Source organism: Pseudomonas sp. CG7 (genome assembly GCF_023701885.1).
Lineage (GTDB): Bacteria > Pseudomonadota > Gammaproteobacteria > Pseudomonadales > Pseudomonadaceae > Aquipseudomonas > Aquipseudomonas zanjanensis.
In genome coordinates this window covers 1-57,671 of record NZ_JABAEE010000026.1, presented here as the reverse complement: position 1 = coordinate 57,671, position 57,671 = coordinate 1, and the positions used below count along the sequence as shown (strand labels likewise).

Sequence of the window (57,671 nt, the reverse complement as noted above, 5' to 3'; positions counted from 1 at the left end):
AAAAAAAGCGGCAGAGTATATGACTGCAAATGCAGATCCCGAATTAACAGTAGGTGAAATCGCCATATTTGCTGGAATAAGCGTTAGATCACTGCAAACCGGTTTCAAGCGCTATAAAAACATGAGTCCAATTGAATTTCTTAGAAACGAACGATTGCTTAAAAGTAAAGAACTCATTTCAAAGGGAGGGGCTCTCGCTCGTCCGCAAGAGGTGGCTTGTCAAGTAGGGTTTTTGAATTACCATGTATTCTGTAAATACTACATGCAGGCGTTTGGTGAGCATCCTACCGTCACATTTCAGAAGTCCAAAAGATCGTTTTTATAAAACGACTTAACTGGTCTCTAGACTGATAGCGTGGGTCATCCGCAACCGGTACCGCGATGCATTGCTAGAAATGCTTAGCTGGTAGAAGTCACACACTGTACAGCAGCTCAGCTATAGCCCGTATTTTAGTTTATTTCGGCGACTTCTCAGGTCTGTTTCCCCCAGTGGTCATGGATCTGGTTGGTGCGCGGCCCCTACTTACTCCTTGCACCATCGTAAACCTACCGCCACAACGTCGTATGAGCTACGGCAGTCTGATCACCCACCTTAGGTACTAGTTAACTCAATCAAGGACCAAGCTACTGGCTTCACCCTTTTCTTCGGCCTTATCGACCAAAAATTTCATGATGTTTTCTCACGTCGATTCTCCTACATCCCGGTCCATGTTTACCCACAACATGCCTCGGCTTAGTATTTTCCCAATTTATACATGCTGCACCAGACTGAGACGAATGGATGATGCAAGCACTATATTGCGGTCATCATTAATGGTTTTTGGGTTCGTACAAAAAAATTTGCGCTTTTCTTGAATGCTTGCGCTTTTCTTTACATGCTCTTCCTTCTTTGTGTACTCAATATCAAGATCCTGATGATTAATTTTGGTGAGGTGCTCGTCAGATAGAGGTTCAGCAGTTCATGCTATGTTGGCCTCTAAGCTTGACCAGTTCGCTAGTCATCTCATGACTAAAGTTTCACACATCGGCGCCGATGCGCTGATTAGATCTGGCGAGGCAAGGTATTGCGACTATCGCCCTCATTTGAATACCGACCGAGCGCATACTAATTATGCTTAACGCATTTTCCATTCGTCTTAGAATCGTACTGCTGGCTGGCCTTTGTCTGCTGGGCGTAGTCGGCTCTATCCTGGCCGTGAATATCTGGCAGACTCGCCAAAGCAATCAGTTGGTGGGCACCTCCCGCCAAAAGATGCTCGCCAGTAGTGTCGAGAAACTGCTCACCGCCAAGGCAGCCGAAAAAGCCGCCGTGATGCAAAAAACCTTCGGTGACAGCTTACTCGTAGTCACTGCCTTGGCCGACCAAGTTCTGGACCTGCGGAAGACCTCACTGCAGCGTAACGTTGCACCGGCCCTTCTGCGCGAAGATCTCAATCTAGCCCTGAAGACCGCGTTCGAGCGCAATAAAGGCGTGCTCGGCGTCTGGCTGGTATTCGAGCCCAACGCTCTGGACGGCCAAGACATCGACTTCGTCAACGACGACGAGCACGCTTCCAACGAGACCGGCCGTTTCGCCAGCTACTGGACTCGTCCTGAAGGCGACGCTCACAACGAGCAGATTGAGGAGCCGGACCTGAGCAAAGAGGACATCAGCATCAGCGGCACGCCCTACAACAGCTGGTACACCTGCCCCAAAACCACCGGGCAGACGTGCATGCTGGAGCCCTATATGGAAACCATCAGAGACAAGTCTAGTCTCACGATCACCACGTCGATGCCGATCCGCGTTGACGGCAAGGTTATCGGGGTAATCGGTATCGATACCGCGCTTGACTCTTTGCAGGCCGCTGCTGTGGAAGCCCAAAGCGAATTGTTCGGCGGCGCTGGGCACATGATTATTGTTTCTGGCAACGGCATCATCGCGGCCCGCAGCAACGATGCAGCCAGCATGGGCAGCAAGATCGACCAGGTGATTCCCGGCGAGGCGGCGCAGATCAGCCAGTTGATCGCAAGCAACAAGCCCAGTGTGATTCAGCAAGGTGACAGTATTCGCGCGGTTTATCCCGTTCCGTCGCTGCCGGGCAGCAAACCCTGGGGTGTGATCATCAACCTGCCACAGCAGCTCCTGCTGGCAGACGCGGTCAAACTGCAGGGCGTACTGGATGACGCTCAGGCTAGTGGAACGTTCAAGTCGCTGCTCGTGGCCTTTGTGGCCGGCCTGATCGGCTTGCTGCTGATCTGGCTGACCGCCTCGGGCGTCACCCGGCCAATCAATAGCGTGGCGGCCATGCTTAAGGAGATCGCCAGCGGCGATGGCGACCTTACGCAGCGCCTGAAGTACGCCAAACAAGACGAATTGGGCGAGTTGGTGAAGTGGTTCAATCGCTTTCTCGACAAGCTGCAGCCGACCATAGCGCAGATCAAGCACAGCATTACTGAAGCGCGTACCACCGCAGACCAGTCTTCAGAGATTGCTCGTCAAACCAGCGATGGTATGCAATTGCAGTTCCGCGAGATCGACCAGGTGGCGACCGCATCCATGGAGATGAGCGCCACTGCCCAAGAGGTCGCCAGCAGCGCTTCTAACGCAGCCACCGCAGCCCGTGGCGCCGATCAGTCGGCGCAAGATGGCATGAGTATCATCGAAAGGAGTACGCAGGACATCTCGCACTTGGCTGAGGAAGTGAGCAAGGCAGTCAAGGAGGTCGAAGTTCTGGCCGTTAACAGCGATAAAATCGGCTCGGTGCTCGAAGTAATTCGTTCGATTGCTGAGCAGACCAACCTGCTGGCGCTTAACGCCGCTATTGAGGCCGCTCGTGCAGGCGAAAGCGGCCGCGGTTTTGCCGTGGTAGCCGACGAAGTGCGTAACCTGGCCAAGCGCACCCAAGATTCGGTGGAGGAAATACGCTCGGTCATTGAGCGCATCCAGACTGGCACCCGAGGCGTGGTGCATACCATGCATTCGAGCCAGACAAAGGCCCGCAACGGTGTTGGACAGATTCAGCATGCTGTGCAGGCGCTGAGCAGGATCGGCGAGGCAATCACTGTGATCAGCGACATGAATATGCAGATTGCGAGCGCCGCCGAGGAGCAAAGCGCAGTTGCCGAAGAAGTGAATCGCAACGTCTCGGCCATTCGACTAGTTACTGAAACTTTGACGGGCCAAGCGACCGAATCGGCGCAGGTAAGCAGCCAACTCAATGCCTTAGCCACTGAGCAGATGCGCTTGATGGATCAGTTCAAAGTGTAAGAAAAACGTACCAATAGAGCTGCTCTCAATGGCAGGCACGTGTGAGTCAACATGCCAGGTTCGAACACTCCAGACTGTACGATTATTGAGTCACTGTTCGAACCCGCTGCTGGGGCTCGCTCTGGTTCCTGCTCTCAGGCGGGTCAAGGAGAATAGGGGAAGCAAGCTGCCATAGAACGCAAAGAATGTTGAAGTCCCGACGAGATGAGTTGAAAGTCCGCTTACCCTAAATGGGCTGGTGCAAGATGTGTTCGGCAGACGCTTACAAACAGATTACATAATCGCCATAGGGGGGGCCTTCATAGGCCGCTTCCCTGCCACACCACCCTGCATGCGGGTCCGCAGCGGGCGGTTCGAGAGATTTAGGTTATGAGAGCCGCACTAGTCCCAGCCTGTCGAACCACGCCATATGCAACAATCGATTCAGCTCAAATCGGCTATTACGCCATCAACGATAAGAGTTGTCCGCCACTTCGGGCCGATTGGCTACTGGCTCTCAGCACCCTCAGTTCACGGGTAGATCGTCGGTTCACGCCTCCATTGCTAAAGCTGGATCGTACGCAGTCAGTGTTGTAGCCATTCATCAAGCTCTCGCCAGATTTTCGGTGTTTGTGACAACCCAAAGTAAGTTCTCCAGCTCAAAATATAAGGGCGTAGATTTTCGACAACTCTTGCAGACTGCGACAGCCTGAGCACCGGTGGTCATTAGTAAATAAAACAAAGTCATTAGTTTCTATAATTGAACCCGAGGCCCGCGAGCCAAATGAAGCTATGAATCGATTCTTAGCAGGATAAATTTCACGGCTCTGAGTCATCGCTGTGAAGAAGACTGTCGATTTGCGCATAGGCTGATATCGCGTGCACAACTTCACTCCTGTCTATGCTAAACAGGAGCTGAGGATGGGGCGTTTGGCATTGATATCCTTCAACACGCCTGCATGGGTATGATTGATCCCTAACAAGCAGGAACTGACTCATGGGAAAGAAAAACACCGCCTCTGTCGAACCCAATGAAAATGGCACCAAGGAGCGGATACTGAAAACCGCTGCGGAGTTGTTTTCAACGCGGGGCTATCACGCGACCGGGATGGCCGAGCTGGAAAAGGCGACGGGCCTTGGTCGGGGCGCGCTGTATTACCACATCGGTAGCAAGGAAGAGTTGCTATTCGAGATCACCAGCCGCTATCTGCGGGTGTTGATCGCTGAGGGCAGCCCTCTTTGTGAAAGCAATCTACTCGCGGAAGACAAATTTCGCCAGTTCTCCACTATCGTCATGCGGACGATCGTCACCCATCTAGCCGAGATGACTGTCTGTTTCCGAGAAATGTATTCCGTCATTGGCACGCGCCAAACCGAACTTCTCGACTTGCACCGTCAGTATGAAAGGCTCTGGTCACAGATCCTAAAGACAGGCGTCAGTGAGGGAACTTTTCGTACATCTGACTCGTTGGCCGTCAAGGCTATCCTTGGCATTCACCACTACAGTTATCTGTGGATTAAACCAGGTGGCCCACGCTCCTCCGACTCCATCGCAATGTTTTTTTGCGACACCATTTTGCCAGGACTCAAGACTACGCCAGCCCAGGCTTGACGATCATCCGCGGCGCGTCACATGCGCCGTCTGCGCTCTTATCACTTTTCACCTTGATCTACATCGACGCTCTGTAGTCGTTCGTAACCCTGGACAACCGCCCTTTCCGCCCTAAGCTTAAAACCAGACAGACTGATCGGTCCACACATCAGTTGCCTGTTCCGATTAAGCTCCGGAGGAAAAACAATGAAAAAAATCTCATGGTTCGTGCAAAGCAAGACGTGTCTGAAGTGCCAATAGCCCGCAGAGATTTTCTGTTAAAAGCGGAGCATTAGTTGGCACTGCGGCACTTCTTCTGAATGACAGTAAACTCGCCACGGCAGAGACCACCAGTACGGCCAGCCTGGACCCGAACCTGCCCCTTGAAATCCCGCAATGGACTCGCAGCCTTGGCGCCCCGACGGCGAGCCCTTACGGAAAACCCTCAAAATTCGAAAGCAAAGCAGTCAGAAATTTATACCCCGGTCTGAAAGACACGATGTCTGCCTACAGCACCTCGCCGCTTCAAGAATTGGACGGCATCATTACCCCCAAACGGTTTGCTTTATGAGCGCCACCACGCGGGCGTACCAGAGATCAATCCTGCGGTACATCGGCTGTTGATCTACGGCCTCACTGAAATAGCGTTTCTTCCTCCGTGGGTTAAAACCGCAGCCGAAGTGAGTGGTTTGGTGAGTTGCGCTGAGTGGACGGGCGTTACCCTGAAAACACTGCTGGATGAAGCCAGTCTGAAGCCAGAAGCCAAATGGATCATCGCCGAAGGTGCTGATGGTGCCGCTATGACGCGAAGTATTCCCATCGAGAAGTGCCTGGATGATGTGATGGTCGTTTACAGCCAGAACGGCGAGCGTCTGAGACCGGAACAGGATACCCATTGCGCCTGTTTGTTCCGTGCTACGAAGGCAATATTCACATCAAATGGCTGCGACGATTACACATCACCGACGCACCTGCCTACACCCGGGAAAAGACGGCTAAATACACTGACTTGATGGCCAATGGCAAAGCTCGGAAATTCTCCTTTGTCATGGAATGCAAATCGCTTGTGACCTACCCCTCCGCACCAGAAACTCACACGTACATGAACAGCCGTGTCGCCTGTCATGGATTGAAACTCGAAGGCGGCGTCGGCCCAGCATTTGGCGGGAGGCGACGGGTCGCTGACCACTGACAAGCCGGTTAAGACAATCGGCAGCTATTGGCCCTACGCAACGACTCTTTTTGACTACATCCGTAGAACAATGCCCTTTCAGGCTCCACAGTCATTGAGTAATGAACAGGTATACGCAGTCACCGGCTATACATTCTGCACATGAGCAAACTGATTGAAGCCAATACGACCGTCAATGCATCGACATTGGCAGCGGTAAAAATGCCGAATCGAGATGTTTTTTTGCCGATGATAGACTCGACACCAAAGCGGTTGCCTGCATGACTAACTGCTTGAAGGTCCCCTGATAGAACCCTGCCTGACCGGGCAGTATTGCTAATCGATGGCGGTGCGATTCGCTCAAGTCAGTCGGCCCGACGCTACGCATCGCTCTTCGAGCAAACGCACGAACATGGTCAGGCTTTGCGACACCGTCCCCCGACGCCACACCAGCCAGGTTCGCAAATAGCGAAAGGATTCCGACAGCGGCCACACACTCACCGTGGTGCAGCCCGGCATGCTTTCGAGCATGCTACGCGGCATAAGCGCCAGGCCAGCACCGGAGCTGACACAGGCCAGCATGCCGTGATAGGACTCCATTTCAAAAATCTTGCCGGGCACCGCAGCATCCTTGGCAAACCAACTTTCAAAGTGATGGCGGTAAGAGCAATTGGAGCGAAAGGCGTAGATGTTTTCGCCGTTCACGTCCTGTGCGCGGTGGATCGGCGAATGGTTGAGTGGCGCGATAAGCACCATCTCTTCCTCGAATGCCGGCACGCCCTCCAGTGCCGGATGCAGCACTGGACCGTCGACAAACGCAGCGGCCAATCGACCCGATAGCACGCCTTCGATCATGGTCCCGGAAGGACCAGTGGACAGGGCCAGTTCGACCTTGGCGTGCTTCTGGTTATAGGCGGCCAACAATTCAGGGATTCGCACCGCCGCCGTGCTCTCCAGCGACCCCAGGGGAAACGATCCTTGCGGCTCTTCCCCAGCAACCGTCGCGCGCGCCTCCTGGACCAGATCGAGAATGCGCCGGGCATAGTCGAGAAAACTCCAACCGGCAGGCGACAGCCGCAGGCGGCTTTTCTCGCGGATAAACAGGTCCACGCCCAGGTCCAGTTCCAATTGTTTGATCCGCGTGGTCAGGTTCGACGGCACACGATGGATGTGCTGGGCAGCGGTGCTGATGCTGCCGTACTCGGCAACCGCTTTGAAAATTTCGAGCTGCACCAGATCCAAACTCATTCTCCATACATGAACGATACAGTCAGCATTATTCAGTTTTCAGATACTAAAAGCCACCGTAGTCTGAACGCCTCTCCACCCCGTAGGACGGTGCCATGACCAGTATTTCCAGCCTCACCCACGCGATTTCGATTAACCCCGCCAACGGCGAGCAGATCGGTAACTACCCTTTTGAATCCGAAGCGGCGCTACAAACCGCACTGTCACGTGCCGCGGCCGGGTTCCGTGCGTGGCGCGGCACACCGGTTGCGCAACGCGCGCAACGGCTTATCGCGCTTGCCGAGGTCTTGCGCAACAAAGCAGAAACGATGGCGAACATTATCACCCTGGAAATGGGTAAGCCGATCACTCAAGCACGCGGCGAAATCGAAAAGTGTGCGCAGCTCTGCGAGTGGTACGCCGAACACGGCCCGGCCATGCTCAATGCGGAACCGACAATGGTTGAGGGCGGGAAAGCACGCATTGAATACCGCCCACTCGGCCCGATTCTTGCGGTGATGCCATGGAACTTCCCGATCTGGCAGGTCCTGCGCGGCGCCGTTCCGGTATTGATCGCCGGCAACACCTACGTGCTCAAACACGCGCCGAACGTGATGGGTAGCGCTTACCTGTTGCTGGAAGCCTTCCAGCAAGCCGAATTTCCTGAAGGGGTTTTCGAAGTCATCAACGTCACGCCGCAAGGTGTTTCCACGGCGATCAAAGACTCACGTATTGCAGCCGTGACCCTCACCGGCAGCGTGCGAGCCGGCATGGCCATTGGCGCGCAGGCCGGTGCAGCGTTGAAAAAATGCGTCCTGGAACTGGGCGGTTCCGACCCCTTCATCGTACTCAACGATGCCGACCTCGACGATGCAGTGAAAGCCGCTGTAATTGGTCGCTATCAAAACACCGGGCAAGTCTGCGCAGCGGCCAAGCGCCTGATTGTCGAGCAAGGCGTTGTCGAGGAGTTCACGCGCAAATTCGTTGAAGCCACGCGCAAACTGGTGGTCGGTGATCCACTGGCCGCCGCCACGTACATCGGCCCGATGGCTCGCTTTGATTTGCGCGATGAGCTGGATCAACAGGTGCGCGACACTCTGGAGGAAGGCGCTACGTTGTTACTGGGTGGCAAAAAGGCCGAGGGGGCCGGCAACTTCTACGAACCAACGGTTTTCGCTGATGTCACCGACCAGATGACCTCGTTCAAGCAGGAACTGTTTGGCCCGGTCGCTTCGATCATCACTGCACGCGATGCCACCCACGCCCTGGAACTGGCAAATGACAGCGAGTTCGGACTCGCTGCGACGATCTATACAGGCGACGTGGAACGCGCCCAACAAATGGCCGGTGAATTGGAATCCGGCGGTGTATTCATCAATGGTTACTGCGCCTCCGATCCGCGTGTCACTTTCGGCGGTGTGAAGAAGAGCGGATTCGGTCGTGAGCTTTCGCACTTCGGGGTACGCGAATTCTGCAACGCGCAAACGGTGTGGCTGGATCGGCATTAAGTGCATAGTATCCAGCACGGAGATGGGCGAATGTCAGCTTGATACAAACTCCATAAACACAAAAATCCGCTACACCTGTACAGGAGGTTAATAACAATCATGAAAGACGCCACCATCGCGCTGCACCATGGTTTCAAGTCGGACCCGACCACCAAGGCCGTCGCCGTACCGATCTACCAGAACGTCGCCTTCGAATTCGATAACGCTCAACACGGCGCCGACCTGTTCAACCTGGACGTGCCAGGCAATATCTACACGCGGATCATGAACCCCACCAACGATGTGCTGGAACAACGCATGGCCGCCCTCGAAGGCGGTGTCGCAGCCCTGGCCGTCTCGGCCGGCAGCGCGGCGATCCACTATGCGATCCAGACCCTCACGCGTGCTGGTGACAACATCGTCGCCACGCCACAACTCTATGGCGGCACCTACACCCTGTTCGCCCACCTGTTGCCGAGCTTTGGTGTGGATGTGCGTTTTGCCCGAGACGACTCCGCCGAGGCCATCGCCGAACTGATCGACGACGATACCAAGCTGGTGTACTGCGAAAGCATCGGCAACCCGGCGGGCAATATCATCGACATCGAAGCCCTGGCCAAGGTCGCCCATGCTCGTGGCGTGCCGCTGATGGTCGACAACACCGTGGCCACGCCGATCCTGTGCAAGCCGATCCAGTTCGGCGCCGATATAGTCGTGCACTCAGTGACCAAATATGTCGGCGGCCACGGCAACTCCCTGGGCGGTGTGATCGTCGACGGCGGCACATTCCCTTGGACCCAATACGCGGAAAAATTTCCCGGCCTCCACCAGCCCGAGCCGGCGTATCACGGCGTGGTCTATACCGAGAAGTTCGGCCCCGCCGCCTTCATCGCGCGCGCTCGCACTGTGCCACTGCGCAACACCGGCGCGGCGCTGGCGCCGATGAACGCGTTTCTGCTGCTGCAAGGACTGGAAACCCTGGCGCTGCGCATGGAGCGCCACACTGAAAACGCCATGAAGGTTGCGCAATTCCTGCAAGGCCATGCTGAAGTGGAATGGGTCAGCTATGCCGGACTCCCGGATCATCCGCACCACGCATTGGCGCAGAAATACATGCAAGGCAAACCATCGGCGATCCTGTCGTTTGGCTTGAAGGGTGGCTATGAGGCAGGCGTGCGCTTCTATGACGCTCTGCAGATTTTCAAACGCCTGGTGAACATCGGCGATGCCAAGTCTCTGGCCTGCCATCCTGCTTCCACTACTCATCGGCAGATGAACAAGCAGGAACAAGCCAAGGCCGGTGTGAAGCCGGAGATGATTCGCCTGTCGGTGGGCATCGAAGCCATCGAAGACCTGATCGTCGATTTGAAGCAGGCGTTGAGCTCAACCCCGACTCTATGACCAGGCCGTAGGCGCAAAGGTACTCGAGTAACGGTGCAGGCATTCGCCACCATGGATATCCTTGGCCATGGCAAGAATGCCTGTCGTAACGAGATGCGTGGACGGGCCGATCCACTGATCCTTGATCACTGGATCAAATCCTGTCCTTGCGGCTATCAGCGTTTCTGTTTGCTGCCCAAGACCAACGCCACGCCGCCGAGGACCGCCACAGACGCCACGACCAGCCGCAGGGAAAGGCTTTCACCGAGAAAGATAATGCCCGCCAGCGCCGCCAGGATGGGCACACTCAATTGTACGGTGGCCGCTTGGAACGATGCCATGTGGCGAACTGCGCTGTACCAGACCGCGTAACCGACGCCAGAGGCCAGCGCTCCGGAAAACACCGCATAAAGTAGACCCAGCGGATCCCAGCGCAGCCCTCCCAAAAACCCCAGGCTTGCAATAAGTACCAGCGGAATCGAGCGAATGAAGTTGCCTGCAGTGGTCGCCAGAGGGTCCGATACGCCTTTGCCAAGCAACGAGTACCCACCCCATGCGAGCCCCGATATCAGCATTATGAGCGCACTGTATGGATCTGGAGCCGTGGCACCGGGGAGCAGTAAACTGATCAGGCCACCAAGTGCTGACAACAGTCCGATTATCGCGGGTAGCCGCATACGCTCGCCCTTGCAAACGCCATAGAGAACCATGGTCAGTTGCACAGCACCGAAGAGCAACAACGCTCCCGTTCCCGTATCCAGGTTCAGGGAAGCGAAAGAAAAAGCGAATACATAAATGAACCGCGCCACTGCGCCCACCCAGCTTCCCTTTACCGGCGTTGAGGGACGTTTGAGGGCGCAAATAAGCCACAACACCAAAGCCCCAATTACCAGCCGTACGACGCTAAAGCTCGCTGCATCAATATCGGTGTGTTTAAGCGCCAGGCGACACAGCAAAGAGTTGGCGGCGAATGCGACCATGGCAAAACAGGTCAGCCCGATCAGCCTTGCAGAGACAGGTGAGGTGGCGGTCTGCATGGGGTGAATGTTCATTGTTTTTGTTGGCTCCAATACCCGTGTGGGCTTTTAGATTTTCCTGCCGGCAATGCTTCACCGTGCCTGGATTGAGTTCCAGACGAATTTATAACGAATCTGTACCGACCGGTCAATACAAAATGGGCCGGTAATCATGGCGTCCCACGCCATCCAAATACGTACGACCCCACTGATCAGTGCCGTTGGAAACTACTTGCTTCGTAGCTGAGATCCGCGATAGCTGCCAATAAGTTAGCTTCAGGATGGATGTCATAAACTGTAGTGAATGGCATCGCGTAGTACTCGGGTTCTGTTTTCAGAATCTTGAGTTCGCCGTCCTTGATGTAACTCTCGCAAGAAGAAATCGGCAGCAAGCTGATACCCAGACCACCACGAGCAAGTGAGATTATTGCGCCTAAAGAATTACAGGTGGCCGCTCGCTGCTTACGGCCTGCAGGCAACTTTAGAAGGTCATCAATCAAGTTGTTGGTATAGGATTCGGTGCCCTGATATAGGATTGGCCACTTTCGAAGTTCCTCCACAGACATTACATTGTTTTGTGGAATAAGAGAGTCGCTGGCCATCCAGGCAAACGGAACTGTTCCAAGTTCAAGTGAAACCAGGCCTGGTTCCGGAGAGAGACCCGCAACAACGGCGAGGTCCAGGTTACCACTTCGTATGCCATCCGAGAGAAAAGGATTTAATCCAACTTCATACTCTACTTGAAGGCTGGGATAATGTGCTCTGATAAGCGCCGCAAACTTGGGCAACCATGTCATGGCAACCAATTCAGCAACGCCAACTCGGACAATGCCGGTGAGTGAGGTCTTCGAGCCAACATTGTGCTTGATCTTCTCGGCCAACACCTCCATCTGTTGAGCATAGACGACAAGCTCCCTGCCTTTGAACGTGAGTTGGACATTACGTTGCGATCGGTCAAAAAGTTCGACGCCGAGCATTTGTTCCAGCTCGATGATTCTCGCCGAAATAGTAGACTGTGTTACATACAGCCGATCTGCCGCCGCAGAAAAACTGCCAAGTTCAGCGATTACCAAAAAAGTCTCAAGCTGGCGAAGATTCATATTATTATATTCCTCATATCATGACCGTACGCTTTATCGCGAGGATCATCACACGCCATCATGCCGGTCCAGTCAAGTAGGAGAGCGAGCTTTCTCCCACCACCCGAATGCAGTCAAAGAAATGCTCTGAGGGAAGGACCATAGCGTCCGATCGGAATACGTCATTCCCTAGCGCTCTGGTGGTCAGCAGTCGTGAAATGTACTGCGCTGCCCCGCACAACCTCACCGATTCACAGGACCATCGAAAATATCGATCGACTTTTACAAAGTTTTTTCGTTTGATCTTCAAGCGCATTTGGCAAATTATCGGCCTGGAACTTTCGAGGCGACGATACGCGTCTCAGATAATCTTAGAGATTTGGCGAATCTCATTCATGTATGGAAAATTAACCGGTCCGAGGTGAGGCCTGCTGCGCCCGACTCTGGTATCGCGCAGTCTCAATACATAGCCTTGCACGATAGTGCATGTTGTATCGAAACACACTGATAATTCGACACATCAGGATTGCAAAACGACTGGATAAATAAGTCTAGGGCAGGACATTTCACGCCACTGCCGTACAATTTCCAATAATAATGGGTGATAGATGTGCTGAACACTACGAGCGAACTTTCGACAGACCAACTGGCAACCATTACTTGGGGCTGCCCGCCTTCACCTCGATACTCTTCACTTGTTGAAAATATCAGACCTCTGTTGGTTAAAATCAAGGATGGCGCGGCCGAGCGAGACTGCAATCGTATTTTACCTGGCCCAGAAATCAATGAACTGAAGGCGCTAGGTTTCGGTGCTATCCGGGTTCCTGCCGATTATGGTGGCGCGGCGGTCACCCTGCCGGAATTCTTCGCAATGATCATTGAGCTGGGGGAAGCTGACTCAAATATCGCACAAGCTCTACGCGGCCACTTTGCCTTCGTGGAAGACTTGATGAGTTTCGGGGCAACGCCTTTTGCGGATCGCTGGTTGAAAATTGCTGGGCGTAATGAAACAGCATCCAACGCCATGGCGGAAATTGGGCCGGGTGCGATGCAGAAATCGTTGCTGACGAAGCTGATTGAGCAGGATGGGAATTTTTCCGTCACGGGATCAAAATATTACTCCACGGGAGCAATGTACGCCGATTGGATTGAAGTCAGCGCGGCAGATGCCGCCGGCGAATCAGTGCTGGCCATGATAAACAGGCACGCAAAGGGCGTAGAGATCATCGACGATTGGGATGGCTTTGGGCAAAAGCTCACTGCCAGTGGCACCGCACATTTCAGCAATGTGCAAGTGGCGGAAAATGATTTACGCAAGCACTCAACACGATTTGGTCACTCACTTCCGTATTTTCAACTGTACCATCTTGCTACGTTGGCAGGTATTGCGCGCGGCGTTGCTAATGATACTGCTGAATTTGTGGCGAAAAGAACGCGTGTGTATTCACATGGCGCCGCCAGTAAATCCTCCAACGATCCGCAGCTTTTGCAAGTGGTCGGCGCCGTAAGAGGCATGGCTTACTCCGCAGGGGCGCTTGTGATGGGCGTTGCGCAGAGCATGGAGAACGTCGTCAATCTATTAAGAGACGGCGATAAAGACGCTTACGACAGGGCATGTCCCCTCCTCGAAATCGAGACGTCTCAGATCCAATCGGTTGTTATCAATCTGGTTCTAAAAGCAACCACTCAGGCATTCGATGCAATGAGTGCTTCCAGCACCAAACAAGGCCTTGCACTTGACCGCTACTGGCGAAATGCGCGTACCATCGCATCGCACAATCCTCATATCTACAAACAGCGAATTGTCGGGGAGTTTGCCGTAAACGGTACGTTGCCGCCCGCTCGATGGACTGTTGGAGCTGTTTAGAAGCAGAGCTGATGGCTGACAGCGTTCGTAAAGAACGCTGACTACCATGTTGCGCGTTTATAAGAACAAGAACGCTCCTTCAATATAACAACTATAAGAATTCGACATCTTTACGAAAGTAAAGGGAGGATGAATATGAGCGATACAGCAGCGAATGCTCGACTGATTGATGTGGAGGAATCCCTTCTGTCCAACGGCGGCGCCCTGACGCTGGCCCAGCGCAGACAGTCATTGAAAGCGGCGGCGGCAGGGAACGTTTTAGAGTGGTATGACTGGACGATCTACAGCACTCTATCTATTTACCTGGCGGCAAACTTCTTCGAGAAAACTGACCCCACCTCTGCTTTGCTATCCACCTTGGCCATCTTTGCCGGCGGCTTCATCGCAAGACCTTTGGGCGGCTGGTTCTTTGGACGTATTGCCGATCGTCGAGGAAGAAAATTCACCTTGGTCGTTACGATGACATTGCTTGCGTTAGCAAGCTTGGGCATCGCGCTTCTACCCACCTATGAGACTGCTGGAGCATTCGCCTCCTTTGCCCTGCTCGTGATGCGGATCCTGCAAGGTTTCGCTCATGGCGGTGAGTCAGGGGTGTCCTACGTGTATGTGGCGGAAATCGCGCCAAGGGAACGGCGAGGACTCTGGACAAGCTCGGTATACGTCAGTGTGATTCTGGGTATCATGATTGCCACAGCCGTTGCTGCGGGTCTGACGTCGATTTTTACAGCCGACGTGATGAATGAATGGGGCTGGAGAATCGGATTCGGTGCAGGTTCGGTGCTCGGCCTGTACGTCATGTATCTACGTAAAAGTGCCCATGAAACAGAGGTCTTCAATGCAACTGATGCGGGCAAACTTCCGCCGGCAAGCGAAGCCTCAATCAAACCCGTAAGCATCGGTCGCATCATTATGACGGTGATGGTGATCAATGCGGCGATGAACGTTTGGTATTACACCTGGGTCGCCTTTGCTCCGGCAATGGCTATTACACAGCACGGCATGGATCCAAACAGCGCTTTCCTCTCGAGCCTCGGTGCGCAAGCTTGCATGATTGCATTCCTGCCTATTTTCGGATGGGTTTCGGACAAGCTGGGTCGGAGAATCAATTCAATGACATTCGCTGGCCTGGTCGTTCTGTGCGGGCTTCCGATTCAGGCGTTATTGTCTAGCGAGCCATCGTCGCTATTCATTGCGCAAAGCCTAGGTCTGTTTATCTATGCAATCGGTGTAGGGCATTACCCGGCTTTGATGGCCGAATTGGTGCCTGCTCGAATGAGGGGCATGGGCGTCAGCGTAATGACATCTTTGGCCGCTGGTCTTTTCGGCGGAACAGCACCCTATCTCAATTCCTGGTTGCATTCGATTGGCGAAGCCTGGGTGTTTTCCGCTTACGTGATGGCGCTCAACGTCATAATGTTTGTGGTCGTATATTTCATGCGAGAGACCAAGGGCATTGACCTGAGACATTAATCGTCAAGGGGCGCGCATATACGGCGCCCTCTTCCATGTACGCGTCATGTACTGGCAGTGACCAGAACACTTCAGTAAAACAAAACTTAATTTAAAAGAGGTTTGATAGCTATGAAATTGGATAGCGTCGCCAGTGCGATTTATGCAATCAGCCGAGGTGAGATGGTCGTCGTGGTCGATGACGAAGATCGTGAGAACGAGGGCGACCTTGTCGTCGCCGCCGACCTGGTAACTCCCGAAACTATCGCTTTCATGATGCGTCTCGGACGAGGACTGATCTGTGTGTCCGTTCAACCGGAGCTGGCTGACCGATTGAATCTGCCGCTGATGGTGGCGGAGAACTCGGAGAGCTTTGCAACGGCATTCACCGTTTCAATTGACGGCGTACAGGATGTGACGACAGGGATCTCGGCAAGCGATCGCTCGAACACGATCAGACAAATGCTCGCCCCTTCTGCGAAGCCGCAAGACTTTCGCAGACCCGGCCACGGCTTTCCGTTGATAGCTCACCCACAGGGCGTGCTTGGCCGTGATGGTCATACTGAAGCGTCGGGTGAACTGGCAAAACTTGCAGGTTTGACGCCCAGCGGCGTTATATGTGAAATCGCCAACGATGATGGGAGTATGGCCAGACTCCCGGAACTTATGATCTTCGCCAAAAAACATGCCATGCCCATCGTTAGCATACATGATCTTATCGAATACGTAAGATACGATAAAATGCCCCATATGGGCATGACTCCAATGTGTATAGCGGTCTAGGGAATATTAGCAATGGGAATTATAAGCCTTGGATGTTTCATCGGCATGGCGCATGAATAATTTCCGAAAAGTTTTAACCCTGTGAATTAGTACAATTATCACAGCGTGCGCTACCCGCAAACTCAAAACCAACAAACCTAGACGTATACCAACGTATCAAAAGTCCGGCATATCGGCGCTCCCTGCAAACGTGCTTCATAACAATAAAAAACTCGCGCCGACAGTACTCATTGTTGGCAAAAAGGAAGTGCACTTTGTGGTCAAAATTTATTACCGTGGGGATGGCCGGCGCTGGTGTCTGCCTCAGCAGTGCAGTGGTGGGCGCGGCAGAATCGGTCAAGGGTTTTATAGAAGATGGTACGACTTCGGTGGGCTTGCGCAACTTCTACTGGAACGCCGACAACCGCAACGGCAGTTACCGCAATCCTGAAGGCGAGCGCCAAAGTTATCGCCAAGAGTGGGCGCAAGGGATCCTGGCCAAGTACAACTCTGGCTATACTCAGGGGTTGGTAGGCTTTGGCCTGGACCTGCATTACATGGGTGCGCTGAAACTCGACGGCGGTAATGGCCGGGTCGGCGATGGCATCGGTAATGGTGGCATCGTCTCGCGAGACAACTAGGGCGATCCGAAAAGCGGCTACTCCAAGGCTGGCGTCGCACTGAAGATGCGCGTCGGTCAAACCGAACTGGCGTACGGCGATCTGTTCCCCGATTCACCGGTGCTCAAGTACGGCGACATTCGTCTGTTGCCACAAACCCTCAGGGGCTGGAACGCTACGGACCGCTCGTTCGATGGCCTGACACTGAACACCGGGCGGTTTTTCTCCAGCAGCGATCGGGCGCAACCCAATCATGGCGGGAAATTGGGCACGGCCTATAGCGGGCGCCAGACTGACAGTGAGTTTGTCAGTTACTACGGCGGCAGCTACACCGGCATCAACAACCTAAAGATCAAACTCTTCGATTCCGAACTGGACGATATCTGGAACCAGCAGTTTGCCTCGATTGACTACCGGCTGCCCTTGTACATCGGCGGCGTAATCAATACCGGGGTCAACTACTACCGCACGCGCAATACCGGCGCGGGCTTGTTGGGTGATATTCGCAACGATTCCTGGAGCATCCGCGTCGGCTATGCCCTGGGTGGACACAAGGTCGAATTGGCTTATACGCAGATTGATGGCGACCAGCCGTTTGACTATGTCTGGAACAGTTTCGATATCGAACTGGATTCAGCCGCTCAGGGCAGTGACTTCAACAGTCCCAACGAAAAAATCTGGAGCGCCCGCTACGATCTGGATGCCGCGGTGCTCGGCGTGCCGGGCCTGACCTTCACCGCGCGCTACCTTCGCGGCACCAATATCGACGGCAGCGACGCCGGCGGCGCCTACTCTCGCTACCGGGCAGTGCGCGATGGCTCGCAATGGGAGCGTGACCTGTGGGTCAAATACGTCCTACAGAGTGGCCCCGCCAGGAACCTGTCACTGCGCTTGATGCACGCCTCAATGCGAACTGGAGGTGACTACGGCGCAATTGCCAACGACCTCGACCAGACCCGAATCATCCTCGACTACCCTCTGGATCTCAGTTTTCTGAAGTAGCTCAACGGGTGAGAGCAGCCGCAAATCGCATAGGCGTTCAAAGTCAAACCTGCGAAAAAATCAGCAATTACATTCACATCGAAAAAATCGAAGTCAAACGTACAGAATAATTCGTTTGAATTGATGAGTGACGCTGCGCACTATCTCTTCAGGCAAACAGGAGAAACATCATGCAACTTGAAAATCAAAAAACGCCAGAGGTAGATCTGCGCAAATTCGCTGGCCAGTTTGCAGCTGGCGTATCCGTAATCTCAACTGCGGACGATGATGGTATCTGTGCTGGCATTACAATGACCGCCGTCATGTCACTCTCTCTTACACCTCCACTGTTCTTGGTGAGTCTCGATAATAGTTCCAAAACATTGAGTGCGATCCTCGACAACGGTCATTTTTGCATAAATTTTCTTAGCAAAGAACAAAGTACAGTCTCGCAATTATTTGCGTCGAAATCCGAAGCCAAGTTTGACCATGTAAACTTTTATAAAGGCATCTCAGGCAGCCCATGCATTGTGGGTGCTTTAGCGCATGGCGAGTGCGAGGTTCACGAATCTCATAACGGTGGCGATCACACCATTATAATTGGTCGAGTGATCAATACAACGATTAATGGTGGTGAGCCGCTTGTATACCATAGCGGCAAGTATGCAACTTTAGAGAATAAATAATTTTAACGCTTAGTTTGACCAACGGAATACACATAATGTCTAAAAAAATTCTATTTAATGCATTTGATATGAACACCCCCGTGCATCAGTCCCAGGGATTGTGGCGTCACCCGGGTGATCGGTCGTCTGAATACAAAACTATCGCTTACTGGCAGGAACTTGCGAAGACGCTCGAAAAAGGATTTTTTGATGGGCTTTTCCTGGCAGACGTTACTGGTGTCTATGATGTATATGGCGGCAACTCCGACGCGGCATTGCGCAACGCTGTTCAAATACCGAGCCACGATCCGTTCGTGATTGTCCCAGCCATGGCTGCCGTCACCAACCACCTGGGCTTTGGCGTCACAGGTTCGTTGACTTATGAACCGCCGTATACCTTTGCGCGAAAAATGAGCACGCTGGACCATTTAACCAATGGTCGAATCGGCTGGAATATTGTAACGGGTTACCTCAACAGTGCAGCAAAAGCCAGCGGCGCGCAGGCACAAACAGGCCACGATACGCGTTACGAAATCGCGGAAGAGTACATGGAGCTCATGTACAAGCTCTGGGAAGGCTGCTGGGAAGAAGATGCGGTAGAGCGCAATGTCGAAACCGGCATTTATATCAATCCCGGCAAAGTTCACCCGGTCGATCACGATGGTCAGTTCTTTAAACTCAAAGGTATCCACCTCAGCGAACCCTCCCTCCAACGGACGCCCGTTCTTTATCAAGCTGGCGCATCGCCAAAAGGGCAGGCATTTGCGGGTCGCCATGCGGAATGCGTATTCGCCAGCAGCCCAACGAAAACCGTGCTCGCGGCGACTGTAAAAAAACTCAGGGCTGCAACGGTCGCGGAAGGACGTGCTCGCGACAGTGTTGCTGTGTTTGGCATGATGACATTGATTGTTGGCCGAACTGACGCGGAAGCAGAGGAAAAACTAGCCGAATACAAGCACTACGCCAGCTATGAAGGCGCATTGACGTTAATGTCGGGCTGGACAGGTATTGACTTCTCTTCCTGTGATCCGGGCGATGCAGTCAAGCATATCCGCAACGACAGCATGCACACCGCAATTGATCGCTTCACCATTTCCGATCCGAACAGGGTTTGGACCGTAGGTGAGGTTGCCGAGCACATTGCTGTAGGCGGTTCTGGTCCATTGATCGTAGGCTCTCCTCAACGAGTCGCCGATGAACTGCAACAGTGGGTAGAAGAAACCGATATCGATGGTTTTAACTTGGCGTATGCCGTAGCGCCGGACACAATCAAGGACATCGTCGAGTTGCTAATTCCTGTTCTACAAGAGCGAGGAATCTACAAGACTGAATACACACCAGGGACGTTGAGGGAAAAACTCTTCAGCCAAAGCCGCTTGCTGCAATCTCCACATCCAGGGGCCACCTATCGAATCTAATCAAGCCCATGACAGGTATGGTCCCTTCGCTTCCAGAGCAAGTCGGGCCTTGAGTAGCCTGGCGAGTGCCGAACGCCGCAGCGAGCCGCCATAAATGCCATCTCTGCTATTTATCAGGAATCGAAACATGTTGAACACTGATCTGCAATCTTACGAAATCGTCATACTTGGTGCCGGTTTCGGAGGCCTGGGTATGGGCGCGCAACTGAAAATGCGCGGGATCGAGAACTTCATCATCCTGGAGCGCGGCGACCGAATTGGTGGTGTATGGCGCGAAAACAACTACCCCGGCGCTGCTTGCGACACTGAATCACACCTGTACTGCTACAGCTTTTATCCACACTTGCGTGTGAGCAAAATGTATGCCGATCGAGATGAACTGCTTCGCTACCTCGACGCCATGGCATCACGTTATGAGCTAATGGATCACATCAGCCTGGACACTGAACTTGTCCGAGCGCAGTGGAACGAAGAAGCGAACGAATGGGACTTTGAACTGGGCGATGGCCGCAGCTTGAAGGGACGGTTCTTTGTCCCGGCCTGGGGACAGCTCAACAGACCGGTTGTACCAGGCTTCAAAGGACTGGACAGTTTCGCCGGCCAATACTTTCACTCTGCACAATGGCCGGCCGATATCGATCTGGTCGGCAAGAAAGTTGCGAGCATCGGCGCTGCAGCTAGCGCGGTACAATACGTGCCTGAAGTCGCCAAAGTTGCCAGCCAGTTGACAGTGTTTCAGCGAAGCGCCAACTGGATCATGCCACGCAATCAGATCGTCTTTACGCAACAAGAACTGGATGCCTTTGAGCGCACACCCGATCTGTTCATGCAAAGCCGCAATAAACTGCACGCGTTTCGGGAAGATGGCTATGCTCGCACCCGCCATGGCACCGACGCCCAAAAAGAAGGCATCAAGATGGCTATGGCGCATTTGGCAGCGCAGGTGCCAGACGAAGCACTTCGGGCCAAACTGGTGCCGGATTACGAGTTCGCGTGCAAACGTATTCTACGCTCGGACGACTATTACCCAGCGTTAACACGCGAAAACGTCGCGCTCGAAACGGCCGCGGTGGCAGAATTCACCCCAGAAGGCATCGTCGCCGAGGAAGGTAAACGGCACGCCTTCGACGTGGTGATTTTCGGTACCGGCTTTGCCAGTCAGGCCTTTCAAGGTGACCTTCAGGTGGTCGGCCGGGAAAAACAACCCCTGCACAGCCGCTGGGCCGAAGGCGCCGAAGCCTATCTGGGAATGAGCGTCCCCGGTTTCCCCAACATGCTCATGATCTACGGCCCCAATACCAACTTGAACCACAACTCGATCATCTCACTGCTTGAAATCCAGCAGAGATACATCATTCAGGTCATCGAAGGCTTGGCACACAGTCGGCAGGCCATCGACGTCAAGCAAGATAAATTCGATTCCTTCAATGACCGTTTGCAAACGAACATGCTGTCATCCGCCTTCTCATCCGAATGCTCCAGCTGGTACAAAAATGCTGCAGGGAAAATCATCAATAACTGGTCAGGCACTCTCGACGAATACGAAGTGCTCACAGCAAAATGGCAGAGTGATGACTACAACTATCTGTCCTGAGCAAAGACGTTCGTTACGTCGCAAACGTAGCGCGGCAAGGTCGATGGGCCGAATAACAAAACGGTGAGTGTTGTTGACTTTGCATGAGTCAGGTCAAAAAAGGGGCGTTCACTCGATGGCGGGAGGTCGTTGCCGCGTTCAGGGAGGGAGCAAGCCGCACTGATTGCCCCAGCTGCAGCGGCTGCCAATCTATTTGGTATGAAAACTGCTTTAGCTCTACACAGCTACCGGAAATATGTTGAGCTCATGGTTTCCGGATTGGGGTATGAAAATCGGTAAACTTCGTACCCGTTTTGTGGCCGGCAATCCGTTCGAGGGCACCCATGCATCATTCACGACAAGTCGCTACCTCTCCCCCTGCGCACTTCAACAGCCGTCCCGCCGGCGTTAAACCGGGGTTGTCAGATCAAGCGAACGAGACAAGCCTGTTTCTTCGCTCTGTACATCCCGGCCAGATACCCGCAACGGCTCACGTCATCGCTATGGTCATTGATCTTGCCCGACAGCGTGGACTGAGTGCAGAAGCGGTGCTGCATGACTGTCATTTACAGGTCGAGCACCTGCACTCCCCCTCAACCAGACTGACTCGAGAACAAGAGCTGAAAGTCTTCGAGAATCTCCTGGTACTGAGTGGCGATGCGACGTTAGGGCTTGAGATCGGAAAGCGTCTGCACGTTTCCTGCTTCGGCCTGCCGGGCTACACGATGTTGGTCAGCGCAACGATCAAGGATGCCATCCAGTGCCTGAGCGCCTTCCCATTGTTAATGGGCCTGTACTACAGCATTACCATCCGAGATGAGGGTGACCGGACTGCGATTGTTTTTGACGATTTCAACTACGCGAAGCTGCTCGAACCCATGTGCGCGGACATGATGCTGGCTTTGATCATGTCGATAATCGAGGATCTTACCGGGCGTCCAATACAGCCGCTCAGGGTCACTCTGCAATACGCTCGCCCCTCACACCATGAATCCTGCACCGAATTGTTTGGTCGTGAGGTTCAATACGGAGCCCCGGAGAACGCGATCTATTTCCCCAGTGATTTGCTGCTCGCTCCTGCTGCACTGGCCAATGCTGTCAGCGGCGAAGAGCATTACCAGCAATGCCTCGATATGGAGCGCGATTTGATAACGAAATCCTCCAAGGATCTTGTATCGAAGATAAACGAATTGCTGTCACGAAATTTGAGTGAATTCGATACGCTGGGGCGTGTGGCCGAGCATTTATGCCTCACTGAAAGGACGCTGCGACGCCGCCTGAAATCGATTGATGTTTCCTTCCAGCAACTACTCAGCGGAGCTCGCCAGAAGCGGGCCGAGGATTTGTTACTAAAAGGAATGAAAATTGCCGAAATTGCGGAACTCCTCGGCTATAGCGACATCGCCAGTTTTCGCCATGCGTTTCGCCGCTGGACAGGTGTCTCGCCTAGCCAATACCGCCACCAGCCTGTCAGCTGATCGCGCCCGCACTCGCTTATCCCTTCCCCCGTTATGACCGTGGCCATAAAAGCCACCAAACGCCAAGTGAGACTTGTGAATCACTTGGCCTCCCCCTGCGCGCCGCGTTCATGAGTCAAAAAGCCTCCCGCTGACGAACGCTGGCAGCGAATCGTATTGTCCGGATTTATCCCCTGTTTTGTCCTGCTTGGCTCTGACTTCACTCGCCACTTCGGCAAGAGAATGAGTTCGCATGTGGCGACCCAGAAACCGCCCGTTCGTTGGACTTCAACCACGTACAGGAATAAAAATAATGAATGAGATAACCGTAAAGGGTGCCGCCCTTGATGATTTATCCAGCGCTGTCGACTTGTGCCAACGCAGTACGAAATCGACGCAACGCATGTCACGAGTCTTAGGGTTGCCCTCACTCGTTCTGTTCGGATTGGCCTATATGGTGCCACTGACCGTCTTCACCACTTATGGACTGGTTACCCAGACAACATCAGGGCACCTACCCGCTGCTTATGTTGTCACTCTGATTACCATGTTGTTCACCGCTTACGGCTACGGCCGCATGGCCGCTTCGCTACCTTATGCTGGATCGGCGTACGCCTATGCAACTTCCGCATTCGGCGGAAAGGTCGGCTTCATGGTCGGTTGGGTATTGCTGCTCGATTACTTGTTCATACCGATGATCTGTTACCTAGTTATCGGCATCTACATGGCCCAGTACTTCCCCACCGTGCCAATGTCGGTGTGGATTTGTGGCAGCATCCTCGGTGTATTGGTACTGAATGTCGTTGGCATTAAGTTATTGTCCAAGGTCAACTTCGGCCTGATCGGAGTCCAGATCGTATTTATCGTCGTATTCATCGCAGCTTCCGTTGTTTCCATCAGCGATGGCCCTCCGGTTTCCTTCTCCGCACCTTTTTTCAGTGCTGATATGAATTTTCAAGGGCTGCTGAGCGGTGCTGCCACGCTGTGCCTGTCGTTCCTGGGTTTCGATGCGGTGTCGACGTTGTCCGAAGAAACACGCAACCCAAAGCGCAACCTCCCACGCGCCATCATGCTGTGCACCTTGCTAAGCGGCTCGCTATTCATACTCGTTGCCTACGTTGGTCACGTGGCTTTTCCAGACTGGCGCACATTCAAGGACGTCGACTCGGCAAGTTTACAGTTAATGCAGCATGTGGGCGGTCAACTGCTTTCGGCTTTTTTCACGGCCATCTATGTCGCCGGGTGCTTCGCCTGCGCGATGGCCGCACAAGCCAGTGTCTCGCGGATTCTCTTTGCTATGGGCCGTGACGGTGTACTCCCTAAGCGCATCTTTGGCGTGACCAGCAAGCGATTCGGAACGCCTGTTTCAGCCTCCCTGGTCGTGAGCCTGCTGTCTCTGATTGCACTGGAGATCAGTCTTGACCTGGCCTCGACAATGATCAGTTTTGGCGCGTTGACCGCCTTCTCCTTTGTCAATCTCTCCGTGATCAAACACTTCCTCGGGGACAAAGGGTTGCGAGGACCTCAGGCCCTTCTGCGCTACGGCTTGATTCCGCTAATCGGCCTAAGCCTGACCCTTTGGCTCTGGACCAGTCTCTCTGTGACCACTTTCGAAGTCGGCCTGGCTTGGCTGGCTGGCGGTCTGCTCTACCTGCTCTGGCTGACAAAGGGGTTCCGCCGTCCCACGCCGCAATTGCATCAGCACGAAGCCTAGAACTTTCCATAACAGCACCCACACCAAGGTTGCTTCAACAATCTGAATAAGAGAATTTCACATGACTATTCTTGAGAACATTACTGCCCCATCTAATAAAAATGAAGAACTTCAGGCTCTGGCGAAGAAACACCTGCTCCTGCACTTCACCCACGCTGATTATTACGATAGCGCCCCACTGACGATTATGAGCCGTGGCGAAGGCTGCTGGGTCGAAGATGAGTCTGGAAACCGCTATCTCGATGGTTTGGCCGGCCTGTACTGTGTGAATATTGGTTACAGCCATGGGGTAGAAATTGGCGAGGCGGTAAAACGCCAAATGAGCCAACTGCCGTATTTCTCTAACTGGGGTTATGCCAACGAGCCCTCCATCCGCCTGGCGGCAAAACTGGCCTCACTGGCACCGCCGCAGATGATCCGGGTTTTCTTCACCTCCAGCGGTTCGGAATCCAATGAAACGGCAATGAAATTGGTCCGCCAGTATCACTTGGCTCGGGGCGATCATGCCAAAACCAAACTCATCGCCCGACGTGTTTCTTACCATGGCACCAGTTATGGCGCGCTTTCACTCAATGGTATGACCAACATTCGCAAGACCTTCGAGCCCTTGATGTCCAGCGTTCGACATGTATCCAACACCAAACGCTACATGCGCCCGGAAGGTGAAAGCGAAGCGCTATTCACGGCTTTCCTGCTCAATGAAATTGAATCACTGATCATTCAGGAAGGCCCGGATACTGTTGCGGGGATTTTCATCGAACCGATGCAAAATGCTGGCGGTAGCCGGACGCCGCCCGCCGGCTACGTCGAAGGGGTACGCCAGTTATGCGATAAATACGGCGTGCTATTAGTCGCCGATGAAGTCATCTGCGGCTTTGGCCGCCTCGGTGAGTGGTTTGGTTCGACACGCTACGGCCTCAAACCGGACATCATCACCTTCGCCAAAGGTATCGCTTCAGGCTATTTCCCGTTGGGGGGGATGATTACCAGCGATGCGGTGATGGAGCCAATCCTCAACGGCCCGCACCAAATGTTTCTGCATGGTTTGACCTATGGTGGTCATCCAGCTGCGTGTGCCGCGGCGCTGACCAATATCGAGATCATGGAACGTGAGGGCGTGCTGGAAAACGTGCGCAACAATCAGGATTACTTCCGGGCCAAGCTCGAAGCACTGAAAGTCCATGCCATCGTTGGAGACGTACGAGGTGACGGTTTCCACTACTCACTCGAGCTGGTCACCGATAAAGCCGACCGCACCTGGACATCGAGCGTACCGTCCACTGAGTTTGTCGCCACCCGCCTGGCGCCAGCCCTGTTCAAGTCGGGCTTGCTGTGTCGCGCTGCAGTTGACCATGAAGGGACGCCGCTTATTCAGCTGTCCCCACCTTTGATCCTCTCACGAGAAGAAATTGACTGGTTGGTTGCGCAACTGGATGCCGTGCTGACCCAACAAATCGAAATCGGCTTCGATTGACCGTCCTGATCGTTTAAAAATGTATCAGTCCTACCCGCCTCAATCAGATGGCAATGCTCGACCGTGCGCCTCATTGGCGCACGTGCCGGCCACCGCTGGGTTCACGCGCCTTATGAAGTCCGGATCGACCTACCTTGGGGTCTTTTGCCTGCTCGTGACCTCCCCCGGTTGGGGGCTCAACTGGCCAGCAATGAAACTGCTGCTCCAGGAATGCCCCCCCCTGTTCGCGCGCGGCAGCGCCGGACTCTGCGCATCACTGTTGATGGCCGCGTTCGCTACATTCTGTGGTCAGTCGCTCAGCGTACCCAGAGATCAATACCGGCGGCTAGTGATAGCGGCCTTGTTCAATGTCACTATCTGGATGGGTTTTTCGACGCTGTCGATGCAATGGCTCAGCGCAGGCCAAGGCGCGCAACTGGTCTATACCATGCCTATCTGGGCCGTTTTGCTGGCTTGGCCAATCACTGGCCGGCGCCCATCCCCGGCCAGCCTGCTAGGTCTGGGACTATGCATAGCGGGGATTCTGATCCTGTTCGGTGCAGATAATGCTTTGCTGGGAATGAACAAGACACTGGGCGTCTTATTTGCCTTGTCAGCAGCTATCCTGTTCGCCTTGGCGACCGTGGCGTTCAGGCCTCCGACCCTGCTTCCATTGGCCAATGCGGTTTGGCAACTCGGCATTGGCAGCTTGCCGATGCTTGCTTATGGCTGGCTGTTCGAAAGCGCTGACCTGGCAAAAATCACGGCGGTTGGTTGGTCAGTTTTTATCTACATGACACTGGTGCCAATGGGGATCTGCTACATCGCGTGGTTCTACGCGCTGAAAAAGCTGCCCCCCACCACTGCATCCATCAGCACCTTGCTGACCCCTATCGTGGGTGTGCTCGCCGGGGCCGCGATGCTTGGCGAACACATCGGCATAAACGAGCTCTCCGCCTTGGCACTGACCCTGACGGGAGTGGCGTGCGCCTTGATAAAGCGCAGATCGCACCCGCCAGCGAACGTTCCAGTACACAAGCCATAATCTTCGAATACCAACAAAAAGGAAATTCGCCATGTCTGACCTAACTCGTGCTAACTGGGAGCAACGTGCCCGGGACCTGAAGATCGAAGGCCGCGCCTACATCAATGGCGAATACACCGATGCGGTGTCGGATGCCACATTCGAGTGCATCAGTCCAGTCGATGGGCGTCTCTTGGCGCATGTCGCCAGTTGCGATGCTGCCGACGCCCAACTCGCCGTAAAAAACGCCCGCGCCACATTTGATTCCGGCGCCTGGTCGCGCCTGGCTCCGGCCAAACGCAAAGCCACCATGATTCGTTTCGCCGGCCTTCTGAAGCAACACGCCGAAGAGCTCGCGCTACTTGAAACCCTGGACATGGGCAAGCCGATCAGCGACGCCCTGTACATCGACGTTCCCGGCGCGGCACAAGCCCTGAGTTGGAGCGGTGAAGCGATCGACAAGATCTACGACGAAGTGGCCGCCACCCCGCACGATCAGTTGGGCCTGGTGACCCGCGAACCGGTTGGCGTGGTCGCCGCCATCGTGCCGTGGAACTTCCCGCTGATGATGGGGTGCTGGAAACTCGGCCCGGCGTTGTCCACGGGTAACTCGGTGATCCTCAAACCGTCGGAAAAATCGCCACTGACCGCCATCCGCATCGCTGCGCTGGCCATCGAAGCCGGCATTCCGAAAGGTGTACTGAACGTGCTACCGGGCTACGGTCACACTGTCGGCAAAGCGCTCGCTTTGCATAATGATGTCGACACCCTGGTGTTCACCGGTTCGACCAAGATCGCCAAACAACTGCTGATCTACTCAGGCGAATCGAACATGAAGCGCGTCTGGCTCGAAGCCGGTGGCAAAAGCCCGAACATCGTGTTCGCCGATGCACCGGACCTGCGAGCCGCCGCCGAAGCAGCGGCCAGTGCCATCGCTTTCAACCAGGGCGAAGTCTGCACCGCCGGTTCGCGTCTGCTGGTGGAACGTTCGATCAAGGACACCTTCCTGCCGCTGGTGATCGAAGCGCTGAAAACCTGGAAGCCTGGTAATCCGCTTGATCCGGCGACCAATGTTGGTGCATTGGTGGATACGCAGCAGATGAACAACGTGCTGTCCTATATCGAATCCGGCCATACCGATGGCGCCAAACTGGTGGCCGGTGGCAAACGCATCCTTGAGGAAACGGGTGGCACTTATGTTGAGCCGACGATTTTCGACGGCGTAAACAACGCGATGAAGATCGCCCAGGAAGAGATCTTCGGCCCAGTGCTGTCGGTGATTACATTCGATACCGTGGAGGAAGCAATTAACATCGCCAACGACAGTCCGTACGGCCTGGCTGCTGCGGTGTGGACTGCCGACATCTCCAAGGCACACCTTACCGCCAAGGCCCTGCGTGCCGGTAGCGTGTGGGTCAACCAGTACGATGGGGGCGACATGACCGCGCCGTTTGGTGGCTTCAAGCAATCGGGCAACGGTCGCGACAAGTCGTTGCATGCTTTCGACAAGTACACTGAGCTGAAGGCGACCTGGATCAAGTTGTAAAAAATCAGAGCCCAGCCGTCTCGTGCAATCCGAGGACTAGCGTTGCCCCAAGGCATGGTCGCAACTTGGCCATGCCTGTTTTTGACCGGTTCCCGGCACCAGCATTAATGAATACGCAAAATCTCACCCGCATTTGCCAATGGTCACATAGACGTCGACCGATTCTTTCGTGATGACCAACACTGACAATTACATGCGCAGAACCTGCTAATGGGTGGCTGCGACATCGCTCAAATCAGTAGATCCGGCGCTGCGCATCGCTCCTCGAGCAAACGCATAAACATGGTCAGACTCGGCGGCGGCAAAAACTGAGTGCAACACCTGACCTTTCCGGTACGGTGCTGCCCCTAGGTCTTATTCCTAACTCAGCGTTGAAGAACGCGCCACCATTCAAATCGGTCATGCCAAAGGCTTGAGCCTGAACAGGATTGCCTGCTTGATCGCCTTCGACCATCAGTCGGGAGCTGCGCCGTAATCGACCTGCCTGCGGCGGCTACTCGGCCCGCATGGCCCAGAAGCAGATGCCAGGCCCGCCGACAGGCTTGTCGACCGTTGCGAACGTTGTTGCCGGGTAGCGAGCGATTCGAGTTGGTGACCCACATGCTGCGTGAGCGTTTGTCTCCCGAGCAGATTGCCGGCAAGCTGCGCAGTATGAACATGCCCAACCTTGGAGATGCCTACGTCTGTCGCGAGACGATCTACAACGCCATCTATGCCCTGCCGGTCGGATCTGTCTGCGCCAAAGCAAGACGACACGCAGGCCGCGATCTGGAGGGGTGGATTGGCGCGGCCAGCTCCCCTCAGCATCCATGTGCGCCCGCCGGAGATCGAAGACAGACTAATGCCTGGGCATTGGGAAGGAGATCTGATCAAGGGCAAGGCCAACGCGCGCGGCATGCTGAAATCACCCAACAGACCGGCGTGGCCATTTACTTCTGCGACCCGCACAGCTCTGGCAGCGCGGCAGCAACGAAAACATCAACCGTCTGATTCGTCAGTACCTGCCCAAGGGGATGGACTTGTCGGGACACAGCCGGGCACAGTTGGATACCATTGCGTTGCAACTAAAAATGCGCCCCCGTAAACGCTTCTATTTCAAATGCCCGATTGAAATGATGGGTGAGGTGATGCAAATGGCTGTAGTTGTGAAAGGTATGGAGACTTGTGACGCGTGCTATATCGAACTGGCTAATACTGCGTGGGCCTGTCAAAAATACGTTTGGCGGTTGCAGGAGCTGAGTGCAACACAGTTATTGAATTGAAGTGGGTGCATCGTGCCGCATACTTAGAGTAAAGACCGATCCCAACTATCGAATTTTTCGACAGGAGAGGATCGGTTTTTTTCATTTGATGTCGTGATTTTGCCGAGCGATATTACATTTCAATTACTGCCCTGAATTTTCATCCACTTCGATAACAAAAAAAACATCACTAAACAGATGCATGGGGGAAATCATGACGAAAAACAAAATTAAGGCAGCAGTGGCTCAGTTGGAGCCAGTATGGATGGACAAGGACGCCAGCATTGACAAAGCAATCGAGTGGATTCAGAAAGCTGCAAAACAAGGCGTCCAAATCATTGCGTTTCCCGAGGTGTTCATCCCGGGCTATCCCGGATGGATCTGGCAAGGTCCGTTTACTTTCGGACTAAAATTTAGCCAGCTCTATCAGAGGAATTCGATTACACGAAACGGATTGGAAATACGACGCATAGCGGCTGCTGCACGCGCAAATAATATCATCGTTGTCATGGGTTTCTCCGAATATGACCGGGGCAGCCTCTACATGTCTCAAGCGACATTTGACGAAACGGGCGCACTTATTTCTGTTCGACGTAAGATCAAGCCTACGCACGTTGAACGTTCAATTTTTGGCGATGGGACCGGAGCAGACTTACAGGTACATCAATTATCTGTGGGAAGGGTTGGCGCCCTGAATTGCTGGGAACACTTTCAACCACTCTCGAAATACGCCTTGTTTAGCATGGGCGAACAAATCCATGTGGCAGCTTGGCCGAACATGTCGAACCACGCAAAACTGGTCGAATCCTTCGCTCCCGATGTCACGCATGCAGCCAACCGAACTTACGCAGTTGAGGGTCAGGTATTTGTCCTTGAAGCGCACAACATCATCAGTCAGGAAGGCGTCGATTATTTCACCTACGACGATATGAGTCGCGAGACCTTCGAAGTTGGCGGCGGATGCAGTCGAATCTGGGGACCGAACGGTGAAAGTCTCGGCAATAAGCTCGCTCTGGATGAGGAAGGTTTGTTAATTGCTGATCTCGATTTTGACCTGATCGATGGAGCAAAGTGCGGGGCCGATCCCGTTGGCCACTACTCACGCCCTGACATATTTCAATTGCACATCAACCGGACTCCGGCACGGCACGTAGTGGAGTACTGGCACGGAAGCACACCGGAGAGCGGCCCAGGGACTACACACCAACTCAACGGTATTCCGACACGGCCAGTCATCAATTTACTATCCCAGGTTGAAGAGTCAACGCCAGACGAGCAGATCGATACAAAAGACCTTTTTAAAAAATAGGTCAATGCTCAAAAACTTGGCCACTTAGATCCGATACATATTCCTGCCCCCCCTAAATCGACCAATCGATGCTTATCGATAGGAGAGTCAAATGTCGGCTGTAACTATAGCTAACGGCCAGGTGGGGGCGGTTAAAGACCGACTCACCGCGTATCATATATGGGTCATGATCCTTGGCGTTTTAGGATACGCATCCGTTGCAGCGGACTCGGCCCTACTGCCTACGGCTTTTCCATTACTCAGCAAAGACCTAGGCCTGGACCTCACGACTCTAGGATATATCTATGCCGCTGGCTTTATAACTTGCGGGGTCATTGCGATGATGGTGGTTGGACGCGCGACTGATAAATGGGGCAGGAAGCCCGTTATGGTCGCCGCGCTCTCCATCACAGCAGTATTCACCATGCTATCCAGCTTAGCGTGGGACGTTGCTTCATTCACGGTCGCCCGCACGATCGCTACCGTTGGGTACGTGACGTGGGCAACCGCCGGAGTGTTAATTGCTGAGTCAGTTCCATCTAAGCATCGTGGGTGGATGGTCGGATGTATTCCGGCGGGCTGGGGGCTCGGGTTCGGGTTGTCTGCACTGTTTTCCGGTGAGGTTGCAACAAGCATAGGTTGGCGACCTACTTTCCTTCTTATTGGCGCGCTCCCCTTCGTATTAGCGCTGCTCGTAGCATTCACTATCAAGGAAACTCCCCGATTCTTGGCAATCAAGAGAATGAGTAGCGAGGAGCTCGCCGCCCTCCGACAGGCCAAACCGTCGATCAAGACTCTCTTCTCCCCTGGGCTGCGCCGCCGCACCATTGGGGTCAGTATGTTCTACTTTTTCGCTGTCTGGATAAACCAGCTCACGTCCTACTACTCGATTCCATATTTGAACACGCGCGGCATCGACTTCGTCACGGCAAATAATGCTATTACAATCGGAAGCTGGGTTGGCGTGGTGGCTACAGTCGCCACCGGATTGTTTACTGTTATGCGTGGCTCTCATTGGACGTTAATCACGCTGTCGATCATCAGCGGTCTGGCGTGCGTAGGGCTGCTAATGTCAGAAACCAACACCCTAATTCCTATCTTCATCATTTGTATGGTGTTAGCGCTGGCACTTTGGGGGGCTGCTCCCAATCTGAGCCAGGAAGCATTTCCAACGTGGGTTCGCGGCACGGGCAGTGCATTCGCCTCGGGGTGCGCGTGGGCCGGATTTGGAATTTCGTCCTTACTAATCCAGCCAATGGTAAGCACCTTTTCGTGGTCCACCATCTGGATCATTGTCGCGATTCCAATCACAGTGATTTTAGTCGTTGCTATATTAATCACTCCCCGACCGAATAGCCGGAACGCTGACTTGGAGGATTTCTGACAGCTTTCCTTAGTTAAAGCAACAACCGCGCGACTCGGATCACGACTGCGCGGTCTGCATCCAAAAGCGCGGTCTAGGTACCCGTCATCTCGACCGCTGACGATGAGGGTCTGTGTGCGGGCATTACAATGACCGCTGTCTCCGATCCGAACAGGGTCTGGACGGTAGGTGAAGTTGCCGAGCACATCGCCGTAGGCGGTTCTGGTCCCTTGATCGTAGGCTCCCCTCAACGGGTCGCTGATGAGCTGCAACAGTGGATAGAGGAAACTGATATTGATGGTTTCAACCTGGCGTATGCGGTGGCACCCGACACGATCAAGGACATCGTCGAGTTGCTTATTCCCGTCCTTCAGGAGCGGGGAATCTACAAGACTGAATACACACCAGGAACGTTGAGGGAAAAACTCTTCAACCAAGACCGCTTGTTGCAGCATCCACACCCAGCAGCCAGCTATCGAATCTGAGCCTTCCCCTCGCTTCGAGAGCACGTCGCGCCTCGAGCAGCCTTGCGAGCAAAGCCGCATAAGCTGCACGCATTTCGGGAGGATGGCTACGCTGGCACCCGCCATGCCACCGACGTCCAAAAGGAAGTCTGCGTTCGGACGACTATTACCCAGCGTTGACACGCGACAACGTCGGCGCTGGAAACAGCCGCGGTTGCAGACCCGGAGGGCATCGTCGACAAGGAAGGCAAATGGACGCCTTTGATGGGGGGAGTTTCGGTGCCGCTGGCAAAATCATCAATAACGGGTCCTGCTCTCTCGATGAATACCATACGCTCGCAGCCAAATGGCAGAGTGCGTCTTGGCGATGTGGTATTGGCTGTACGTGATCTGGCCGACCTATCGTCGAGCGCCGTGCCCTCTGCGACTATTTGATTCATGCGTTTTAGTCCTGTACGTGGTTGAAATCCAACGAACGGGCGACTTCTAGGGTCGCCACTTGCACGCTTATTCTCTAGGGCGACCGGACTCGCGAAGTCAGAGCCAAAAAGGACAAAACAGGGGATAAATTCGGACAACAGGCATTGCTGCCGGAAGTGGGTCGGCAGCACTCTGATTGCTCATTAACGGTGCGGGCAGGAGAACGCAGGCGGCCAGCAAGGCTCATCTGGAAGTCGGCAATCGGTAGCGATCGGGAGGGGGAGAAGATTTCAGCGCGGACGTGATCAGCTCACTGTCTGGTGGCGAAATTCGCTGGGGGATAATCCGGTCCATCGCCGAAAGGCATGACGAAAACTGGCGATGTCGCTATAGCCGAGAAACTCCGCAATTTCGGCAATTTTCATCCCCTCGCAGCAAGTCCTCAGCCCGTTTCTGGCGTGCCTCGTCGAGTAATTGCTGGAAGGAAATGTCGAACGACTTCAGACGACGCCGCAGCGTCCGTTCCGTAAGGAAAAAATGCTCAGCCACACGCCCCAATGTGCTGAACTCACTCAGCTCCCGATTGAGCAAACCGCGAATCTGCGAAATGAGGTCACTGGTGACCTTGGCCGCACCATCGCGTTCCATGTCGAGGCATTGCAGGTAGAGCGCCTCGCCACTGACGGCGTTGGCCAGCGCAGCAGGCTGATTCAACAGAACAGTGGGGAAATAAATCGCGTTTTCCGGCGCCCCGTAATGGACTTCGCAACCAAACAGATCGGTGCAGTAGTCATGATATGAAGGGCGAGTGTGTTGAAGCGTAACGTCGAGAGGCTGTATCGGACGCCCGGCGAGGTCCGCGATGATCGCCATGATCGCCATGATCGCGGCGAGCATCATGTCTGTGCACATGGGTTCGAGCTGTTTTGCGTAGAAGTAGTCATCAACGACGATCGCTGTCCAGTCACCCTCCTCTCGCATGGTGACGTTAAAGTACAGGCCCATCAGCAACGGGAAGTTGCTCAAGCACTGGATGGCATCCTTGACCGTTGCGCTGACCAACATCGTGTAGCCAGGCAGGCCGAAGCAGGAAACGTGCAGACGCCTTCCGATCTCAAACCCTACCGTCGCATCGCCACTCAGTACCAGGAGATTCTCGAACACTTTCAGCTCTTGCTCTCTGGTCAGGCTGGTAGAGGGCGAATGCAGGCGATCCACCTGTAAATGGCAGTCTCGCAGGACGGCATCTACGCTGAGGCCACGCTGCCGGGTGAAATCGACGACCAACGCTATGGCGTGAGCCGTTACGGGTATCTGACCGGGATGTACGGACCGAAGAAACAAGCGCGTTTCGTTCGCCTGATCGAACAACGCATGTTGAGCGACGACACACTGACCCTTGAAGCTTGTAACAGGGGAAGCGCTGGGTAGTCGTAAATGATGCATATGTGCCCCACGAGCGAATTGCCAATTTTGGCAAAACCGGTAGCAAGCTTGCCAATTGCCCATATCCGCAAACCGGAATCGGTAAGCGAAGTAAACGAATCAGGCAATTTCTGCGCCATGCGCTGAACCTATGCACCAAAGCCCCGCTACCAAACGTGAGGCAGGTGCACCAAGGGTGCACCGTCTCAAATTACCGCGGACCTGCAATAGTTCCCTGCACCAATAGAGCGCGTTGTCCTCCGTGTTTGCGCCGAAATGGATGTTCAGGTCGCCCTGGTCGCCCACAGTTGCAGGTGCACCACGCTGTCGCGATAGGGTTTCAGACTCAAGCTCAGCAACAGAACTGAGGACAACACCGCGATGCTGGTGACAATCATCAGTGAGTAGCGAAGTGACATATCATCGCCAAAGACGTAGTCGGTCATTACCGCTACCGCCGTTGGCCCGATGCCCAAGCCAATCAGCGTTATCACAAACGGGTAAATCGCGGATGCCTGCCCGCGCATCGAGTTAGGCATGATCTCCTGAATGGCCGCCGGCGCCACACCAAACGGCATGCTCAGAAAGAACACGGCGGGTGCGACCAGAATCGCCGCCCATTGCGCGCTCTCCATCAAAGGGAAGGCCAGTACAAAAGGTAAAGCACCCAGGGTAGCATATAGACAGACACGCATATTGGCGTCGCTGCTGCCCCGCCTCGCCATCCAGTCGGCCAACCTTCCGCCGAACACGATGCCCAGGCAACCAAACACTGCCATTATGCCGCCGTATACGATCCCGACCTGACCGGCGTCCCAGCCATAGGTGCGAATGAAGAATGTCGGAACCCACGCCGCACTGCCGTAACCGGCGAACGCCAAGCCGGCAAAGCCGAAATTATGGCAAATCACGGTGCGTCTGTTAGCGCGGATATACCGTGCAACCTCCTTTAACGGCACCGCAATACCAGCGCCGACGTCGTGTCTGGCAGGTTCCCTGATCGCCAAGAGAAGCAGACTGAAAAGTAACCCTGCTGCGCCAAGCGCGAGAAAAATCAGCTGCCAGGGACGCACTTCACCCAGCACCGGCAGCAATACGTCACCTTGTGCAGAGGCCAACTTGATGACCAAACCACCAAACAGAAACGCGAAGCCCGAGCCGAGGTATACCCCCATCGAATAGACACTGATTGCCGTGGCACGGCGCTCGGCGGGAAAGCTGTCCGCTATCAGTGAATAGGCCGCGGGTGACAGGGCTGCCTCTCCGACGCCAACGCCGATCCGGCAGATCAGGAATTGCCAGTAAAGCCTGGCCAAACCACAGGCTGCGGTGGCCGCGCTCCAGAACAATATGCCAAAGGCGATCAAGCCGCGCCTGCTCCTGGTGTCGGCCAGGCGCCCGAGAGGAATGCCGCATACGGTGTAGAAAAGCGCAAACGACAGTCCCATCAACAGACTCATCTGAGTATCGCTGATCATCAGGTCGCGACGTATTGGGCCCACCAGCAGATTGAGGATTTGCCGGTCAACAGAGTTTCCTTGCCTGCTTGATCTGGCCGTGATGACTACTGTTTCCGTACACCACGAACGTTCGTGTAAGCGGCTCTCGACCAGATGCAAGCCGGTTGATCACTCAACCAACGATCTCAAACTCCTGAAAGCAAAATAATCATCCTCGCTCCGCGAGCTCGGTTTCTCGTATTAGTTTTTTGTCAACTTTGCCAACGCTTGTCTTGGGGATATCATCGACGAACAGGAATTTTTTAGGGATTGCCCATTTATTAATGCTGCCGCTGTCAACGAACTGCATCAGGTGATCCTCCAGATTCGCCTGATTGATCTGCAATGATGGTGCGCATACAACCATCGCCATTGGCCGTTCGCCCCACTGAAGATCAGGAATACCCACCACCGCAACGGACATGACGGCAGGATGCTTACTGATCAGACTCTCCAATTCCAAAGAGCTGATCCACTCGCCGCCAGTCTTGATCACATCTTTGATACGGTCCTTGATTTCCAATACGCCGCGCGCATCGATAGAACCGATATCGCCGGTGTGCAGCCAGCCCCCATCCCAGAGTTCGGCACCTTTTTCCGGGTCATGCAGGTAGCCCTGAGTCAACCAGGGCGCACGTACCACCACCTCCCCCATCGACTCTCCGTCGTGCAAAACGTCCTTGCCCCCGGCGTCGACGATCTTCAGGTCGACCATTGCAGCTGGCACTCCGGTTTTGATCCTGAGCGGTAGCTGCTCCTCCATTGACTGTTCAAGTTCAGAAGCCCGTAGATAAGTTGCACATAAAATCGGGCAGGTTTCGGACATACCGTAACCGCTAAACACCTGCATGCCAGTTGCTGCCGCCTGACTTGCGGTGCCAAGTGCCAGGGCACTCCCGCCCAAGAGCATCTTCCAGCGACTGAAGTCCGTCCCGGCTGCCTCGGGGCAACCCAGAATCATCTGCAGAATGGTTGGCACGCAGTGGCTGAACGTAACCTTCTCCTTCCGGTAGAGGCGAACCAGGGCATTGGGTTCATAGCGTCCCGGATAAACCTGTTTCACCCCCATCAACGTCGCCACATAGGGCACTCCCCAGGCGTGTACGTGGAACATTGGGGTGATTGGCATATAGACATCGTCAGAGCGAAGCAGCGGCAACCCTTGATAGGCACTAAAAGTGCCCACCATGGCCAGGGTATGCAGCACCAGTTGACGATGGCTGAAGAACACACCCTTCGGGTTACCGGTCGTGCCTGTTGTGTAGAACACGGTGGCAACCGAGTTCTCGTCAAAATCGGGGAAGTCATAAGTCACAGGGGATTGGGACAGCAACTGCTCGTACTCGCCCACTACGGGCAAAGTCGTTGCCTTGGCCGTCTCGTCGCTCAGTTGGATGTAGCCTTTGACAGTCGTCAGTCCGCCATGAATTTGTTCCAGCAGCGGCAGAAAATCGTCATGGGCAAGGACTAAATCATCCTGCGCATGGTTCATCGTATAAAGCACCTGCTCGGCAGACAGGCGAACATTTACCGTATGCAGCACGGCGCCGATCATCGGCACCGCGAAAAAGCACTCCAGATAGCGATGACTGTCCCAATCCAGCATCGCCACGGTGTCCCCAGCCTTGACGCCTGCAGCGGTCAGCACGTTGGCCATTTGCCGGATACGCTCATTGAGCGAGCGGTAGCTGTAACGCAGCTTGTCAGCGTAGACAATCTCCTGTTCTGTTTCATAGCGCTGCCCTGAAAGCAGCAGACTCTTGATCAGCAATGGGTACTCGTACGCGCCTGGCGAAGGGAGAATTATTTTTGTTTTAACCATGAGGACATCTCCCAGAGGGATTTCAATAAGGTCTTGTTGGCGCTGGCACCATCGTTTGAACTGATGTCGGCCAGCGCCCCAAGGGGTCAGAACTGCGCGGCGTCGAGTTCGTAAAGCGATTCACTGCCGGCCTTTACTGCCGCGCTCAATGATTGGATGCGTGGTAACAGACGAGCGAAGTAGAAGCGCGCGGTGCCGAGTTTGCTGACATAAAAATCTTCTTGTTCTTGCTTGTCCAAAGCTGCGCGCGCCATCAGCGCCCACATGTAGGCGTATGCGGTGTAACCGAAAACCTGGAGGTACTCCACCGAGGCGGCGCCGATCTCATTAGGATTAGCCTTGGCCTGCACGATGACCCAAGCGGTGAGCGCATCAAGGGTGTCGATGGCTGTTTGCAACGGTACGGTGAATTCGCTCAAGCCCTCATCGGCGGCGCTGATGAAATCCTTCACTTCGTTACTGAAATGCTTGTAAAAACTACCACCGCAGCCGACCACCTTGCGCCCCATCAAGTCGAGCGCCTGGATGCCATTTGTACCTTCGTAGATCTGGGTGATGCGGCAGTCCCGGATCAACTGTTCCTGGCCCCACTCGCGAATGAAACCATGACCGCCAAAGACCTGTTGGCCATGCACCGTGGTCTCTAAACCCATATCGGTGAGGAACGCCTTTGCCACAGGGGTCAACAAGGCAACCATTTCTTCGGCACGCTCTCGCGTGGTGGCATCTTCGCTGTACTTGGCAGTGTCCAGTTGCATCGCCACGTAACTGTAGAAAGCACGCCCCCCCTCGTTCAGAGCCTTCATCGTCAGTAACATACGGCGAACGTCCGGGTGCACGATGATCGGATCCGCAACCTTGTCTTTGACTTGGGCTCCAGTCGGTGCGCGACTCTGGATACGGTCCCGGGCGTATTCGACCGCGTTCTGGTATGACCGCTCGCCCAACGCCAGACCTTGGATACCAACGCCCAGGCGCTCGTAGTTCATCATGGTGAACATCGCCGCCAGCCCCTTGTTTGGCGCATCGACGATCCAGCCGGTGGCGCCATCGAAGTTCATCACACAGGTGGCCGCGCCCTTGATGCCCATCTTGTGTTCGATCGAGCCGCAATGGGCTGCATTGCGTTCACCCAAAGAGCCATCGGCGTTGACCAAGAACTTGGGCACGATAAAAAGCGAGATACCCTTAGGGCCAGCCGGAGCGTCAGGAAGCTTGGCCAGCACCAGATGGATGATGTTCTCGGTCAGGTCCTGCTCACCACCGGTGATGAATATTTTGGTACCGGTGACCGTATAACTGCCATCGGCCTGCGGTTCGGCCTTGGTACGGATAATCCCAAGATCGGTGCCGGCATGCGGTTCAGTCAGGCACATTGATCCAGTCCACCGGCCCTCGTACATATTGGGCAGGTATCGGGTCTTCAGCTCTTCACTGGCGTGGTTCAAAATCGACAGACAGGCCCCGGCAGTCAACATCGGGTACAGCGCAAACGACATATTTGCCGAGTTGACCATTTCTTCGACCTGGGCACCGATCAACTTAGGCATGCCCATCCCGCCAAATTCTGGCGCACCGCCGACTCCCACCCAGCCACCTTCTGCATAGGTTCGGTAGGCCTGGGGGAAACCTGCAGGAGTCTTCACTGCGCCGTCACGCCACGAGCATCCCTCTTCGTCGCCGCTGCGATTGAGCGGAGCGATCACTTCACCCGTAACTTTTCCGGCCTCCTCCAGGATGGCCATAGCGGTCTCTTCATCTGCTACTTCGGCCAAGGCAGGCAGTTGAGCCCACAACTTGGAGACCTCGAACACTTCATTGAGGACAAAGCGCATATCGCGCAATGGAGCTTTGTAATCAGCCATAACAGAATCTCTTAATATTGTTTGCATGGGTATGCAGTGGTTGATGTAGAGCCAGCTTCACTTGCGAGCAATACGCTTGCGGGTCACGGGAACATTCCAAAGAACGGTGTGCACCGAAAACGGCAGAACGCTGGAAAGCGATCCAAGCACAATTGCACTCAATACTGCGGGCCTCTGCGATGCTGTCAGTTCAGACTGTTCCAGCCAGCTTGGCAGGTTGTTCAACCAGGCCATTACCGCGTGCACGGTCGCCGCAAGCACCGGCGAGGGTGCGCTCGCCCCAGCCTCGCGCAACAGGACCAAAAAACGATGTTCATACTCTCGTCGCATCTTGCAAATGTGTTGCTGGTGCTCCAGCGAAAGGCAGTGGAATTCACGCTCAGCGATTAGAAAATGCATGGCGCGTCGCTCGTGCAAGCCAATATGCGCATGCACGAACGCCTTCAGGCACGCAAGAGAGCAATCCTTATCGCGGCACCGCGCTAACGCGAGTAAGTCGGTGAAGAGCTCCTCGATCAACTCGAACAACAGCTGTTCTTTGCTCTCAAAATGGCAGTAAAAGGAGCCGGGGCCCATCCCCTGTTGCTGCGCTAGTTCGCGTACGCCTACCCGAGCAAAACCTCGCTGGGCGAAAAGCTGCAAGGCGGTTTTGCGCAGCGGTTCCAATCGTGAAGGGATAGACTCCTCAGCGCACTTATCACCCATTTGATTCATTCACCGACGCACCTCTAGACGCGCTCAAAGATCGCTGCGATGCCCTGACCACCACCGATACACATGGTCGCCAATGCATAGCGTCCCTGGATGCGATGCAGTTCGTGGACAGCTTTGGTCACAATCATCGCTCCGGTAGCACCCACTGGATGACCGATGGAAATACCCGAACCGTTCGGGTTGACTCTGGCAGGATCAAATTCAAGCTCGCATGCCACAACAAAAGCCTGGGAAGCGAAGGCTTCGTTGGACTCGATCACGTCAAGATCTGCGACCGTCAAGCCAGCGCGTTTCAGAGCAAGACGAGTAGCAGGAATCGGCCCCAGCCCCATCAACTCAGGCTCAACGCCGGAACACGCGTAGCTGACCAGACGCGCCAGCGGACGCAAGTTATCGCTCTTGACCGCCGCATCAGTTGCCAACAGCAGCGCTGCGGCGCCGTCGTTCAAGCCCGAAGCGTTGCCGGCTGTAACTGTCCCGTCCGGTTTGAACGCCGCTTTCATAGCTGCCAACTCTTCCAGCGTGACATCACCGCGCACGTGCTCATCGACCTCGAACAGTTGCATGCCTTTACGCGTTTTCACTTCAACCGGTACGATCTGCCCGACAAAGCGACCCTCAGAGATGGCGCGAGCCGCACGTTTCTGGCTTTCCAGCGCGAGCGCATCCTGATCGGCGCGGCTGACACCATAACGCTCGGCGATGTTCTCGGCGGTAATGCCCATGTGAATGCGGTGAAAGGGGTCATGCAAAATACCCAGCATGTAGTCAATCGCCTGCATGTCGCCCAGACGCCCACCCCATCGTGCGCCAGGAAGCATGTAGGGCCCACGACTCATGCTCTCGGCACCGCCGGCAACTGCAACCTCGTTTTCCCCCAACAACAGGCCCTGTGCCGCTGAAATAATCGCCTGCAGGCCGGACCCGCACAGGCGATTGACGTTGAACGCTGGAGTCTCCTTAGGTATGCCGGCCTGGATTGCGGCAACCCGAGAAAGATAGGCGTCACGCGTATCGGTTGGGATTACAGTACCCATCACAACATTGCCAACACGGTCCGGTGCGCAACCGCTGCGTCGCAAGGCAGCCTGCACGGCCGTCGTCGCCAATTGCGATGGCGGTATATCCTTTAGCGTGCCACCGAAGGAGCCAATTGCAGTTCGTGTGGCGCTGACGATAAACACTTCAGATGTAGACATGGAAACTCCACTAAATTTATTATTAAGTTGCACGCTTCGGCACCGACACTATTCATGTCGCGTTGAGCTACACAACCTATATGCCTTTAACCAACCGATTAAAAAACGCAACTAAAAAAGTGAGCGCTCGCCTAGCAAGCACACTACTCGCAATTGCAAGCAGCTGCTTGTCATACAATGACAGGCTCTTGTCATCCAATGACAATCAATCTGCTGCGGTACAAATGAGCCGCTAATTTGGCAATGACGCAGATTCGGAAATCGGGCATAAGCCACGGGAGCTTCCGGATTGGTGATCCATTCTTCTATGAAACCAAAAGCCGCGGTTAGAATTCGCGGCGGTGCGGCCACGAACCGATATTTCTCACTATCGGTGTTTGAATATTGCTTTCCTTTTGGCAAGAAACGCGCCCATCCCTTCTTTTTGATCCTCTAAAGCGAAGGCAGAATGAAAAAGGCGCCGCTCGAACAACAGACCTTCCGCAAGACTGCTTTCGAATGCACGATTAACAGACTCTTTAATCATCATCGTGACAGGGAGCGAGAAGCCAGCGATGGCCTGGGCTGCGCTTAATGCTTCATCCAGAAGACGCTCAACAGGCACTACACGTGCTACAAGCCCGGATTTTTCGGCTTCAAAAGCATCCATCGTCCGGCCCGTGAGACACAAATCCATGGCTTTAGCCTTGCCAAGGGCACGAGTCAACCGCTGCGTGCCCCCTGCTCCCGGCAAAATGCCAAGCCGAACTTCGGGCTGACCAAATTTTGCGTTCTCGGCAGCGATGATGATGTCGCACATCATTGCAAGCTCACACCCGCCCCCGAGGGCAAACCCCGCGACTGCGCCAATTACGGGTTTTCGAGACTTACCCAGTCGCTCCCAATTACGGGAAACAAAATCAGTCTTATAGGCATGCATATAATCAAATGACTTCATCGCCTGGACGTCCGCGCCAGCCGCAAAGGCTTTATCGCCGCCTGTGAGAACGATGCAACCTATTTCTTCATCGGTCTCAAACAAGTCGACCGCATCAGAAATCCTATCCATAACCTCATCATTCAACGCATTAAGAACATCAGGCCGATTGATTTTTATCAATCCTACACGCCCATGAACCTCAACGACGACAGAGCCATGACTATCCAATTTTTAACTCTCCGAAGATGTACAGTTGGGTCACCACAAAATAACGCCTATAAACACTAATTCAGCGCAAGACTACGGACTGCTGATCAACCACGCATCACACAGACCCATGCACACGTCAATAGGCTAATCAGCTTACCGTGACCAGAAGCTCGCGCTGAATTTAGGGTTAAACGGACGTCAATTAATATTGGTAAAAGCCACGGCCTGTCTTACGTCCGAGATAGCCCGCCTCTACCATTTCCACGAGGAGTGGAGCTGGGCGATATTTGGAGTCTTTGAACGATTCGAATAGAACTTGCATCACGGCTAATTGAACATCAAGGCCAATCATGTCGCACAGTGCCAGGGGGCCAATAGGATGGTTGGCGCCCATTTTCATGGCCTCATCAATTTCAGACGCCGATGCGAGATTTTCACTCAAGGCAAACACCGCTTCGTTGAGCATTGGGCAAAGCAGGCGATTTACAACAAAGCCCGCACTATTTTTCACTTTTACCGGCGTCTTCCCTACCGCCTTGGCTAATGCCTCCATCGAAGAAAACGCCGATTCGCTGGTTTGAAGCCCGCGAATAACTTCAACAAGGGCCATGACTGGAACGGGATTAAAAAAGTGCAAGCCAACCACTCGTTCAGGTCGCGTAGTCGCTGCAGCCAGTCGGGTAATAGAGATCGAAGATGTATTAGATGCCAAGATTGCTTCCGGGCGCACAATGGCGTCTAACTGGGCCATCAGGTGCAACTTCAATTCAAGGTTTTCGGTCGCGGCCTCAATCACGACGTCGCAATCGGCCAGGTCCGAGAGATTGACCCCCGTTCGAATCCTTGATAGAGCCTCCGACTTCTGTTGACCGATAATTTTTTCCTTACTGAGCAGACGGGACAAACTTTTCTCTACGGTATCCATAGCTCGGTCAAGCGCGGCAGCCGAGATGTCAATCAGTGCGACGTCGTATCCATTGATTGCGAAAACCTGACTGATCCCGCTGCCCATGGTACCCGCGCCAAGAACACCAATTTTTTTCATATTCATATGAACTCCTAAAGACAACAATAAGTTGAAAAAACTACTTCAAATATTTTTTACTGCATGCTTTGAATTCTTCAGTTCCCGCGCATCGCAGCAATTCAAATAGAACCATCTCTCGTGTAACCAGAATGACACCCGCAGCTTGCAATCGACTTATTGCCGCCGACTTGTCGATTTCCGCTCGTGAACCAACAGCGTCGATAACCACGAAAACCTGTTTTCCAGCAGCGACGAGGTCCAATGCAGTAAGCATCACACAAGCGTGTGTTTCGATGCCGCACAGAATCCATTGATCTTGCAAACGAAATTCTTTAGCAGTGTTCCCACCCTCTTCAACGCAAGAAAAATACTTCTTATTTATAATCGTAGGTTTCTGGGAGCATGCCAACAGGTCATCTGATATAGGACCCAATCCGTTGGAATAGTGCGCGGAAAATCGCACGGCGATCTCAAGATCTTCACACAACCCTACCAACCACTGACAGTTCTGAAGGACGTTCTGGTGATCGGGCACTAGTTGCAACACCTTAGGTTGCATATCTATTACTAGCAGCGCCGCTTTAGCTCTATTAATCTTCAAGTTGACTTCTCCGTCTTATTTTTTGCACCACCAGACCACCACGGCGCGATTGCGCCTTCATCGCTAACTTTCCCACTTCAGAGCTCACAGGCAGTTCACCGCTTTCGGCATAGACCTGGCAATTTAAGTCGATTTCATCAGGCTTATAGGAATAATTAACCATCAATCCGTAAGATTGCCGAAGGCCCGCTTTCGAATTATCTGCCAACCAGTTTACTTTTCCTAAACTCGCACCATTGGTGCTATATTCACATCAGGCGCTGAACCAAATGAAACTGCCCCATAAATCTGGCCATCGGCAGAGTTGGTAACATCGTGAGACCGTTGCTGGCCCTGTGGGCAAGCCCACACACTGTTAATGAAAAATCTATTACGATTTTTACTTTGCAGAAACATCTTCACTCCCAAAAAGTATATAGCTCAGGTGAATATCTACCGAACACACGACGGGTAGGCTTGTCCGCGCAAGACTAAAATGACGGCATCATGTGCCAATCAGTGAAGGCTTCACATGTACCTGCTGCCTATATTGTTGAGGTGTCAACTGCATCCAGCGTCGGAAAGCGCGACTAAAGGAACTGGCCTCGGTATAACCGAGCAAAAATGCGATTTCGGTTATGCTATGGTTTGAACGGGATACATAATTTTTTGCTAGAGACCGACGGACCGCTTCAACAAGATGGCTGAAGTCCAGATCGTGTTCAGCCAAACGCCGTTGCAGGGTTCGCACGCCCATATTCATGGTGGCGGCTATATATTCTATGCTTGGGCATCCGCTGCTCAGGCTATCAGCGACTTGGCGCAAGAGGCGATTGAGTAAATCGTTGGGGCCAATTCTCATGACCCGCCTCTGCTCAAGGAATACCTCTAACGCCTGAAATAAGCGAATATCGGCAGTACGAATCGGCAGTTCCAGCAAATTTGGCGAAAACACAAGGCGATTGTCTGGGCGATTGAATAGCACAGGGCAATTAAATATTTCTTTGTAGGTGTTCAAATCACCGCAGGCGCTATGCTCAAATTCCACACGAATGGGTGATAGATCAGGACAGCCGGTAACCTCACGTATCATGCTTAAGCCAGAAGCAATCGAAAATTCAGAATCCTGCTTGCGTTGAACTATTAGAGGATCTACAACTTGGTAACCGAGACCAATGAACTTGCCCGACTTAGTGATATCGAGTCGGACTCCTTGAGTGAGCACCCCAATGAAATGACTTAAACAATGTAATACCAGCTGCATTGTCGGCGCACTGCGAACCGCATGCCCCAATACGCCCCACTCGTGACAATTGGTATGCAGCCCAACCTGGAGCCCGATGCTGGGTGAGATTTCTCTACCCAGTATTTCCCATAAAGCGACATACTGAGATAAAGGAATTTCGTATCCAGGGGAATGCAAAATCTCTTTACTGAGTCCAACTGTCGTCAGATAGGGAGAAAATAATTCGGCGTGCTGCGTGAAAAAGCTTTCGGCGTATATGGTAGGGAAATTATGTAAAGTCATATATGCATTACTCAAGCATTGATTAACTGATTAACCTGCCTAGCTTGCGACCAGAGAACAAGCTTACCGTCTGCCATCACTCGAATTTTATTGCCCGCACTACAAAAATAATGGCTATGGGGCGATATAAACCCTATTCAGCTGTCATAGCCTCTCACGCCATAATATTTTCAAGGCCGTTCTGTACGTTGTACTACTGGTGCAAATCCAAACTATCACTCACACAGTCAAGCATTCATCACTGGCAACTAGCGTTTTACTACGATCGTGACAAACCACTGCGCCTAGTATCATTTCCTCAATAAAACCAATATCCAAACTTTGATGCAGCACATACTTAGCCAGGTCATGCACTTCATCAAAATCTACTCCTCTTTGAAAAACACTATTAATTCTAAATCGCTTGAACCCTGTCGCTACCGCCGACTCAATACCATCAAGAATTTTCTTCGATTTATCTCTTCGTGTCAGCGCCTCGACTAACTGAACGTCAGCCATATGACACTCTTAACTCATTAGATAAAACATCTGAAAACTGATTAGCGGGCACCCCTATTATGTATACAGAACATCAAACGTTCGCCCTACTAAGTCACCTATTGATTTTTTGTCGAGCGCTTGTCTAGAAAAGCGCCAATACCTTCGATGGCGTCAACCTCCATGGCATTAGACGCCATGACTTCAGCTGCATATGCATATGCATCCTCAACGCACATTAATTTCTGACGATAAATCATCGACTTACCATATCTAACGGCTGTCGCACTCTTCGAGGAAATCGCAGAAGTCAAAACGTCCACAGCGCTATCGAGATCTTCACGTTCGACGGACTCATTGACCAATCCCCACTCTACCGCCGTTTTTGCATCGATAAATTTCCCGGTAAACAACATCTCAAAAGCTCGCTTGACGGGCACCGTCCGGGTCAGCGCAACAGATGGCGTAGAGCAAAAAAGTCCCAAATTAATACCTGAAACTCCAAAGCGGGCTTCCATTGCGGCAACTGCCAAGTCGCAGCTCGCTACCAGCTGGCAGCCTGCCGCAGTTGCAACGCCTTGCACACGAGCGATTACAGGCACAGGTAACGACTGGATTCTTAGCATTACATCGCTGCATAAACGAAATAAATTCTGGTAAAAAACTGTATTTTGGTTTTGCTGCATTTCGCGCAAATCGTGACCTGCGCAAAAGGCATTTCCTTTCGCGGCCAAGACGACACAGCGAATGCTGGAGTCGGATGCGATAAAATCCAACTGTTCTTTCAGCACATTTAGCATTTCTTCCGACAACGCATTGATCTGGTGCGGCCTGTTAAGCCATAACGTCACAACGTCGTTTCGACGCTCGTGCAGGACTATATCATCTACATTAGACATGGATTATGACCTTTATACCTGCGCATACTCGAAGCGGTCTGCACAGGCTGGTTTATTCACTCAGGAGTAACTACCTACCGTAATCTTGGCCTTAATGGAGTTCCCTATAAAGCATCTTTTATGTGCGCCCGCATGTATACGAGCAATAGCTTTTTCATCGGGCTGTTTTTCCCCAGAGAATACTATTTTTGGGTAAAGCTCAATCAGGGTAATTTCCAGATTGCCGCTGTCGGCTTTCTCAAGGTATCCGACAGGCGTGTCGCTGTAGGACTCGGGAAGAAATCCCTGTTGCTCAGCGATTGCCAGAAAAAAAAGCATGTGACAGCTAGCTGCGGCGGTGACCAACAGTTGTTCAGGATCCGCACACCGTGCATCGCCCTTGTATTCGATCGCGGCAGAGATATTTAATTTCTGCTCTCCTTCAAACCGACCAACGTGATTACGTGAGTAGGTAGAAGCGTCATCCGCATGGATATTTTTTTCCCAGCTAATTTCAGCAGCATGTTCAGACATGATCTCTTCTCAATAGCGTTATTTAATAAAACACATTTCAAACAATGTGTAGCTTAGGGCCTTACGATCTAAAAGCATCAAGTAGAACTCAGATCTTATTTAGACAAGCATTCTCCCGCCAGAATGTAAACTCCAATTGACAAGCCAGAGCTCTGATTCCACTCGCCATACGAGCCGGACGACAAGTCGTGGAGGCGTTATCGAATAGCTCCTGACAATACGTCATCGCTGCTGGCGCTTCGCTGTCGGCGAAGGAGACCATACACACCGCTTGGTCTATCCGCGTCATGATGGCTTGGTTTGCGACCCATTCGTATAGCTCGGTTGGCTCCTCATACCCCTTATCTAGTTAGGTCGACTGTTGCGAACACACGCAACAGCCCTACCATCTTTATAAGAGCTCTTCTAACGAATGAATATCTGCGACGTGGTAAGCGCCATATCACCACCCGGCAACTTGATATTGCCGATCTGTTTCAGGCTGTCGGCATCGAAAATAGCGATGTCGTTGAGGGTGCCTGATAAATAGACTTTACTGCCATCCTTGCTAATTGAAACACAATAGAAGGAATGTTCCAGCTTCGCTGCCTGCAGTAATTTTTTCTGTTTAATGTCGTACTTTGCCAGGCGGTTGAGCACGCCAAACATTAAGTTGGGATCCTTCGGCGAGCGCATGCCGCTGAAGTAAACTTCCGTCAGTGGGCCGAAGTCGGTGGCTTCGGTCTTGCCGGTTTTCAGGTCAACGCTGAATAACCCGTACACATATTCAGCGGTAGCTGGATCCTGTTTCTTATCCTTGTACTTTGCCGCTGTGTAGAGTACAGAAAATTCTTGCCGATAAGTTTGCTGGCTCCAACCGTAAAGCACGTCCGGGGCGCTGTAATTGGCCCTTTTCCAATGGCGGCTGGGGATTACCACGTCAAATTTTCCAGTTTTCACATCCACTTTATAGATGTCCGCACCCGCGGCATACAGCGTGCCATTGTCGCCGCTCTGCATAACCGTCAGCTGTCTGGGCGCCGGAAAACTGCGCACGGGTTTGGCGTCCATCCCAGCGTTGGTGGCGTAAACATCAAGTCTAGGTTGCTGCACCACATAGCGGTCGCTGAGTATCAACGTCGGATTGGCAACAACGAAGAGCTCCTTGCCGTCATGGCTAATCGCAAAGGCCCACAATGACTTGGCTTTTTCACCCGGCTGCTGGCTGACGTTGGCGTGGAATACCTGTTTGCAGCTGTCCAGCTCGACACCGTAGACATCGGCGTAATGATTGTTCAGTACGTAGGCGGTCTTGCCATCTGGCGACAACTGCACGGTGCCAGGCCCGAACGCGTCGGGCATCTTGCAGGTCTTCAACAGGGTGTCGGTGGCCAGGTCGATGACGTGCAGGTTATTCGGGTAATTGGTGGTCACCATGTACTCGTGACCGTCTTGCAGTGCCGTGTTTTCATCGGCCAGAACAGTGAGCGAACAGGTACTCAGGACGGCGAACGCGGCCAGGCCGCAGGCTTTGATGCTGTGCATGCTGGAATCCTTCTGAAGTCCGATCACTTGTCTTTAGGGAAGACAGTGCCAAGGTTGCGCCAGTTATCGTTGGACGCCTGGGCATCCTTGTTCCAGTCCGGGTAGGTGCTCATCATGTCGGGCACCTGGGCCGGCCACCAGCACGGGTCGGAACAGCCATAGAGATCGGCTTCCATCGGCTGGCACAGCGACGACACGCCGCCGAACGCGTCGATTTCCCATCCCGGGTCGGTCGTCGAAGCGCAGCCCACGACCGAGCTCATCGCCACCACTTCTTCGATGCGGTTTTCGGCCGCGGCTTCATCGAGTTTCAACGCTTTATTATTGATTGCCTTTAAATGCTTCATATCAGTGAGCCTTGCGCGGAGTGATGTAGCTGCTGATAAACGCAGGGTTGTTGGCCATGATCCGGGTGTAGACCTCGATGCCGAAGTCGACCCAGTCACGCATCAGTTCGCAGTAGTGATAGGTCGGATGGGTCGGGTCGCCGTAGCGGGCGTAGCTCTCGTGGTAGCAGCCGCCGGAGCAGAGGTTGCGGATTTGGCAATCTTCGCAGCCGGTGTTGGTACGATCCAGACGCTGAGACAGGAAATCGTTCAACTCGACCTGTTTCACGGCGGTGTGGACGTTGCCAAAGGTCGGCAACGACGAGCCGGTGAAGCGGTGGCACAGGTTGAGCTCACCCTTGTAGTCCACCGCCAGCATCTTCAACCCGGCACCGCACGGCAGGGCTTTTTTGTGGCCTTCGTGGATATCGGTGATTAACTGGTGCAGGTTGGAAAAACCGATGTTTCGGTGTTCCAGCGCCGCCTCCAGGTAACGTCGCCCAAGCTTCTTCATGTTGGCGAAGACTTCGATCAGTTCATCGCTGGACAGGTTGAAGGTGCTGATGTCACCAGAGGTCACCGGGGCAAAACCGACTTCGGCAAAACCCAGTTCGTTGAACAGGTGATCCCAGATGGTTTCGACGTCGGTGACGCCGGTGGTCAGGGTCACCCGCGCGCCCACCGGACGACTGTTGTAGCGCGACAGCAGCATTTCAGCCTTGCGCCGCACCACGTCGTACGTGCCCTGCCCGCCCACGGTGATGCGGTTGCGGTCATGCACTGTTTTCGGCCCGTCGATACTGACCGAGAGCCCGAAACGGTGGGCATTCAGATAGTCCACAGTCTCTTCGGTGAGCAGCGTGGCGTTGGTGGTCATGACGAATTCGACGAACTTGCCGGCCTCGCGGAAACGCTTCTCGCAATAGTCGACCATGTACTCGATCAGCTTGCGGTTGCTCAGCGGCTCGCCGCCAAAGAACACCACGGTGAAACGCTCTTCGTCCGGGGATTCACGCAGCAGCATTTCTACCGATGCGACCGCCGTTTCGATGTCCATTTTCTTGCCGGCCGACGGTTTATCGAGGTCTTCCTTGTAGCAGTAGGTGCAGCTCAGGTTGCAGCCGGTGTTGACGTTGAGCACCACGGTATTGATTGCGGTGCGCTCGACCCGGTTGGTGCCAATGTCCGGGGTCAGCGGCGAGCCGTCGCTGACCAGCTCCAGTGACATCAACTCGCGCAGTGTCTCAGTGATTTCCTCGCCGTTGAAACGCGAAGCCAAACGCTGGATCAGGTCGTCCGACGAACAGCCGGGACCGCGCAAGGTGTCGATGATAGTGCCGGTCAGCTCATCACTGGCGAACAGCGAACTGCTGGGAATGTGAAACAGCATGCGGTCGGCGTCGACGTGCACTTCGTGCAGGTTCCGCTCAACCAGATTCAAAATAGCGCCCATTGCAACCTCCTGTGCAGACCCCGTCTGGCGGGGCCTGCGGTCATTCCTGAGAGTGTCTGAAACGGTTAACGATCAGCCAACTCATGGAATGGGTGGATTGTTCCAGCGTTGCACGGTGACGATCATGTGGCCTTCGCCGGTCAGGGATTTCCCTGCGTCGTCGACGGCGGCGATCACCTTCAGGTTGCCGGCATTGTTGGTGGACATTTTGCGTTGCGGGTTCGGCCCGGCGTCGCCCGGTGTGAACACACCACTGTCAGCCTGCATAATGCCGGCAAACTTCACGTCCTCGTCTTCCTTGGCGCGGTCGTCGAAGGCGGCGACCGACCACTGCGCCGGGAACACGCCGATGCGATACGGCTTGCCGTCAGCCCCGTTGCCCCAGGCTTCGGCGTCGAAACGGCCCTGGACTTTCGGCGTCGAACCGCCGCCATCACCGACCCGTGCCACGGAGAATTCAGGCACGACCTTGACCTCGGCGATCTTACTGTAGACCGACAGTGTCGGGCCTTGCAGCGTGCCGACGGTGACGTTGCGCAGGCCCGGTTGGGCGTTGGCTGCGGCCTTGAGTTTCACCCTGATTTTGTCCGGGCTCTGCTCGACGACTTCGAGCACTTCCACGTCTTTGCCGAAGTCCGGCCTTCCGCTGAGGCCGCTGCCGATCAGGGTCACTTCGCTCTCGGTGCCGGCCTTGAGGTAACCCGGCTGCACTGCCAGCAAACGGCTGCTGCCCTGCTTGGCGGCGACAAAATCCAGGCCGCGCTCATCGTGCTCGCCCTCGAACATCCGGCCCTGCATCGCATTGTTCTGTGCAGCGAACACCTGACGCATGGTCACGCCGTCGATGGTCACGTTGCCGCGCCATTCATAACCGGTGTAGAGAACCGCGCTGCCGTCGCCATTGAAAGGACTTCCATCGGCGTATTGGCCTTTGACGCTGACCTTGAAGGTATCGTCGCCATCGCCGGTCACACTCATCACCCCGGCCAATTCACCTTTACCCGGCATGTGACCGCTGAAGCTCCAGTCGCCCACCAGCGCCTCGGCTTTTGGCGCGCTGCTCTGCCAGCTTTTCCAGGCCGGGTTGTCCAGCGGATAACGCTTGGCCAACAGCGGCACCATGTCTTTGCGGGCGAGGTCGAACCACTCACGGTCTCGTGACATGGCCTGGTATTCCAGCGATGGCCACTGGCCGAGGTGAAAGTTTACCAGCCGCTCCCATTCCTCGGCTGGGCGCCGTTGCAAGGCAACCCGCGCGCCGGAGTGGCAACGGCTGCACATCTGACTGGTCTGGTCGTCGAATTTCTCGACAGTATTGAGTCGACGTTCCAGAGCGTAACGCACACCGTCGGTCTCGCTCGGCGCCAGGCCCTGGGTGTCGGCCAGGTATTTGACCAGCGTGCGGCGGTCATCATCGCTGATCTGCAAACCGTGCATTGTCTGCATCCGGGCGATGCTCATCAACCAGCCTTCCGGGGTTTTACGCTGGTGACTGATACGGCTCAAGGCGTTATCGGCTTCAGGGGTGTGACAGCCCTGACATGTTTCCTTGAGAATTGTCTGGGCGTCGCGAGCTGCGAGGCTGTAAGGCGAATTCAACGCCACACACGCGGCCACAGCCAGCAGACCGGCGCTCAGGCCTGATCGGAGTTTTCTCTTCATCAACGTCTAACCTCGCACGGTGCTTTCTTATTTTGTGGCTTATCGTTTTTATGGTTTCTGCCGTCGGCGGCGCACCGCTGACGGGGGCAAGAGAAACGTCTGCGATGATCAATACACAGACCGTGCCAACTTCCGAGATCTTGCTGAATGCGCGGCATATCGGTAATCGCCAGGTTATTTTTCAACTCCATCGTCAGTGGCGACTGTTTTACTTCGCGACAACTGTGTCACTCTGAGATATCTACATTATTTGTAGAATTGATGCTGCTCATTTGCCACGTCATTGGGCTGCTTCTCCAGTAGTTCTTAAATGTCTCAGGTCGTCTCAATATATGACACTCTGCTAAACCAAGAGCGCTAAGACAACAGCCCTCACACTCGTCAAATCGTGCCTTTGCCCGTTAATAACGCAACTGGCACAACCATTGCGACAAACCTCAGCACACCAACAAAAAGAGGTTGAATCATGTCGCTTATAAGCCTACATCCGGACACTACGGCGTTTATCCAAAGAGCTCCATGCATGCTTATCGGGGGCGAATGGGTTGAAGCTGCCGATGGACAGGTCATGTCCTTACGTAATCCAGCCACCGGCGAAGAGCTTTGCGTAGTGCCACGCGCTACGGCTGACGATGTTGACCGTGCCGTGCTCGCTGCACGTCGGGCATTCGATGACTCGGCCTGGTCCCGAACCCGCCCCCGGGAGCGCCAGAACCTTCTGTGGAAACTAGCCGATCTTATGGAGCGTGACGCCGATGTTCTCGCCCAATTGGAATGCCTGAATAACGGCAAAAGCGTAGCAGTGGCTCGGGTGATGGACGTGCAGCTGTCCATCGATTTCCTGCGATATATGGCAGGCTGGGCAACCAAAATCGAAGGCTCCACGATGGAAGTGTCCGTACCACTCATGCCCAACGATCAGTTCCACAGTTTCATTCGTCGCGAAGCGGTGGGGGTGGTCGGCGCAATCGTGGCGTGGAACTTCCCGCTATTGCTGGCTTGATGGAAACTCGGCCCTGCCCTGGCCACTGGCTGTACAGTGGTGCTCAAACCTGCGGATGAAACGCCACTGTCGGCGCTCAAACTGGCCGAACTAGCGTTGGAAGCAGGCTACCCGGAAGGCGTGTTTAACGTTGTTACCGGGACCGGGATCACCGCCGGCTCGGCACTGACCCATAACCCTCTGGTAGACAAACTGACCTTCACGGGTTCCACTGCCGTTGGCAAGCAGATCGGCAAGGTCGCCATGGAGACGATGACCCGAGTCACGCTGGAACTGGGGGGTAAATCACCGACCATCGTGATGGCGGATGCCGAGATGAAGGCTGCAGCAGCAGGCGCCGCCAGTGCCATTTTCTTCAACCAGGGCCAAGTGTGCTGCGCTGGTTCAAGGCTCTATGTGCAACGCAAACACTTCGATAATGTCGTGGCCGATATTGCCGATATCGCCAATGCCATGAAGATGGGTAACGGGCTGGATACAACCGTCGAGATGGGGCCTTTGATTTCTGCGCGCCAGCAGGATCTGGTCTACGGGTATATCGAAAAGGGTCGCCAAAGTGGCGCAACGATCGCCTGCGGCGGCGAGCAATACGGGCCTGGCTATTTCGTCAAACCCACAGTGATCGTTGATGTCGATCAGAAGCATTCACTGGTTCAAGAAGAAATCTTTGGGCCTGTGCTGGTGGCGATTCCGTTCGATGATGAAGCCGATGCGTTGCGCATGGCCAATGACAGCCCATATGGATTGGGCGCAAGCATTTGGTCGAATGATCTGGGTGCAGTACATCGGATGATTCCACGGATCAAATCGGGCTCGGTGTGGGTTAACTGCCACAGCGCGCTGGATCCCGCGCTGCCATTTGGCGGGTACAAGATGTCCGGGGTTGGACGTGAGATGGGGTTTGCGGCGATTGAGCATTACACTGAGTTGAAGTCGGTGTTGATCAAGCTTTGATTGTTAGCGCCCATTAGGACGCTTTCGTCGGAACGCCGCACGGAGCAAGTCCTCGCTCCCACATCGGATCTGTGGCTAACACAAATCCCCTGTGGGAGCTTGCTCTCGAAGGGACCAGCCAGGTCACCTAAGAAATCAGGGCGTAAAACCCTGAGCCAACAGCCACCCCCGAACCACCCGCGCCTGCTCCACCGACAACCCCGCCAGCACCTGCCCGGCGGGCTCGACCTGCAACCGCCGCACCAGCGGCGCCAACTCCACCCCTTGCACATGCCAGATCCCCAGCGGCTGATCCGGCGTGATCACCACCTCAGCCTCATCTACAAACCCATCCTTGAGCACCGGCGCACGCTCGATTTTCATCGCACTGAAATCCGCCTCGGCATGCGCCACCTGCCCATCCGGCCAGTTGCGCCGCGCCTGCCAGACCGGCTGATCCACCCAACGCTGCTCGTCGGCATAAAAATCCCGGCCGATTCGTGCGAAGCGCAGAAATAACTGCTCCACCCGCTGCTGATGAAACCGCTGCGCCAGCGCTGCCCGCTCGGGTTTACGCAACAATGTGTTGATGACCGTGGGCGCCTGGAGCGCCGAAGACAGCGACTGGAAAATCCCGTTGCCCGACAACGGATCCACCGCCATCGCCGCGTCACCCACGCGGATCCAGTTGTCACCACACACCTGCGGGCTGAGAATCGCCGTGCTGCTGCGAGCGTGCAACTGCAGATCGACCTCTGGCGCCCCAGCGAAAAAACCTCGGGCCAATGCTGAAGCTTCACGGCGCAGACGACAATGTTCGAGCAACTGCGCCTTGCCTGGCAAACCGGCGCTGGCGACGTCTACCGTCCATTGCCAGTAGCATTGACCATCTGCCCGCCGCGCCATCCAGACCCAGCCCTCCTCCAGGCTTTCCACGGCGCTAGCGGTGTGCCCCGGTGTGCCTTGCCAGCGATTGAGCAGGCTGACCGTCTCGGGGCCGCGCAGGCCTTTGCCGAGGGCTGGGGCCTGACGACCGCGAGCTTCCACGAGGAAATCGGCCGCCAAGGCTTCGCGACCCTCGAGTTCGATCAAATGCCCGGTGGCCGAGGTCCTGACGGCCAGCACCCGAGCCTCAATCAGCTCTACGCCAGCCAGGCGCAAGTCCTCGCGCAAGCCGCGATCAAAGCCGGGACGATCCAGCAGGTACTCGATGTTCTGCGCATGCTGCTGGCCGTTCCACGACACCTGGCGCTGGGAAGGCAAGGCCGCGTCCGCCAGGGCCCGGTGTAGCCTCGCGCCACGCAAGGCCTCGAGCACTCTAACAGAGACCCCTTCCAGCGCCGCAAAACGCCGCCATTCGCTCATTAGTGTCACCGGGTAACCGAGTCGGCGCAGACCCAGTGCGACCGCCGCCCCCGCCGGCCCAGCGCCCAGCACAATAATCGACTTCCTGCGCCCGAGCGCCGTTCAGGGCCACGGTAACGAGCGTTCTGTTGCAGCCAATGGAGACCCTGCGCATTGCTGGCTTGGGGTTGTTCCACCAGAAAGCTCGCGACGTACCCGCTCAAGGACGCGCATCCGAGGCTGGCGCCGGAATGCCCCGGATAGGTGCCATGCACACAGGCGGCGAAATCCGCCTGGGCGCTGTCCAGCCAGGACCACTCCTGTTCGGCGCAGCGGGCGTCGCCGGTAACCCGCAACACCTCGGGATAATTGGCCGGGAATACACCGTCGCCCTGGGCCGGGCTGGACGCACAGAGCAGCACGCCGCGCGCGACCGCCGAGGCGCAGGCTTCGCGCAACAGGCTGCGGTCCTGGCGCAGGCCGAGGCTCAAGTTGATCAGCCGCACGTCCTGAGCAACCAGCCAGTCGATGGCCGTGGCAATCTGCAAGGCGCTGGTGACGCCACGCTGATCGAACACCTGGGCCACGCAAAATACCGCCGCTGGCGCCCGTCGGCCGATGGCCTCGATCACTGCACTGCCGTGCCCCAGGGGATCGTCGCGCAGTTCACTCTCAGCCAGCCCATTGTCCAGCAACAAGAAGCGCCGTCCGGCGATCACCTGCACCTGTTGCGCCACAGAATGTCCGCTGTCGACAACGCCAATGCGCAGTTCAGGCTTCATGCGGCACCGTCTTCGAAGTGAGCACACCATCCAGCAACTCGAAGCGCAGATCGGCATCGGCCAGGGTCGACGGGCGATGGCTAATGAGGATGCGTGTGCGCCCGGCAAACAGCCGGTCGATGGCCTCGATGACTTCGCGCTCGGTGGCTTCATCCACCGCCGAGGTCGCCTCATCCAACACCAGGATCAGCGGGTCCTGCAGCAACGCCCGGGCAATCGCGATTCGCTGTTTTTGGCCGCCGGACAACTGCTGACCACGTTCGCCCAAATGGCTGTCGAGGCCCTCGGGCAAGGAAGCAATCAGGCTGTCTAGCTGGGCCAGCCGCGCGACTTCGGCGATCGATCCGCGGCTTGCGTCTGGCACCGCGTACGCTAGATTGTCGGCAAGGCTGCCACGAAACAGCACGATGTCCTGGCTGACTACGGCAATGCGCCGACGCAGCTGGAACAGATCCAGCTCGCGCAAGTCGACCCCCCCCAGC

42 protein-coding genes and 9 pseudogenes (1 of these 51 running past the window's edge) are annotated in these 57,671 nt (G+C 54.5%); 25 read left to right on the top strand and 26 right to left on the bottom strand.

The features are described from left to right. The 3 genes and pseudogenes from HGO40_RS13140 to HGO40_RS30845 form a co-directional block, all read left to right on the top strand. Window positions 1-325, top strand: partial view of a helix-turn-helix domain-containing protein gene (locus HGO40_RS13140; protein ID WP_250963340.1) — the end only. 650 nt of this gene lie to the left of the window's left edge; only the last 325 of its 975 coding nucleotides appear in the window; its start codon lies off the left edge, out of view; the stop codon is at window positions 323-325. A gap of 786 nt (window positions 326-1,111) precedes the next feature. Beyond that, window positions 1,112-2,392 (top strand): annotated as a pseudogene (locus tag HGO40_RS30850) (methyl-accepting chemotaxis protein); the annotation flags it as partial. A 102-nt stretch (window positions 2,393-2,494) separates the two neighbouring features. Further along, window positions 2,495-3,250: a methyl-accepting chemotaxis protein gene (locus tag HGO40_RS30845; RefSeq protein ID WP_433861708.1), complete on the top strand. Its 756-nt coding sequence runs from the start codon at window positions 2,495-2,497 to the stop codon at window positions 3,248-3,250. Between the two features lie 564 nt (window positions 3,251-3,814). Here HGO40_RS30845 and HGO40_RS30840 read toward each other — a convergent pair. After that, window positions 3,815-3,946: a group II intron maturase-specific domain-containing protein gene (locus HGO40_RS30840; protein ID WP_433861509.1), complete on the bottom strand. Its 132-nt coding sequence runs from the start codon at window positions 3,944-3,946 to the stop codon at window positions 3,815-3,817. Between the two features lie 280 nt (window positions 3,947-4,226). Here HGO40_RS30840 and HGO40_RS13125 point away from each other — a divergent pair, with 280 nt between their 5' ends. Beyond that, window positions 4,227-4,841, top strand: a complete 615-nt coding sequence (locus HGO40_RS13125; RefSeq protein ID WP_250963338.1) for a TetR/AcrR family transcriptional regulator — start codon at window positions 4,227-4,229, stop codon at window positions 4,839-4,841. A gap of 659 nt (window positions 4,842-5,500) precedes the next feature. Next, window positions 5,501-6,012, top strand: a pseudogene (locus HGO40_RS30650) (molybdopterin-dependent oxidoreductase). Between the two features lie 339 nt (window positions 6,013-6,351). On the opposite strand, the gene ptrR reads toward HGO40_RS30650, so the two are convergent. Beyond that, a complete protein-coding gene (ptrR, locus tag HGO40_RS13110) occupies window positions 6,352-7,233 on the bottom strand; it encodes a putrescine utilization regulator PtrR (protein WP_250963355.1) in 882 nt (293 codons plus the stop codon). 101 nt (window positions 7,234-7,334) lie between these two features. On the opposite strand from ptrR, the gene HGO40_RS13105 reads away from it, so the two are divergent. Both HGO40_RS13105 and HGO40_RS13100 read left to right on the top strand, forming a co-directional pair. Continuing rightward, window positions 7,335-8,726, top strand: coding sequence for an aldehyde dehydrogenase family protein (locus tag HGO40_RS13105; protein ID WP_250963335.1), 1,392 nt, complete (start codon window positions 7,335-7,337; stop codon window positions 8,724-8,726). Window positions 8,727-8,825: 99 nt separating this feature from the next. Continuing rightward, entirely contained in the window at window positions 8,826-10,106 is a 1,281-nt protein-coding gene (locus HGO40_RS13100) for an O-acetylhomoserine aminocarboxypropyltransferase/cysteine synthase family protein (protein WP_250963334.1), read from the top strand. A gap of 155 nt (window positions 10,107-10,261) precedes the next feature. Here the strand turns inward: HGO40_RS13100 and HGO40_RS13095 are convergent, their stop codons facing one another. Both HGO40_RS13095 and HGO40_RS13090 read right to left on the bottom strand, forming a co-directional pair. After that, the gene (locus HGO40_RS13095) at window positions 10,262-11,122 is read right to left on the bottom strand and encodes a DMT family transporter (RefSeq protein WP_250963333.1); all 861 of its coding nucleotides are present in this window, start codon (window positions 11,120-11,122) and stop codon (window positions 10,262-10,264) included. 191 nt (window positions 11,123-11,313) lie between these two features. Next, entirely contained in the window at window positions 11,314-12,201 is an 888-nt protein-coding gene (locus HGO40_RS13090; protein ID WP_250963332.1) for a LysR family transcriptional regulator, read from the bottom strand. Window positions 12,202-12,790: 589 nt separating this feature from the next. Here HGO40_RS13090 and HGO40_RS13085 point away from each other — a divergent pair. The 16 genes and pseudogenes from HGO40_RS13085 to HGO40_RS13010 form a co-directional block, all read left to right on the top strand. After that, complete coding sequence (locus tag HGO40_RS13085) at window positions 12,791-14,047, top strand: acyl-CoA dehydrogenase family protein (protein ID WP_221034199.1); 1,257 nt, start codon at window positions 12,791-12,793, stop codon at window positions 14,045-14,047. A 135-nt stretch (window positions 14,048-14,182) separates the two neighbouring features. Then, window positions 14,183-15,517, top strand: coding sequence for an MFS transporter (locus HGO40_RS13080; RefSeq protein ID WP_122306040.1), 1,335 nt, complete (start codon window positions 14,183-14,185; stop codon window positions 15,515-15,517). 111 nt (window positions 15,518-15,628) lie between these two features. Further along, window positions 15,629-16,279: a 3,4-dihydroxy-2-butanone-4-phosphate synthase gene (gene ribB, locus HGO40_RS13075; RefSeq protein ID WP_250963331.1), complete on the top strand. Its 651-nt coding sequence runs from the start codon at window positions 15,629-15,631 to the stop codon at window positions 16,277-16,279. 281 nt (window positions 16,280-16,560) lie between these two features. After that, window positions 16,561-17,880: pseudogene (locus tag HGO40_RS13070) on the top strand (OprD family porin). Window positions 17,881-18,050: 170 nt separating this feature from the next. After that, window positions 18,051-18,545: a flavin reductase family protein gene (locus tag HGO40_RS13065; protein ID WP_122306042.1), complete on the top strand. Its 495-nt coding sequence runs from the start codon at window positions 18,051-18,053 to the stop codon at window positions 18,543-18,545. A 35-nt stretch (window positions 18,546-18,580) separates the two neighbouring features. After that, window positions 18,581-19,942, top strand: coding sequence for an LLM class flavin-dependent oxidoreductase (locus HGO40_RS13060; RefSeq protein WP_250963330.1), 1,362 nt, complete (start codon window positions 18,581-18,583; stop codon window positions 19,940-19,942). A gap of 127 nt (window positions 19,943-20,069) precedes the next feature. Beyond that, complete coding sequence (locus HGO40_RS13055) at window positions 20,070-21,536, top strand: flavin-containing monooxygenase (protein ID WP_250963329.1); 1,467 nt, start codon at window positions 20,070-20,072, stop codon at window positions 21,534-21,536. A 323-nt stretch (window positions 21,537-21,859) separates the two neighbouring features. Further along, the gene (locus HGO40_RS13050) at window positions 21,860-22,993 is read left to right on the top strand and encodes an AraC family transcriptional regulator (RefSeq protein ID WP_250963328.1); all 1,134 of its coding nucleotides are present in this window, start codon (window positions 21,860-21,862) and stop codon (window positions 22,991-22,993) included. A 292-nt stretch (window positions 22,994-23,285) separates the two neighbouring features. Continuing rightward, a complete protein-coding gene (locus HGO40_RS13045) occupies window positions 23,286-24,686 on the top strand; it encodes an APC family permease (protein ID WP_122306046.1) in 1,401 nt (466 codons plus the stop codon). A 61-nt stretch (window positions 24,687-24,747) separates the two neighbouring features. Next, the gene (locus tag HGO40_RS13040) at window positions 24,748-26,160 is read left to right on the top strand and encodes an aspartate aminotransferase family protein (RefSeq protein ID WP_250963327.1); all 1,413 of its coding nucleotides are present in this window, start codon (window positions 24,748-24,750) and stop codon (window positions 26,158-26,160) included. A 19-nt stretch (window positions 26,161-26,179) separates the two neighbouring features. Beyond that, the gene (locus HGO40_RS13035) at window positions 26,180-27,184 is read left to right on the top strand and encodes a DMT family transporter (protein ID WP_353050726.1); all 1,005 of its coding nucleotides are present in this window, start codon (window positions 26,180-26,182) and stop codon (window positions 27,182-27,184) included. A 31-nt stretch (window positions 27,185-27,215) separates the two neighbouring features. Continuing rightward, complete coding sequence (locus HGO40_RS13030; RefSeq protein WP_250963325.1) at window positions 27,216-28,709, top strand: aldehyde dehydrogenase; 1,494 nt, start codon at window positions 27,216-27,218, stop codon at window positions 28,707-28,709. Window positions 28,710-29,097: 388 nt separating this feature from the next. Beyond that, a pseudogene (locus HGO40_RS13025) lies at window positions 29,098-29,848 on the top strand (IS30 family transposase); the annotation flags it as partial. Between the two features lie 316 nt (window positions 29,849-30,164). Continuing rightward, on the top strand, window positions 30,165-31,259 hold the full coding sequence (locus HGO40_RS13020; RefSeq protein ID WP_183140456.1) for a carbon-nitrogen hydrolase family protein: 1,095 nt from the start codon (window positions 30,165-30,167) through the stop codon (window positions 31,257-31,259). Between the two features lie 91 nt (window positions 31,260-31,350). After that, entirely contained in the window at window positions 31,351-32,622 is a 1,272-nt protein-coding gene (locus HGO40_RS13015) for an MFS transporter (RefSeq protein ID WP_122306051.1), read from the top strand. A gap of 140 nt (window positions 32,623-32,762) precedes the next feature. Continuing rightward, window positions 32,763-33,086 (top strand): annotated as a pseudogene (locus HGO40_RS13010) (5,10-methylene tetrahydromethanopterin reductase); the annotation flags it as partial. A 704-nt stretch (window positions 33,087-33,790) separates the two neighbouring features. On the opposite strand, the gene HGO40_RS30645 reads toward HGO40_RS13010, so the two are convergent. Together HGO40_RS30645 and HGO40_RS13005 are read right to left on the bottom strand one after the other, a co-directional pair. Beyond that, window positions 33,791-33,910 (bottom strand): helix-turn-helix domain-containing protein, encoded by a 120-nt coding sequence (locus HGO40_RS30645; protein ID WP_353050725.1) that lies wholly within the window; start codon window positions 33,908-33,910, stop codon window positions 33,791-33,793. After that, window positions 33,873-34,703: an AraC family transcriptional regulator gene (locus HGO40_RS13005; RefSeq protein WP_250963324.1), complete on the bottom strand. Its 831-nt coding sequence runs from the start codon at window positions 34,701-34,703 to the stop codon at window positions 33,873-33,875. Before HGO40_RS13005 ends, HGO40_RS30645 begins: the two co-directional genes overlap by 38 nt. Window positions 34,704-34,709: 6 nt before the next feature. Here HGO40_RS13005 and HGO40_RS13000 point away from each other — a divergent pair, with 6 nt between their 5' ends. Then, entirely contained in the window at window positions 34,710-34,916 is a 207-nt protein-coding gene (locus HGO40_RS13000) for a hypothetical protein (protein WP_250963323.1), read from the top strand. A 278-nt stretch (window positions 34,917-35,194) separates the two neighbouring features. Here HGO40_RS13000 and HGO40_RS12995 read toward each other — a convergent pair. The 17 genes and pseudogenes from HGO40_RS12995 to peaA form a co-directional block, all read right to left on the bottom strand. After that, a pseudogene (locus tag HGO40_RS12995) lies at window positions 35,195-36,439 on the bottom strand (spinster family MFS transporter); the annotation flags it as partial. A gap of 139 nt (window positions 36,440-36,578) precedes the next feature. Continuing rightward, window positions 36,579-38,231 carry a fatty acid--CoA ligase gene (locus tag HGO40_RS12990; protein WP_250963322.1) on the bottom strand — a complete coding sequence of 551 codons (1,653 nt, stop codon included), beginning with the start codon at window positions 38,229-38,231 and terminating at the stop codon, window positions 36,579-36,581. 86 nt (window positions 38,232-38,317) lie between these two features. Beyond that, a complete protein-coding gene (locus HGO40_RS12985; protein ID WP_122306054.1) occupies window positions 38,318-40,096 on the bottom strand; it encodes an acyl-CoA dehydrogenase C-terminal domain-containing protein in 1,779 nt (592 codons plus the stop codon). A 57-nt stretch (window positions 40,097-40,153) separates the two neighbouring features. Next, window positions 40,154-40,810: a TetR/AcrR family transcriptional regulator gene (locus HGO40_RS12980; RefSeq protein WP_250963321.1), complete on the bottom strand. Its 657-nt coding sequence runs from the start codon at window positions 40,808-40,810 to the stop codon at window positions 40,154-40,156. A 14-nt stretch (window positions 40,811-40,824) separates the two neighbouring features. Then, complete coding sequence (locus tag HGO40_RS12975) at window positions 40,825-42,009, bottom strand: acetyl-CoA C-acyltransferase family protein (RefSeq protein WP_250963320.1); 1,185 nt, start codon at window positions 42,007-42,009, stop codon at window positions 40,825-40,827. Window positions 42,010-42,376: 367 nt separating this feature from the next. After that, window positions 42,377-43,156 (bottom strand): enoyl-CoA hydratase, encoded by a 780-nt coding sequence (locus HGO40_RS12970; RefSeq protein WP_122306057.1) that lies wholly within the window; start codon window positions 43,154-43,156, stop codon window positions 42,377-42,379. A gap of 184 nt (window positions 43,157-43,340) precedes the next feature. Then, complete coding sequence (locus tag HGO40_RS12965; protein WP_122306058.1) at window positions 43,341-44,189, bottom strand: 3-hydroxybutyryl-CoA dehydrogenase; 849 nt, start codon at window positions 44,187-44,189, stop codon at window positions 43,341-43,343. 34 nt (window positions 44,190-44,223) lie between these two features. Continuing rightward, the gene (locus HGO40_RS12960) at window positions 44,224-44,766 is read right to left on the bottom strand and encodes an isochorismatase family protein (RefSeq protein ID WP_122306059.1); all 543 of its coding nucleotides are present in this window, start codon (window positions 44,764-44,766) and stop codon (window positions 44,224-44,226) included. After that, a pseudogene (locus tag HGO40_RS30640) lies at window positions 44,756-44,995 on the bottom strand (malonyl-CoA decarboxylase domain-containing protein); the annotation flags it as partial. The gene HGO40_RS12960 and the pseudogene HGO40_RS30640, both read right to left, overlap by 11 nt. Before the next feature lie 255 nt (window positions 44,996-45,250). Then, window positions 45,251-46,273 (bottom strand): AraC family transcriptional regulator, encoded by a 1,023-nt coding sequence (locus HGO40_RS12955; protein WP_250963319.1) that lies wholly within the window; start codon window positions 46,271-46,273, stop codon window positions 45,251-45,253. Between the two features lie 219 nt (window positions 46,274-46,492). After that, window positions 46,493-46,771 (bottom strand): GTP 3',8-cyclase MoaA family protein, encoded by a 279-nt coding sequence (locus HGO40_RS12950; RefSeq protein WP_122306062.1) that lies wholly within the window; start codon window positions 46,769-46,771, stop codon window positions 46,493-46,495. Window positions 46,772-46,869: 98 nt separating this feature from the next. Then, complete coding sequence (locus HGO40_RS12945) at window positions 46,870-47,649, bottom strand: enoyl-CoA hydratase (RefSeq protein ID WP_250963318.1); 780 nt, start codon at window positions 47,647-47,649, stop codon at window positions 46,870-46,872. A 60-nt stretch (window positions 47,650-47,709) separates the two neighbouring features. After that, window positions 47,710-48,162 carry an OsmC family protein gene (locus tag HGO40_RS12940; RefSeq protein ID WP_122306064.1) on the bottom strand — a complete coding sequence of 151 codons (453 nt, stop codon included), beginning with the start codon at window positions 48,160-48,162 and terminating at the stop codon, window positions 47,710-47,712. Between the two features lie 405 nt (window positions 48,163-48,567). Further along, window positions 48,568-49,686, bottom strand: coding sequence for a quinohemoprotein amine dehydrogenase subunit beta (gene peaD, locus HGO40_RS12935; protein ID WP_122306065.1), 1,119 nt, complete (start codon window positions 49,684-49,686; stop codon window positions 48,568-48,570). A 23-nt stretch (window positions 49,687-49,709) separates the two neighbouring features. Further along, on the bottom strand, window positions 49,710-50,033 hold the full coding sequence (qhpC, locus tag HGO40_RS12930; RefSeq protein ID WP_122306066.1) for a quinohemoprotein amine dehydrogenase subunit gamma: 324 nt from the start codon (window positions 50,031-50,033) through the stop codon (window positions 49,710-49,712). A 1-nt stretch (window position 50,034) separates the two neighbouring features. Next, entirely contained in the window at window positions 50,035-51,465 is a 1,431-nt protein-coding gene (gene peaB / locus HGO40_RS12925; RefSeq protein ID WP_250963317.1) for a quinohemoprotein amine dehydrogenase maturation protein, read from the bottom strand. An 81-nt stretch (window positions 51,466-51,546) separates the two neighbouring features. After that, complete coding sequence (gene peaA / locus HGO40_RS12920) at window positions 51,547-53,127, bottom strand: quinohemoprotein amine dehydrogenase subunit alpha (protein WP_250963316.1); 1,581 nt, start codon at window positions 53,125-53,127, stop codon at window positions 51,547-51,549. Window positions 53,128-53,593: 466 nt separating this feature from the next. Here peaA and HGO40_RS12915 point away from each other — a divergent pair. After that, a pseudogene (locus HGO40_RS12915) lies at window positions 53,594-55,084 on the top strand (aldehyde dehydrogenase family protein). Window positions 55,085-55,219: 135 nt separating this feature from the next. Here the strand turns inward: HGO40_RS12915 and qhpG are convergent. From qhpG to HGO40_RS12900, 3 genes and pseudogenes are all read right to left on the bottom strand, one after another. Next, window positions 55,220-56,506, bottom strand: a complete 1,287-nt coding sequence (gene qhpG / locus HGO40_RS12910; RefSeq protein WP_353050728.1) for a flavin-dependent monooxygenase QhpG — start codon at window positions 56,504-56,506, stop codon at window positions 55,220-55,222. A gap of 11 nt (window positions 56,507-56,517) precedes the next feature. Then, window positions 56,518-57,189 (bottom strand): annotated as a pseudogene (gene qhpE, locus HGO40_RS12905) (subtilisin-like serine protease QhpE); the annotation flags it as partial. Then, window positions 57,179-57,671 (bottom strand): ATP-binding cassette domain-containing protein (locus HGO40_RS12900; protein WP_250963313.1); only part of this gene is annotated, 493 nt, incomplete at its 5' end. The gene HGO40_RS12900 and the pseudogene qhpE, both read right to left, overlap by 11 nt.

Coding starts and splice junctions, on each gene's coding strand:
- HGO40_RS13065 (WP_122306042.1), top strand. CDS start 18,051: ATGCAACTTGAAAATCAAAAAACGCCAGAGGTAGATCTGCGCAAATTC.
- peaA (WP_250963316.1), bottom strand. CDS start 53,127: ATGAAGAGAAAACTCCGATCAGGCCTGAGCGCCGGTCTGCTGGCTGTG.
- HGO40_RS13105 (WP_250963335.1), top strand. CDS start 7,335: ATGACCAGTATTTCCAGCCTCACCCACGCGATTTCGATTAACCCCGCC.
- peaB (WP_250963317.1), bottom strand. CDS start 51,465: ATGGGCGCTATTTTGAATCTGGTTGAGCGGAACCTGCACGAAGTGCAC.
- HGO40_RS13020 (WP_183140456.1), top strand. CDS start 30,165: ATGACGAAAAACAAAATTAAGGCAGCAGTGGCTCAGTTGGAGCCAGTA.
- HGO40_RS13055 (WP_250963329.1), top strand. CDS start 20,070: ATGTTGAACACTGATCTGCAATCTTACGAAATCGTCATACTTGGTGCC.
- HGO40_RS12940 (WP_122306064.1), bottom strand. CDS start 48,162: ATGTCTGAACATGCTGCTGAAATTAGCTGGGAAAAAAATATCCATGCG.
- HGO40_RS13040 (WP_250963327.1), top strand. CDS start 24,748: ATGACTATTCTTGAGAACATTACTGCCCCATCTAATAAAAATGAAGAA.
- HGO40_RS13125 (WP_250963338.1), top strand. CDS start 4,227: ATGGGAAAGAAAAACACCGCCTCTGTCGAACCCAATGAAAATGGCACC.
- HGO40_RS30845 (WP_433861708.1), top strand. CDS start 2,495: ATGCAATTGCAGTTCCGCGAGATCGACCAGGTGGCGACCGCATCCATG.
- HGO40_RS13090 (WP_250963332.1), bottom strand. CDS start 12,201: ATGAATCTTCGCCAGCTTGAGACTTTTTTGGTAATCGCTGAACTTGGC.
- HGO40_RS12955 (WP_250963319.1), bottom strand. CDS start 46,273: ATGACTTTACATAATTTCCCTACCATATACGCCGAAAGCTTTTTCACG.
- HGO40_RS13035 (WP_353050726.1), top strand. CDS start 26,180: ATGTATCAGTCCTACCCGCCTCAATCAGATGGCAATGCTCGACCGTGC.
- HGO40_RS13060 (WP_250963330.1), top strand. CDS start 18,581: ATGTCTAAAAAAATTCTATTTAATGCATTTGATATGAACACCCCCGTG.
- HGO40_RS13100 (WP_250963334.1), top strand. CDS start 8,826: ATGAAAGACGCCACCATCGCGCTGCACCATGGTTTCAAGTCGGACCCG.
- HGO40_RS12950 (WP_122306062.1), bottom strand. CDS start 46,771: ATGGCTGACGTTCAGTTAGTCGAGGCGCTGACACGAAGAGATAAATCG.
- HGO40_RS13095 (WP_250963333.1), bottom strand. CDS start 11,122: ATGCAGACCGCCACCTCACCTGTCTCTGCAAGGCTGATCGGGCTGACC.
- HGO40_RS13000 (WP_250963323.1), top strand. CDS start 34,710: ATGGCAGTCTCGCAGGACGGCATCTACGCTGAGGCCACGCTGCCGGGT.
- peaD (WP_122306065.1), bottom strand. CDS start 49,686: ATGCACAGCATCAAAGCCTGCGGCCTGGCCGCGTTCGCCGTCCTGAGT.
- HGO40_RS13080 (WP_122306040.1), top strand. CDS start 14,183: ATGAGCGATACAGCAGCGAATGCTCGACTGATTGATGTGGAGGAATCC.
- HGO40_RS12985 (WP_122306054.1), bottom strand. CDS start 40,096: ATGGCTGATTACAAAGCTCCATTGCGCGATATGCGCTTTGTCCTCAAT.
- HGO40_RS12990 (WP_250963322.1), bottom strand. CDS start 38,231: ATGGTTAAAACAAAAATAATTCTCCCTTCGCCAGGCGCGTACGAGTAC.
- HGO40_RS12975 (WP_250963320.1), bottom strand. CDS start 42,009: ATGTCTACATCTGAAGTGTTTATCGTCAGCGCCACACGAACTGCAATT.
- HGO40_RS12945 (WP_250963318.1), bottom strand. CDS start 47,649: ATGTCTAATGTAGATGATATAGTCCTGCACGAGCGTCGAAACGACGTT.
- HGO40_RS13045 (WP_122306046.1), top strand. CDS start 23,286: ATGAATGAGATAACCGTAAAGGGTGCCGCCCTTGATGATTTATCCAGC.
- ribB (WP_250963331.1), top strand. CDS start 15,629: ATGAAATTGGATAGCGTCGCCAGTGCGATTTATGCAATCAGCCGAGGT.
- qhpC (WP_122306066.1), bottom strand. CDS start 50,033: ATGAAGCATTTAAAGGCAATCAATAATAAAGCGTTGAAACTCGATGAA.
- HGO40_RS13030 (WP_250963325.1), top strand. CDS start 27,216: ATGTCTGACCTAACTCGTGCTAACTGGGAGCAACGTGCCCGGGACCTG.
- HGO40_RS12980 (WP_250963321.1), bottom strand. CDS start 40,810: ATGAATCAAATGGGTGATAAGTGCGCTGAGGAGTCTATCCCTTCACGA.
- HGO40_RS30645 (WP_353050725.1), bottom strand. CDS start 33,910: ATGAAAATTGCCGAAATTGCGGAGTTTCTCGGCTATAGCGACATCGCC.
- HGO40_RS13050 (WP_250963328.1), top strand. CDS start 21,860: ATGCATCATTCACGACAAGTCGCTACCTCTCCCCCTGCGCACTTCAAC.
- HGO40_RS13015 (WP_122306051.1), top strand. CDS start 31,351: ATGTCGGCTGTAACTATAGCTAACGGCCAGGTGGGGGCGGTTAAAGAC.
- HGO40_RS12965 (WP_122306058.1), bottom strand. CDS start 44,189: ATGAATATGAAAAAAATTGGTGTTCTTGGCGCGGGTACCATGGGCAGC.